General features: G+C 48.2%; 56 protein-coding genes (2 of these 56 running past the window's edge). 12 read left to right on the top strand and 44 right to left on the bottom strand.

The annotated features are described in order from the left end of the window. The 4 genes from essC to OVA33_RS09120 form a co-directional block, all read right to left on the bottom strand. Positions 1-2,743 carry the 5' portion of a type VII secretion protein EssC gene (gene essC, locus OVA33_RS09135; RefSeq protein ID WP_025650214.1) on the bottom strand. 1,733 nt of this gene lie to the left of the window's left edge, so 2,743 of the gene's 4,476 nt are visible here — the first part of the coding sequence; it begins with the start codon at positions 2,741-2,743; its stop codon lies beyond the left edge, outside the window. Between the two features lie 54 nt (positions 2,744-2,797). Further along, positions 2,798-4,084, bottom strand: coding sequence for a type VII secretion protein EssB (gene essB, locus OVA33_RS09130; RefSeq protein ID WP_025650213.1), 1,287 nt, complete (start codon positions 4,082-4,084; stop codon positions 2,798-2,800). 14 nt (positions 4,085-4,098) lie between these two features. Next, complete coding sequence (locus tag OVA33_RS09125) at positions 4,099-4,338, bottom strand: ESX secretion system protein YukD (protein WP_003152015.1); 240 nt, start codon at positions 4,336-4,338, stop codon at positions 4,099-4,101. A gap of 75 nt (positions 4,339-4,413) precedes the next feature. Continuing rightward, a complete protein-coding gene (locus OVA33_RS09120; protein ID WP_003152013.1) occupies positions 4,414-4,707 on the bottom strand; it encodes a WXG100 family type VII secretion target in 294 nt (97 codons plus the stop codon). Positions 4,708-5,022: 315 nt separating this feature from the next. On the opposite strand from OVA33_RS09120, the gene OVA33_RS09115 reads away from it, so the two are divergent. From OVA33_RS09115 to OVA33_RS09105, 3 genes are all read left to right on the top strand, one after another. Continuing rightward, positions 5,023-6,252 carry a sporulation transcriptional activator AdeR gene (locus tag OVA33_RS09115; protein ID WP_014418775.1) on the top strand — a complete coding sequence of 410 codons (1,230 nt, stop codon included), beginning with the start codon at positions 5,023-5,025 and terminating at the stop codon, positions 6,250-6,252. Between the two features lie 103 nt (positions 6,253-6,355). Continuing rightward, positions 6,356-7,486, top strand: a complete 1,131-nt coding sequence (ald, locus tag OVA33_RS09110) for an alanine dehydrogenase (protein WP_003152011.1) — start codon at positions 6,356-6,358, stop codon at positions 7,484-7,486. Between the two features lie 117 nt (positions 7,487-7,603). Beyond that, a complete protein-coding gene (locus OVA33_RS09105) occupies positions 7,604-8,281 on the top strand; it encodes a YukJ family protein (RefSeq protein WP_007613467.1) in 678 nt (225 codons plus the stop codon). 44 nt (positions 8,282-8,325) lie between these two features. On the opposite strand, the gene OVA33_RS09100 is transcribed toward OVA33_RS09105, so the two are convergent. The 8 genes from OVA33_RS09100 to OVA33_RS09065 form a co-directional block, all read right to left on the bottom strand. Further along, complete coding sequence (locus tag OVA33_RS09100; protein WP_017419431.1) at positions 8,326-8,541, bottom strand: MbtH family protein; 216 nt, start codon at positions 8,539-8,541, stop codon at positions 8,326-8,328. Positions 8,542-8,559: 18 nt separating this feature from the next. Further along, the gene (locus OVA33_RS09095) at positions 8,560-15,687 is read right to left on the bottom strand and encodes an amino acid adenylation domain-containing protein (protein WP_128974218.1); all 7,128 of its coding nucleotides are present in this window, start codon (positions 15,685-15,687) and stop codon (positions 8,560-8,562) included. 14 nt (positions 15,688-15,701) lie between these two features. Then, positions 15,702-16,628 carry an isochorismatase gene (locus tag OVA33_RS09090; RefSeq protein WP_017419433.1) on the bottom strand — a complete coding sequence of 309 codons (927 nt, stop codon included), beginning with the start codon at positions 16,626-16,628 and terminating at the stop codon, positions 15,702-15,704. 18 nt (positions 16,629-16,646) lie between these two features. Next, positions 16,647-18,272: a (2,3-dihydroxybenzoyl)adenylate synthase gene (locus tag OVA33_RS09085; protein ID WP_022553718.1), complete on the bottom strand. Its 1,626-nt coding sequence runs from the start codon at positions 18,270-18,272 to the stop codon at positions 16,647-16,649. Positions 18,273-18,290: 18 nt separating this feature from the next. Further along, on the bottom strand, positions 18,291-19,487 hold the full coding sequence (dhbC, locus tag OVA33_RS09080) for an isochorismate synthase DhbC (RefSeq protein ID WP_025650210.1): 1,197 nt from the start codon (positions 19,485-19,487) through the stop codon (positions 18,291-18,293). A gap of 23 nt (positions 19,488-19,510) precedes the next feature. Beyond that, positions 19,511-20,296, bottom strand: coding sequence for a 2,3-dihydro-2,3-dihydroxybenzoate dehydrogenase (locus OVA33_RS09075; protein WP_025650209.1), 786 nt, complete (start codon positions 20,294-20,296; stop codon positions 19,511-19,513). 135 nt (positions 20,297-20,431) lie between these two features. Then, positions 20,432-21,301 (bottom strand): alpha/beta hydrolase, encoded by an 870-nt coding sequence (locus OVA33_RS09070; RefSeq protein WP_063637047.1) that lies wholly within the window; start codon positions 21,299-21,301, stop codon positions 20,432-20,434. Between the two features lie 175 nt (positions 21,302-21,476). Continuing rightward, a complete protein-coding gene (locus OVA33_RS09065) occupies positions 21,477-22,073 on the bottom strand; it encodes a sulfite oxidase-like oxidoreductase (RefSeq protein ID WP_012118333.1) in 597 nt (198 codons plus the stop codon). 99 nt (positions 22,074-22,172) lie between these two features. On the opposite strand from OVA33_RS09065, the gene OVA33_RS09060 reads away from it, so the two are divergent. Next, a complete protein-coding gene (locus tag OVA33_RS09060; RefSeq protein ID WP_017419438.1) occupies positions 22,173-22,766 on the top strand; it encodes a biotin transporter BioY in 594 nt (197 codons plus the stop codon). Between the two features lie 45 nt (positions 22,767-22,811). Here the strand turns inward: OVA33_RS09060 and OVA33_RS09055 are convergent, their stop codons facing one another. Further along, positions 22,812-24,140 carry a Na+/H+ antiporter NhaC family protein gene (locus OVA33_RS09055; RefSeq protein WP_025650207.1) on the bottom strand — a complete coding sequence of 443 codons (1,329 nt, stop codon included), beginning with the start codon at positions 24,138-24,140 and terminating at the stop codon, positions 22,812-22,814. A gap of 132 nt (positions 24,141-24,272) precedes the next feature. Next, positions 24,273-25,763: a leucyl aminopeptidase gene (locus OVA33_RS09050; protein WP_003151992.1), complete on the bottom strand. Its 1,491-nt coding sequence runs from the start codon at positions 25,761-25,763 to the stop codon at positions 24,273-24,275. 147 nt (positions 25,764-25,910) lie between these two features. Between OVA33_RS09050 and OVA33_RS09045 the strand changes: the two genes are divergently transcribed. Then, positions 25,911-26,387 (top strand): divergent PAP2 family protein, encoded by a 477-nt coding sequence (locus tag OVA33_RS09045; RefSeq protein ID WP_003151991.1) that lies wholly within the window; start codon positions 25,911-25,913, stop codon positions 26,385-26,387. A 29-nt stretch (positions 26,388-26,416) separates the two neighbouring features. On the opposite strand, the gene OVA33_RS09040 is transcribed toward OVA33_RS09045, so the two are convergent. The 4 genes from OVA33_RS09040 to OVA33_RS09025 all read right to left on the bottom strand — a co-directional run bounded on the left by OVA33_RS09040 (position 26,417) and on the right by OVA33_RS09025 (position 29,067). After that, positions 26,417-27,058 (bottom strand): 3D domain-containing protein, encoded by a 642-nt coding sequence (locus OVA33_RS09040; RefSeq protein ID WP_017419440.1) that lies wholly within the window; start codon positions 27,056-27,058, stop codon positions 26,417-26,419. A gap of 100 nt (positions 27,059-27,158) precedes the next feature. Next, entirely contained in the window at positions 27,159-27,479 is a 321-nt protein-coding gene (locus OVA33_RS09035) for a YuiB family protein (RefSeq protein WP_025650206.1), read from the bottom strand. Positions 27,480-27,547: 68 nt separating this feature from the next. After that, a complete protein-coding gene (locus OVA33_RS09030) occupies positions 27,548-27,673 on the bottom strand; it encodes a YuiA family protein (RefSeq protein ID WP_007408708.1) in 126 nt (41 codons plus the stop codon). Between the two features lie 173 nt (positions 27,674-27,846). Beyond that, positions 27,847-29,067: an NAD(P)/FAD-dependent oxidoreductase gene (locus OVA33_RS09025; protein ID WP_012118337.1), complete on the bottom strand. Its 1,221-nt coding sequence runs from the start codon at positions 29,065-29,067 to the stop codon at positions 27,847-27,849. Positions 29,068-29,378: 311 nt separating this feature from the next. On the opposite strand from OVA33_RS09025, the gene yumC reads away from it, so the two are divergent. After that, positions 29,379-30,374, top strand: coding sequence for a ferredoxin--NADP reductase 2 (gene yumC, locus OVA33_RS09020; protein WP_007613496.1), 996 nt, complete (start codon positions 29,379-29,381; stop codon positions 30,372-30,374). A gap of 38 nt (positions 30,375-30,412) precedes the next feature. On the opposite strand, the gene OVA33_RS09015 is transcribed toward yumC, so the two are convergent. Then, on the bottom strand, positions 30,413-30,556 hold the full coding sequence (locus OVA33_RS09015; protein WP_003151982.1) for a hypothetical protein: 144 nt from the start codon (positions 30,554-30,556) through the stop codon (positions 30,413-30,415). Between the two features lie 217 nt (positions 30,557-30,773). Here OVA33_RS09015 and guaC point away from each other — a divergent pair, with 217 nt between their 5' ends. Beyond that, positions 30,774-31,754, top strand: a complete 981-nt coding sequence (guaC, locus tag OVA33_RS09010; protein ID WP_017419444.1) for a GMP reductase — start codon at positions 30,774-30,776, stop codon at positions 31,752-31,754. A 62-nt stretch (positions 31,755-31,816) separates the two neighbouring features. Here the strand turns inward: guaC and OVA33_RS09005 are convergent, their stop codons facing one another. From OVA33_RS09005 to OVA33_RS08975, 7 genes are all read right to left on the bottom strand, one after another. After that, on the bottom strand, positions 31,817-32,038 hold the full coding sequence (locus tag OVA33_RS09005; RefSeq protein ID WP_003151978.1) for a DUF5970 family protein: 222 nt from the start codon (positions 32,036-32,038) through the stop codon (positions 31,817-31,819). Between the two features lie 16 nt (positions 32,039-32,054). Then, entirely contained in the window at positions 32,055-32,582 is a 528-nt protein-coding gene (locus OVA33_RS09000; protein WP_017419445.1) for a stage II sporulation protein M, read from the bottom strand. After that, the gene (locus OVA33_RS08995) at positions 32,579-33,283 is read right to left on the bottom strand and encodes an ABC transporter ATP-binding protein (RefSeq protein ID WP_007613514.1); all 705 of its coding nucleotides are present in this window, start codon (positions 33,281-33,283) and stop codon (positions 32,579-32,581) included. Before OVA33_RS08995 ends, OVA33_RS09000 begins: the two co-directional genes overlap by 4 nt. Then, positions 33,276-34,931: a hypothetical protein gene (locus OVA33_RS08990; RefSeq protein WP_014418787.1), complete on the bottom strand. Its 1,656-nt coding sequence runs from the start codon at positions 34,929-34,931 to the stop codon at positions 33,276-33,278. The genes OVA33_RS08995 and OVA33_RS08990 overlap by 8 nt, the downstream gene beginning before the upstream one ends. A gap of 82 nt (positions 34,932-35,013) precedes the next feature. Next, complete coding sequence (locus tag OVA33_RS08985) at positions 35,014-35,349, bottom strand: uberolysin/carnocyclin family circular bacteriocin (protein WP_003151973.1); 336 nt, start codon at positions 35,347-35,349, stop codon at positions 35,014-35,016. Positions 35,350-35,416: 67 nt separating this feature from the next. After that, on the bottom strand, positions 35,417-35,989 hold the full coding sequence (locus OVA33_RS08980) for a hypothetical protein (protein WP_007613520.1): 573 nt from the start codon (positions 35,987-35,989) through the stop codon (positions 35,417-35,419). Between the two features lie 260 nt (positions 35,990-36,249). Then, entirely contained in the window at positions 36,250-36,789 is a 540-nt protein-coding gene (locus tag OVA33_RS08975) for a GNAT family N-acetyltransferase (protein WP_063637056.1), read from the bottom strand. 342 nt (positions 36,790-37,131) lie between these two features. On the opposite strand from OVA33_RS08975, the gene OVA33_RS08970 reads away from it, so the two are divergent. Further along, positions 37,132-37,893: an SDR family oxidoreductase gene (locus OVA33_RS08970; RefSeq protein ID WP_017419451.1), complete on the top strand. Its 762-nt coding sequence runs from the start codon at positions 37,132-37,134 to the stop codon at positions 37,891-37,893. Between the two features lie 142 nt (positions 37,894-38,035). Here the strand turns inward: OVA33_RS08970 and OVA33_RS08965 are convergent, their stop codons facing one another. From OVA33_RS08965 to OVA33_RS08950, 4 genes are all read right to left on the bottom strand, one after another. After that, positions 38,036-38,398, bottom strand: coding sequence for a HesB/IscA family protein (locus OVA33_RS08965; protein WP_003151967.1), 363 nt, complete (start codon positions 38,396-38,398; stop codon positions 38,036-38,038). A gap of 76 nt (positions 38,399-38,474) precedes the next feature. Further along, on the bottom strand, positions 38,475-39,329 hold the full coding sequence (dapF, locus tag OVA33_RS08960) for a diaminopimelate epimerase (RefSeq protein ID WP_128974219.1): 855 nt from the start codon (positions 39,327-39,329) through the stop codon (positions 38,475-38,477). A gap of 123 nt (positions 39,330-39,452) precedes the next feature. Further along, positions 39,453-40,670, bottom strand: coding sequence for a NupC/NupG family nucleoside CNT transporter (locus OVA33_RS08955; RefSeq protein ID WP_012118346.1), 1,218 nt, complete (start codon positions 40,668-40,670; stop codon positions 39,453-39,455). 134 nt (positions 40,671-40,804) lie between these two features. Continuing rightward, positions 40,805-41,041, bottom strand: coding sequence for a YuzB family protein (locus OVA33_RS08950; RefSeq protein ID WP_063637048.1), 237 nt, complete (start codon positions 41,039-41,041; stop codon positions 40,805-40,807). Between the two features lie 266 nt (positions 41,042-41,307). Here OVA33_RS08950 and OVA33_RS08945 point away from each other — a divergent pair, with 266 nt between their 5' ends. Then, positions 41,308-42,375: an NAD(P)/FAD-dependent oxidoreductase gene (locus tag OVA33_RS08945; RefSeq protein ID WP_025650199.1), complete on the top strand. Its 1,068-nt coding sequence runs from the start codon at positions 41,308-41,310 to the stop codon at positions 42,373-42,375. A gap of 37 nt (positions 42,376-42,412) precedes the next feature. On the opposite strand, the gene OVA33_RS08940 is transcribed toward OVA33_RS08945, so the two are convergent. Next, positions 42,413-42,739, bottom strand: coding sequence for a YuzD family protein (locus tag OVA33_RS08940; protein ID WP_063637049.1), 327 nt, complete (start codon positions 42,737-42,739; stop codon positions 42,413-42,415). Positions 42,740-42,818: 79 nt separating this feature from the next. On the opposite strand from OVA33_RS08940, the gene OVA33_RS08935 reads away from it, so the two are divergent. Continuing rightward, a complete protein-coding gene (locus tag OVA33_RS08935; protein ID WP_169510385.1) occupies positions 42,819-43,154 on the top strand; it encodes a NifU family protein in 336 nt (111 codons plus the stop codon). Positions 43,155-43,194: 40 nt separating this feature from the next. On the opposite strand, the gene OVA33_RS08930 is transcribed toward OVA33_RS08935, so the two are convergent. The 5 genes from OVA33_RS08930 to yutH form a co-directional block, all read right to left on the bottom strand. Further along, entirely contained in the window at positions 43,195-45,171 is a 1,977-nt protein-coding gene (locus tag OVA33_RS08930; RefSeq protein ID WP_063637050.1) for a S9 family peptidase, read from the bottom strand. Between the two features lie 103 nt (positions 45,172-45,274). Then, the gene (gene thrB / locus OVA33_RS08925) at positions 45,275-46,204 is read right to left on the bottom strand and encodes a homoserine kinase (RefSeq protein WP_017419454.1); all 930 of its coding nucleotides are present in this window, start codon (positions 46,202-46,204) and stop codon (positions 45,275-45,277) included. Then, positions 46,201-47,259, bottom strand: a complete 1,059-nt coding sequence (thrC, locus tag OVA33_RS08920) for a threonine synthase (protein WP_014721762.1) — start codon at positions 47,257-47,259, stop codon at positions 46,201-46,203. The genes thrB and thrC overlap by 4 nt, the downstream gene beginning before the upstream one ends. After that, on the bottom strand, positions 47,259-48,560 hold the full coding sequence (locus tag OVA33_RS08915; protein ID WP_007613551.1) for a homoserine dehydrogenase: 1,302 nt from the start codon (positions 48,558-48,560) through the stop codon (positions 47,259-47,261). The genes thrC and OVA33_RS08915 overlap by 1 nt, the downstream gene beginning before the upstream one ends. Positions 48,561-48,761: 201 nt before the next feature. Continuing rightward, the gene (gene yutH / locus OVA33_RS08910) at positions 48,762-49,778 is read right to left on the bottom strand and encodes a spore coat-associated protein CotNH (protein ID WP_087634931.1); all 1,017 of its coding nucleotides are present in this window, start codon (positions 49,776-49,778) and stop codon (positions 48,762-48,764) included. Between the two features lie 154 nt (positions 49,779-49,932). On the opposite strand from yutH, the gene OVA33_RS08905 reads away from it, so the two are divergent. Continuing rightward, the gene (locus OVA33_RS08905; RefSeq protein WP_003151934.1) at positions 49,933-50,433 is read left to right on the top strand and encodes a phosphatidylglycerophosphatase A family protein; all 501 of its coding nucleotides are present in this window, start codon (positions 49,933-49,935) and stop codon (positions 50,431-50,433) included. Positions 50,434-50,459: 26 nt separating this feature from the next. Here the strand turns inward: OVA33_RS08905 and OVA33_RS08900 are convergent, their stop codons facing one another. From OVA33_RS08900 to lipA, 4 genes are all read right to left on the bottom strand, one after another. Next, positions 50,460-51,230, bottom strand: a complete 771-nt coding sequence (locus OVA33_RS08900; RefSeq protein ID WP_022553728.1) for a TIGR01457 family HAD-type hydrolase — start codon at positions 51,228-51,230, stop codon at positions 50,460-50,462. 33 nt (positions 51,231-51,263) lie between these two features. After that, entirely contained in the window at positions 51,264-51,698 is a 435-nt protein-coding gene (locus OVA33_RS08895) for a DUF86 domain-containing protein (protein ID WP_063637051.1), read from the bottom strand. Positions 51,699-51,723: 25 nt separating this feature from the next. Continuing rightward, entirely contained in the window at positions 51,724-51,999 is a 276-nt protein-coding gene (locus tag OVA33_RS08890) for a YutD family protein (RefSeq protein ID WP_003151928.1), read from the bottom strand. 217 nt (positions 52,000-52,216) lie between these two features. Further along, a complete protein-coding gene (gene lipA / locus OVA33_RS08885) occupies positions 52,217-53,113 on the bottom strand; it encodes a lipoyl synthase (protein WP_003151923.1) in 897 nt (298 codons plus the stop codon). A gap of 201 nt (positions 53,114-53,314) precedes the next feature. Here lipA and lytH point away from each other — a divergent pair, with 201 nt between their 5' ends. Beyond that, entirely contained in the window at positions 53,315-54,292 is a 978-nt protein-coding gene (gene lytH / locus OVA33_RS08880; protein ID WP_003151918.1) for an L-Ala--D-Glu endopeptidase, read from the top strand. A 37-nt stretch (positions 54,293-54,329) separates the two neighbouring features. Here the strand turns inward: lytH and yunB are convergent, their stop codons facing one another. The 4 genes from yunB to OVA33_RS08860 all read right to left on the bottom strand — a co-directional run. After that, positions 54,330-55,088: a sporulation protein YunB gene (gene yunB / locus OVA33_RS08875; RefSeq protein ID WP_039253993.1), complete on the bottom strand. Its 759-nt coding sequence runs from the start codon at positions 55,086-55,088 to the stop codon at positions 54,330-54,332. Between the two features lie 126 nt (positions 55,089-55,214). After that, on the bottom strand, positions 55,215-56,609 hold the full coding sequence (locus OVA33_RS08870; RefSeq protein ID WP_063637052.1) for a bifunctional metallophosphatase/5'-nucleotidase: 1,395 nt from the start codon (positions 56,607-56,609) through the stop codon (positions 55,215-55,217). A 17-nt stretch (positions 56,610-56,626) separates the two neighbouring features. After that, positions 56,627-57,448, bottom strand: coding sequence for a sulfite exporter TauE/SafE family protein (locus OVA33_RS08865; RefSeq protein ID WP_007613562.1), 822 nt, complete (start codon positions 57,446-57,448; stop codon positions 56,627-56,629). Between the two features lie 19 nt (positions 57,449-57,467). Beyond that, on the bottom strand, positions 57,468-57,671 hold the final stretch of the coding sequence (locus OVA33_RS08860; RefSeq protein WP_014418802.1) for a DUF72 domain-containing protein. It continues 648 nt past the right edge of the window; the window shows 204 of its 852 coding nt (coding positions 649-852); the start codon falls outside the window, past its right edge; the stop codon is at positions 57,468-57,470.

Below are 57,671 nucleotides of genomic sequence, written 5' to 3'. Positions count from 1 at the left end.
GCGGAATTAAGCCGGTATCGGTAACGATGGCAATGTCATCCTCGGTGCCGTATACATCTTCCATGTAAGGGGCGCCGCTCCAGGCAGACTGGAACTGCTCATACACTTCGTTATTTCCGACTTGCAAGTAGCCGCGTCCGGTGACCGTAATATTCGCCGCATCACTGTTTTTCAGGATTTCTTTACTGTCACTTGCATCCTGCACTTTCAGCGCGACCTTAAAGCGTGAGTTGCTCCATATTTGGTCGTCAATGATGCCGCCCGGCTTTTGCGTGGCGAGAATTAAATGCACACCAAGGCTCCGTCCGATGCGGGCCGCGCTGACAAGCTCCCTGATAAAGTCAGGCTCTTCGCTTTTCAGCTCGGCAAATTCATCTGAAATCAAAAACAGGTGCGGCATCGGAATATCCGTTTCTCCCTGTTTATACAGCTTTGTATAATCATTGATGTGATTGACGCGATATTGATCAAACAGCCGCTGCCGTTTTTTCAGCTCGCTCTTAATGGATGCAAGCGCCCTGATACTGAAGTTTCTGCTTCCTTCAATATTCGTGATCGTCCCGAGAAGGTGCGGCATTTTGCGGAACGGCTGCGCCATTCCTCCGCCCTTATAGTCAATCAGCAAAAACGCCGCTTCATGCGGGTGAAAGTGAACGGCCAATGACAGGATATACGTTTGCAGAAATTCACTTTTCCCGGAGCCGGTCGTTCCCGCCAGCAATCCGTGCGGCCCGTGCGCTTTTTCATGCAGGTTTAAATAAACGATGTCGTCTTTTCCTTTATAGCCGATCGGAACAGCCAGCGATTTTGCAGACTCACTTGTCTCCCACTTCTGCCTGATGCCGATTTCTTTTACTTCCTTCGCATGAAACAGCTCGAGAAATGAGACCGTTTCAGGAATGGAATTCGTCATTCCGACCTGATGGTGCAATGTCCGAAGCGTCCGGGAAAACCGCTCGTTGTTTGTCCGTTCATGCCTGTCCAGCTTAAACGGGATCTGCACCGCTTTTTTCTGCTGAATGAGAATGTCTCCCTCATCTTCATTAATGTAGCGGACGAGGGTGTGAATGTTTTCTGCCAGGCTTTCCTTTGTTTCCGCGGCGATGATGGCCGAGATGCCGAGATGCTCATGCCGGCCTTCGATGTATTCTAAAATGACGTGCTCTGCGATCAGCTGCTGATTTGTGATGACAAAGACAAAATGCGGCTGAAAGATCTTTTTTTCTTTATCCTCTTCCAAATCCCGCTCCCGCAGCAGCTCGTAAATGGACGATAACAATTGATCACGGGTCTGTTCATTGTAAATAAATCCTTTCGCATACATATGAGGCAGCTGAAATTGCGGCAGCCACTTCATCCATTCCCATTCCTTATATTCGTCCTCATGAAAGATAAAGACAAATCGCAGGTCATGGTAGCTGTTGAAGAACGCGAGCTGGCCGATCAGCTGGTGAATTTCATTTTTGACGATCTGAGGTTTCCCGACAAGCCCCATCGGCCCTTCTTGTAAATCAACGGTCACGGGCGCATGGCGGATATCTTTATACACACGCTGCATGTGCTGCGACTGCTCCATCAAGTCATCCACATCACGGTTCGCCAAGTCTCCGCCGCTCATTGAAATCTCGTAGCTTGACGGGACCGTGCCCGTTCCGAGCCGAAGCATCAGAAAATCCCTGCTTTCCAGCGATTTCTCCCAAATGCGGCCGCTGATTTCAGAAGTTAAATATTTCATTTTTTCAAACGGGGGAAAATGATGCGTCAGCACGTGCAGCTGTTTTTCCGACAGCGTCTGAAGCTCTTTCCGTTTGCTTTCTAAATACTGCTTGTACACACGCTCCCGTTTTTCCTCCCGTTTTTTCCGCTGGTTTTTTTCACGGAAATACTGCACGGTGGACGTAATGAGAGTCATCATAAACATCGCCAAAGAGACAAGGATGAATATGCCCCTCGGCTGTATAATGGCGACAACCCCCATTACAATCAGCATGACCACAGGAGGCAGAATGACGAGCCACAGCCCCCGGTTATTCTGTTCGCTTTCCTGCGAGGGAAAGCTGAATGAAACGCGGTCTTCGGGAAGATCGTAGACCATGCGCGGCGTTCTACGATATTGCGGGTATTTCTTTTTCATTTCGGTGCTTGGTTTTACCGTTTTGGTTAAACCGGCTTGAAGCTTTTCGTGATGAATGATTTCTAAAAGGTCGTCCTCCGTCAGCCTCACACGCAGAAAATTCCACAGCAGCTCATCTCCCGTCCGGAGCCTTTCGGGAGCTTCTGCAAGCTTTCCGTTCACATAAACTTCCTGGCCATCAGGAACGACAGACCAGCATCCTCCCGACTTTCGCAGATAAAAAGCCCCTGTTTGAGCGGAGGACGGCTCTTTGTATATATCCGCTTCCTCTGTTTCTGATGAGAAAACGATCTCATCCTTCCCGCCGATAAAATACACGGAGGATTCTTCCTGGTCAGGGGTGAGCAGAAGCCGCATCGTCTCTTCTTCAATCCGGCAGGGCATTTCATTTCCTATTGTCAATTCGCCGGCACAGTTATTTCCCAGGAAAACATCATAACGATCTGTTTCTTTCCGATAAAGGGTTGCGGCGTTTTGCCGTAACGGAAGTGTGCCGACCGTGATTGTATCTTTCATATCCGGACCGATCGTAATCGGCTGAGAGGGCGGGAGTTCAGACAGCTGAACCTTTTGTACGTGCTCTCGGTAAAAGACCCATAACAGACTCATATGGCGAACCTCCTGACAGCCTGATCGTTACATGCGGCCATTTGATGTGTGCTGTTATTTTTTTTCATCTTTTTTCTCATCTTTCTTGTCGTTCTCTTTGTTATCTTTCGCTTTGTCTTGTTTGCTTTCATCCTGTCCGGCGGAAGCTTCGGCGGTGTCACTGTTTTCCTCCGCTTCTTTATGCTGTTCCTCCGCCTCTTTTTTCGCCTTCGCAAGCTCGCTTTCCACGGCGTCCAGTTCTTTCTGCTTTTCGTCGTCTTTCATACTGTCATCCGCTAATAATTGCTGTTTATATTTTGTAAGTCCGAGCCAGATGTACGGGTTGTACTCAAGATTGCGGCCGATTTTGATGGCTTCTTCATTTTCCCCTCTGCCGATATCAATCCAATAAAGGAAGTGCTTCGGGTCTGATTGCAGCGTGACCAGATTCCCGATGTATTTCCGCTGTTCTTCCCTCAGATTTTCAACTGCCACATAAGAGGAAGCAAGCTCGTACTGCACAGATTCCGGGAGGCTTTCCGCATCGTATTTAGCGAGTGTGTCAATGACTTTGCTGTACTGCTGATTTAAAAAATAGCGGTTGCTTTCCGTAATTGCCTCTTGCTTCGGCTGGACGAAAAACAGAACGTATAAGGAGTAAAGAAGTGCCGGCACAAGGAGGACGGCAAGCGCCAGACCGGCGTATCTTTGGATTTTCCATTTCTTTTTCGGCAGTTTTATGTATGTCTTGTCCCTTTCTTCGAGGGAATCAATTGCGGTTTGAATGGCTTCTTCCAGTTCTTCAATCGTCTCCGCCTCTAACACGCTCTTCACCTCAGGAGAGAAATGAAGCGTCTCCTTGTACTTCAAATATTCATCGAAGGTGTACGCCCCGTCAGCTGCAAGCGCCGCACAGGCTTTGAGCTCTTTTAACACCCTCTCTCTATCTTCCTCATAAGGCGGAAGGCTCTCCTTTACGCCGTAATGAAGAAAGTAAGGCGTCAGCGCTTTATCAAACACGATATTTTCAGGGGCGGCAATCAGATTGAGACGTTTCAGCTTATGCTGTTTCACGGCTTGGACGAGACGGTAGGCAAATTGCCACCTGCTTTTTTTATCTTTTCCTTTTATATAGCGGAAAGCCTGATAAGAAGAAGGAGGTTTGATTGTGATGGTTACTTCGTCTTCTGAAACTGAGACCTCTTTTTGAAAAAAAGGATCAGCATCTTTAATCACATTCGCTTCCAGCCCGTCAAGAAGCTTGATTTTTTCCCGCTGGAAGGTGAACGTGAAGCCTGATTCGGTTTCTTCCCGGACGGCGTCTAATTCTGTTTCTAAATAAGATCTGTTATGACCTGTCATTCCACCATGTCCTTTCATAAAATTTCAAGGCGGTCTCCGTTCGTAATGCCGCAGTCAGATAGCTTTTGTTCTCCGGAAAAAACCGTTTCTTTATTGACCACTCTGATCCAATAGCCTTCACGCGGCGGAACGGATACATGCTGAGCCTGCCGGGCAATATCAATGACTTTTTTCACAGAATGGTAATCTGACAATCTGAGATCGAAGACGCTGCCGTTATAATGTGTTAAATCTATTGTAATATCGATATACATATTCATATCACCCTTACATAGAAAGAGCGCCGTCTTCTTGATTGAATCAGGCGCTCCGTTTCTTCATTCATCTTATTATCCGCGAATTTGGTTAGCGATATCTTGGTCGGTAGACTCAAGCGTATTTGCCGTTTGATCGAGCTGATGATTCACATCTTGAAGCAATTCAGACATTTTAATAAATGAAGGTTTCAGCTGCTCATATTGATCCGCAAATGCTTCACTTGAAGCACCTTCCCACATACCTTTCAAATCAGAAATCATGCGGTTCAGGCGGTCAACCTGATTCATGACTTCCTGACTTTCAACGCCATATTGCTTAGCCATCGCTCTTAGCTCTTCGGGTGTGACACGAATTAATCCAGACATATTCCTTATACCCTCCTGTGTCATCAGCCTAAATATGGGCTAATTCACTTATTTTTTGAACGTCATTATTATAAAAACAACCAATCGGCACAGTCAAACAAATCTGTTTTAATTTTACAAAATGAGTCTTATGATATATTGGATTTTTCGGCATATTTACACATTTTGTAAATATAGTAGTATGATTTTCTTATTATTTTCGTTTTCGTCGAATGATCTCATTGTCCTAGTCCATTTCCCTGCAAAGATGCCTTTCAGTCTGAAAAGCAAGATGGTAAGATCAAGATATGAAGCTATGAAAAAGTAGGGATACAGATGACCAATCCAAAGGATCCATTTAAGTACAGTTTCGACAGGCTTGAAGATGTTGCCGACCATATCAGTGAAGTTCTTCAATGCCCCATTACAATAGAAGACGTTAATCATAAACTGCTTGCATACAGCACGCACAGCGATTGTACAGATCCGGCCCGGACGTCGACGATTATCGGGCGGAGGGTGCCGGAAAAAGTCATCAACAAACTGTGGAAAGACGGTACCATTCCGGCCCTTTTAAAAACGGACCAGCCGATCAAAGTGAAAGAAATTGACGAGGTGGGCCTGAGCAACCGCGTGGCGATTTCCATCTGGAAAAACAGTCAGGTTCTCGGATTTATTTGGGCGCTTGAGATCAAAAAAAAGCTCAATGACGAGGATCTGAAGACACTTCAGCTGGCAGCCAAAGCGGTGCGGAACAAACTTTTGCACCTGCAGATCCGCAAAACGAAAATCGAAGAGCGGGGCCAGGAGTTTTTTTGGAAAATGCTGACCGGCCATATTTATCAGGAAGCCGAAATGGCCGAAGGGTTTCATAAGCTCGGGATGGCGCTGCCGTCCGTGTTCAGCGTCATGATCATCCGTTTACATGATGAGCTGACTGAAAAGACGGAACAGCAGCTGCAATATTTGCAGGAAACGACACAGCAGATTCATGTCATGCTGGCGACTGTTGATTCAAATGAATTAATCTTATTAGCCGCGCCGAAAACCGATCAGCCTTTTAAAGATTTAAAGCACTTCGCCCTTCATATTCAAAAACAGCTGAAGGAACGATATAAAATTGAGGATGCGTCGATTGCGGTCGGCGGTATTTACGAATCGATTTCTTATGTTTACCGCTCCTATCAGGAAGCGCTTTCCGTATTAAAAGCGAAAGAGCGGTTTGTGAGAGAAACCAAACACCTTTTCAGCTTTTCTGAACTCGGCATTTATCAGTACCTTGATGTGTTGGATGAAAAACGCAAGCACAGCGGCTATATGAACTATTCCCTCTCAAAGCTTGAGCAGTATGACAGGGAGCACCAAGCCGATATGGTAAAAACGCTCGAACATTTTATTGATGCCGACAGCAACGTCAACACCGCCGCTAAAGCGCTTAACATCCATGTCAATACATTGAATTACAGGCTGAAAAGAATCAGCCAGATCGCAGAAATCGACTTAAAAAATGTGAATGAAAAGTTTACGATTTACCTTGATATCAAACTTCGCAGCATGGGTTCGTGAAATTTCACAAATCCGTGTTTTTTTATTTTCTGTTTCAAACAAAGAATTTTCGCAAAAATCGCGCTACACTTGAAGCATCACACAAACATTGGGGGAAACAGACATGATTATCGGGGTTCCAAAGGAAATCAAAAACAATGAAAATCGAGTGGCATTAACACCTGGAGGCGTTTCACAGCTTATCGGAAACGGCCATCGGGTTCTTGTGGAATCCGGAGCGGGACTCGGAAGCGGCTTTACAAATGAAGATTATGTATCAGCAGGGGCGGAAATTCTGGAGGACAGAAAGCAAGTATGGGATGCGGAAATGGTCATGAAGGTAAAAGAACCGCTGGCTGAAGAGTATGCGTATTTCCGTCAAGGTCTGGTCTTATTCACTTACCTTCATTTAGCTGCAGAGCCGGAATTAGCTAAAGCGCTTACAGAAAAAGGCGTGACAGCTATCGCGTACGAAACGGTAACGGACGGACGTTCCCTTCCGCTGCTTACGCCGATGTCCGAAGTGGCCGGCAGAATGGCCGCGCAAATCGGGGCTCAGTTTCTTGAAAAACCAAAGGGCGGAAAAGGAATTTTATTAGCCGGCGTACCGGGTGTATCCCGCGGAAAAGTCACGATCATCGGAGGGGGCGGCGTCGGAACAAATGCCGCGAAAATGGCTGTCGGACTCGGTGCCGATGTGACAATGATCGATTTGAACGCAGACCGCCTGCGTCAGCTTGATGATATTTTCGGGCATCAGATTAAAACATTGATGTCAAACCCTGTAAATATTGCAGATTCCGTCGCGGAAGCGGATCTTCTGATCTGCGCCGTGCTCATCCCGGGAGCCAAAGCGCCGACTCTCGTTACGGAAGAAATGGTTAAACAAATGAAACCGGGTTCCGTCATTGTTGATGTTGCCATCGATCAGGGCGGCATTGTGGAAACCGTTGATCATATTACAACCCACGATAATCCGACTTACGAAAAACACGGCGTCGTTCACTACGCTGTCGCCAATATGCCGGGCGCCGTACCGCGTACGTCTACGCTCGCATTAACGAATGTAACCGTTCCTTACGCGCTTCAAATCGCCAATAAAGGCGCGGCACAAGCCATTGCAGACAGCCCTGCGCTTAAAGCGGGCTTAAATACGGCTAACGGACATGTCACGTATGAAGCCGTAGCCAAAGACTTAGGCTATGACTACGTGCCTGCTGAAAAAGCAATGCAAGGTTCGGCTGCAAAAGCTTAATAGATATGAAGAGGACAGCCTGATCAGCAGGCTGTCCTTTTTTCTTTCTCATAAAAGGAAAAACGGCCCCCTGTCTCGAATATCAATTCATATCCCGGAAGAAAAAGGAGGATTCATATGGCTGTTCAGCACTATGGTGTATTAAAAGGCACTGTGTCAGATATGAAAAGGGAAACAGATGATGATTCTCCGCATTTTCAAGTCGAGGTGCTAGGCGAGCCTGATACGCGCTATCGCTGTGCGATCAATGTCATGTCAAGTTCAAAAGAATCAGAGGTTCTGTATGCGGCACGCGATCATTTTGACGCAAGCGCGATCACCCTGCTGCCCAACATTCCGTATGGATATACCCCAATTGATGAAACCAGCCGTGAGCTGGCGCTGGATTATGTCCGCGGCGGATTGTTTGATCCCCGGAACATGGTGCCCCTCCCGCATGAAGTCACCGGTCCGGATAATGACTTAAATGACTTTATTGAGACGTACATGCAAAAAGCCAAATCAGAAAAAGCCACCGTCTATATTTACGGCTCTAAATTCGGGCCGGAGCCGGGCGCTGATAAGATTTTCGGGTTCAAGCCGACAAACGGCATGCATAATATTCATATGAATCAGGGAAACCCAATTGATACACGCTGGAAGAAGGATAACGGAACATGGCACGACGGCGGTATTTTAATCCAGTTTGCAGACCAGTGGGCCGCGGTCTTTTTGGCTTTTCTGTCTCAGTCATGGTGCACGAATGAAGAAGGCCACCCTTATACATTTTGTGATCATACACAGCTTAACGGCTGATGTCCGCATAAAAAGCCTGCCGAAATAACGGCAGGCTTTTCTTATTACATTTTAGCGGCTTCGGCCTGTTTCAGGCTTTCCGGCCTCATATCACGCCAGTTTGTTTCAATATATTCGAGACAAACGGGGCGGTTTTCATTCGTCAGGCGGGTTTCCCAGCCGTCCGGCACATCCAGATAGGCCGGCCACAGTGAGTACTGGCCTTCAGCATTGACGAGCACATGGTATGAGCCGTCTTCCCGTTCAAATGGATTTGTCATATCATCTCTTTCCTTTCTTTACCGGACTGTACGCCGTCCGTTTAATTTCTCTGCCAGAATCGCGCCGATGTCGGCAAGCGGGCCCGGCTGGCACATATCTTTATGGCGGCAGTCTAAGTCATACCGCTCGATTTTCCCTGTAATATACGGTTTCCAAGTATCCGGCTCAATCGGGTCAAACCACTCCGGAATAATCGTGGATCTGAAGAACAGCACATTTCCGTGGAACGGCTTCGGCTTGTATGTTCCTAACAGCCCGACAGAATTAACGTACGTGTCTTTCAGATTCATCATCACTGACTCGTCCAGACTGGCTAATGCGCTTCCCTCACGGCGGAGAATGGTCAGCGCGGTGTCAAAATCAAGCGGCTGATCCCCGAGGCTGTCCGGGTCGTACCCTCCCAGGGCAAGCAGCGCAATGACGGCTTCCTCGTCATCAGGCGCATTTTTTATCGGCAGAAAATGATTCGGATACGCGTCAAGCATCACCAAAAGCGAAACCTCTTCGCCCCGGCTCTGTAATTGTGTCGCCATGGCCTGAATGACATTCCCTCCGAGAGACCAGCCGAGCAGACGGTACGGCCCTTTCGGCTGCACGGTGCGGATTTTTTCAATATAATCCGCCGCCATGTCATCTAAGCTTTGCGGAAGCGGTTCTTTTTTTCCGATGCCTCTCGCCTGTAAGCCGTATATCGGATAATCAGCCTCTAAAGAAGACATCAGCCCGGCATAACACCAGCTGAGACCGCCGGCCGGATGGACACAGAACAACGGTGTTTCTTCTCCTGCCGTTCTGAGCGGAAGAAGAACATCAAGCGCGCTTGTGCCCGTTCCTGACTCAAGTCTTTCAGCAAGGCTTGCCACCGTAGGAGCTTCAAATAATGTTCCGATACTGAGCTCGGCTCCCATCGCTTCCCGAATACGGCTCATTAAATGAACCGCAAGCAAAGAATGGCCGCCTAAATCAAAAAATCTGTCATCAATACCGACACGCGGCAGATGAAGCACCTCTGCGAACAGCTCACACAGCATTTCTTCCTGCGGCGTTCTCGGTCCCCGGCCGGTGACCTCCGTTTGGAAGTCAGGCGCAGGGAGCGCTTTTCGGTCAAGCTTTCCATTCGGTGTCAGCGGCAGTTCATTCATTTGGACAAAAGCTGACGGAATCATGTAATCCGGCAGGCTTTCTTCGGCAAACCGGCGCATGTCCCCAGTGTCCAAGGTGCTGCCGGCAGATCGGACAAGGTAGGCGGCCAGCCGTTTATCTCCCGGCCGGTCTTCACGGACGACTGCGGCGGCATCCTCGACATCCGGATGTTTGACGAGAACCGCTTCGATTTCTCCCAATTCAATCCGGAAGCCGCGGATTTTAATCTGATGGTCCGCCCTGCCCATATAATCAAGAGAACCGTCCGTCCGCAGACGGGCTAAATCCCCCGTCCGGTACATTCTCGTTCCCGGCGGGCCGTACGGATCAGCCACAAAGCGTTCGGCGGTCAGACTTTGCCGCCCTAAGTAGCCTCGCGCCACGCCCCCTCCGGCAACATACATTTCACCCGTTATGCCCGGAGGCACGGGCTCCAGCCGGCCATCAAGCACATATACGTTCAGATCAGGAATGCCGCAGCCGATGAGGCTGTTTGCTCTCAGTTCGGCAATGTTTTTGTCTAATTCAAGGTAACTGACGTGCACCGTCGTTTCCGTAATGCCGTACATATTCACGAGCACCGGCTGATTGTCCGCGTGGCGGCTGTACCAATCCTCAAGCCGGCTCAGCTCAAGCGCCTCGCCGCCGAAGATGATATATCTGAGTGCGAGCTGACGCCCCAGCTCTTTGTGTTCTTTTTCCGCATGCATCAGCTGGTAAAACGCTGATGGCGTTTGGTTAAGTACGGTCACTCGCTCTTTCACGAGGAGATGTAGAAACGCTTCCGGCGATCTGCTGATGTCATGCGGCACGACGACGAGACGTCCGCCGTGAAGCAGCGGCCCCCATATTTCCCAGACAGAGAAATCGAAAGCGTAGGAGTGAAACATCGTCCACACATCATCAGAATGAAAGTGATACCAATGCCGCGTCGACTCAAACAGCCGGATAACATTGCTGTGCGGAATGATGACACCTTTCGGCACACCTGTTGATCCCGACGTGTAAATGACATAGGCCGGGTGAAGCGGCGACAGCGGACGAATCCGGTCAGCGTCCGCAGGGTTCGTGACGGCATATCGCTCAAGTGTTTCTTTATTCTGCGGGTCATCCAGGATGAAGGCCGGCATGCCGCTTTCGATAGAGAGCTTACTTGCGCCTTCACGGTTGGTGAGCATAAATACAGGCTTGGCATCATGTAACATAAAAGCAATGCGGTCCGCGGGATAATCAGGATCAAGCGGCAAATACGCTGCCCCCGTCTTCAGGACGGCTAACAGCCCGACAATCATATCTAAAGAACGCGGCAGCGCCAGTGCGACAAACTGCTCCGGGCCGACGCCGCGGGCAATCATCATGTGGGCGAGCTGATTGGCTCTTTCATTCAGCTCTTGATAAGTGAGCCCGCTCTCTTCAAATACTGCCGCCGTTTCATCCGCTTTTGCGGCGGCCTGTATTTCAAACAATTCAGGCAGTGTCTGCCGAGGCTGAATATGCTGTTTTGCCCGTTTAACCGGCAAAAGCTTCCGGCGCTCTTCATCAGAAAGAATGGTTAAGCTTCCGATCGGTTTATCCGGATGTGATGCGGCATCTTCGAGCAGAAGAAGCAGGCGTCCGGCAAGTGCTTCAGCCGTTTCTTTTCTGAATAAGTCCGTACTGAATTCCAGCAGACCTTCAATACCGGCAGGCGTACCGTCGTCATGGCGCTGTTCAGCCAATTCCAGCGTCAAATCAAATTTGGACGATCCGACACTGCTGATTTGCAGGCTTGTTTCCATATCAGGAAGACTGAGTACAGGATCAGGCGTATTTTGGAATGCGAGCATCACTTGGAACAGCGGATGTCTTGATCGGGAACGAACCGGATTCAATTCTTCCACGAGACGTTCAAACGGCACGTCCTGATGTTCATATGCTGCGAGATTCATTCCCCTGACCCTTTCAAGGAGCTCACAAAAGCTCGGATCGCCAGAGGTATCGGTTCTCAGTACGAGTGTATTAATGAACATACCCACAAGGTCTCCCAATGCGTCATCACTGCGGCCGGCTATCGGACTGCCGATCGGAATATCGGTCCCTGCACCGAGCCGGGTCAGTAACGCGGAAAGCCCTGATTGAAGCACCATAAACAGGCTTACGCGCTGATTTCTGGCAAGTGAGAGAAGACGGGCATGAAGCTCTTGGCCGATGTTGACCGGAATGACGCCGCCCCTGTAGCTTGATTCAGCGGGACGCGGAAAATCAGACGGCAGCTCCAGCTGATCCGGTACATTTTCAAGCGTTTTCTTCCAGAAATCCAGCTGGCGCGCAATTAAGCTCTCAGAATCAGACGCGCTGCCTAAAAGCTGCTGCTGCCAAAGCGCATAATCCGCATATTGAACCGCCAGCGGCGCCCATTCTGCTTTTTCACCTGTTTGCCGGGCGATATAGGCTATGGATAAGTCACGCATGAGCGGATTCAAGGACCAGCCGTCGCCTGCGATGTGATGCAGGAGAACCATCAGCGTATATTCGCCGTCACCAAGATCAAACAGCTCAGCCCGGACGGCCGGCTCTTTAGCGAGATCAAACCGATATCTTGCCGCAGCGGCAAGCATGTCTTGGAGCTCGTTTTTGTCCGCACGTGTCACGGTAAACACAGGGCGGGCTTCTTCAGCAGATAAAATGAGCTGATGAGATGATCCCTTATTTTCCGGAAAAACGGTGCGCAGGCTTTCATGACGGCTGACAACATCGTAAAAGGCGTGTTTCAGCGCTGATTGGTCAAGCTTGCCTGACATGCGGACAATCACCGGAATGTTGTAAGTCGGGCTCGGCCCTTCAAGACAGTAGAGAAACCAAAGACGCAGCTGCGCAAATGACAGCGGGATGTGCTCCGGCCGGTCAAACGGCTTGAGCTTAGGGCGCGCACTCTTTGCGGTGTCAAGCTGTGCGGCGAGCCCGGCAACGGTCGGCGTATCAAACAGACGGCCGATGCCAAGCTCTGCGCCCATCGTCTCCCGGACCCGGCTCATCAGGCGTCCGGCTAAGAGCGAATGTCCGCCCAATTCAAAGAACCCGTCATCAATTCCGACCCGCGCGAGACCGAGAACTTCGGCAAACAGATCGCATAATATTTCTTCCTGCGGCGTCCGCGGCCCTCTGTCAGACAGGACAGCGGAAAAATCAGGTGCAGGCAGAGCGCTGCGATCGAGCTTCTTATTCGGCGTCAGCGGCAATTCTTTCAGCTGTACAAACGCGCCCGGCACCATATAATCCGGCAGGCTTTCGCCTATATATTCACGAAGTCCACCGATATCAAGGGGCTGATCCGCGACAGCATAAGCCGCCAGCCGCTTATCTCCCGGCTGGTCTTCACGGACAATGACGGCGGCCTGCGAAATACCCGGGTATTTCGACAGCACTGACTCAATTTCTCCTAATTCTATCCGGAACCCGCGGATTTTAATTTGGTGATCGGCTCTGCTGATATAATCAAGCGAGCCGTCCTCACGCCAGCGCACGAAATCTCCCGTCCGGTACATCCTCGCGCCCTCGGGGCCGTACGGATCGGCAATGAATCTTTCAGCTGTTAAATCAGGACGGTTATAATAACCTCTGGCAAGCCCCTCGCCCGCGATATAAAGCTCGCCCGCGATTCCCGGCGGGACGGGCTGCAATGCGGCGTCCAGCACATATACCCGCGTGTTCCAAATCGGCGTTCCGATCGGAGGCGCCCCCGTATGGTCTTTTGCAAGCGGCTGTGCGGCCGACCAGATTGTTGTTTCAGTCGGCCCGTACAGATTCGTCACCGTACAGCCTGATTCAAGCAAAGCATGCATAAGCGCGTTCGGAAGCGCCTCACCTCCGACAAGCACCCGCAGCGCCCGGAGAGAATCCGGTTCATTGGTGACTAATGAATGCCACAATGTCGGCGTTGCCTGCATGATTGAAATACCGTATGAGTGAATCATGTGCGCAAGCGCCCGCGGTTCCTGAATCGTCTCTTTACGTGCGATGACGCACCCCGCCCCGCTGATGAGCGGAAGGAAGAGCTCAAGTCCGGAAATATCAAACGCCGCAGTCGTAACGGCAAGCAGGCGGTCTTGTTCGCCGAGCGGGAACATTTCCCGCATGGATAAGAGGAAATTGCTTACGCTTTTTAATGTGACGACTACGCCTTTCGGTTTGCCCGTTGAGCCCGATGTATAAATGATATAAGCGGGGTGCAAAGGCGAACATTCCGCCTGAGCGGGACAGTCAGCATTTTGAGCGGCAACGGTTTTTACCGTATCCGGGTCATCGAGAATGATCCTTTTTGCATCACTGTCTTCCGGCATGCGGCCGGATAATTCCATCGTTGTAATCAGGCATGCAGGCTGTGCATCTTTGAGCATGTATGCGATCCGCTCAGAAGGAAAATCAGGATCAAGCGGCAGGTATGCGGCTCCCGTTTTCAAAACGGCCAGCATACTCACGGCCAACTCCTGTGACCGCGGAAGCTGCAAAGCGGCAAATTGTTCCGGTCCGAGCCCCTTTTCCTTTAGCATGCCGGCAAGCTGGTTCGCGCGCTTGTTCAATTCGGCATAGCTGAGCTCTTCGTTTTCGGTGATGATTGCCGGCCGGTCCGGTGTTTTTACGGCCTGTTCGTAAAACAGCTCCGGCAGACTTTTCTGCTTCTCGGCCTTGCGCGTGTCATTCCAGCTTTCCAGTACGCGGAGACGTTCACTTTCAAGCAGAAGGTTGAGTGTGCCGATTTTTTGTGTCTGGTCTTTCACAGCGGATTCCAACAGAAGCAGGAATCGTTTTTGATGGTTTTCAATATCTTCGGCGCTGTACACTTCCGGATTCGCATCAAAGTCCACACGCATTCCGCTTCCGTCCGCTCTGTCGTAAACGTTAATTGACAAATCATCAACGGGCCCGGCTGATAAATTATGAACGGTGCCCGGCGCTCCGGCGAAATCAAGCGCGTAATCAAACGGCATCACATTGACTTGCGGGCCGAACAGCCTGCGATTTTCTCCGAGCAATTTAAGGTCGCGGCGCATATCTTCATGGCGGTATTTCTGATGGCGCCGAATGTTTCGGATTTCTTTTGCCACTTGGCTGACGGCCTCATGAAAATTCATATCCGGGCGAAGAGAAAGCCGTAAAGGCAGAAGATTCATGACCATACTCGGAATATTCAGTGAAATCGAGCCGATCCGCCCCATCATCGGTAAGCCGATCACGATATCCCCTGCGTTTGTCATCCGATGGACATATACCGCCGCTGCGGCCGTGACGGCTTCATGCCAGTTCGGAATCGCTTTTACATGCTGTAAAGCCGTTTCAGAAAGATAAGCCGTGCTTCTCCGAAAACGTGTTGACGTTCTCGGCGCTCTTTCCGCCAAACTGACGACATCAGGTTCATCCGCAAATTTCTCCATCCAAAATTCCCGATCTTTCAGGAATTGATCAGACGCGCGGTACTCTTGATCTTCTTTTACCAGCTCCTCCAAAGAACCGAAGGAGCGCCCATTATCCGGACGTCCCTCCCGTATTGCGGTGTACACTTGCGCCGTACGCCGTGCCAGCAGTGAAAAACCGTAGCCGTCTATCGCAATGTGGTGAATGCGCTGATACCAGAAAAAGCGTTCCGGTCCCGCCTGAAATAAAATGTCGCGGAACAAAGGCCCGGCCGCCATATCGACGGGCTCAGCCAAATCTGTCTGCATGAGTCTGAGTGCGGCCTGCTTCGGATCAGCTTCTGAACTCACATCTATGACATCGATCGCAGCCTCAAATGGAGGATTGATGATCTGCTTCGGCCCGTCTGCTCCCTCTTCGAAGCGGGCGTGTAATGACGCGGCTTCCGTCAGCACGCGTTCGAGAGCGGTTTTAAATATGTTCACATCGATCGCGCCGTTTATCTCAACGTACTCGCCTGTATTGTAAATCGGATTATCAGGATCAAGCTGCTGCGCAAACCAGATACCGGCCTGTGCGCCTGTCAGAGGCAGCTGTTGTGTATCATGCATTCTATTCTCTCCCTTTATAAATAATCTGCGTTCGGCAAGACTTTTTGAGATCGGGAAGAAAGAAGTCTCCACCACTCTTCCAGCGTCGGGTTCTCCGCCAGTTCCACAAACGTCACTTCAGCTCCGTCACGGCGCCATTGTTCGACAAGGCTCATGATTCTGACGGAGTCAAGACCTCTGTCCAGCAGGTCTTCATGATCCGGAATATCAGACGGTGATTCTTGAAGAATCGCCGCAATTTGTTCCCGCACCCGGTCTTTTGTCAATACGGCGGAAGTCTTCTCTGCTCCTTCAGAAACCGGCGCGCCGCCCAGCAGCTCCAGTACTTCGTTTGTCAAAGCCGTGTAAGCGCAGCGCTGAGACGCATATTCGATGGCCATCTTATGTTTTTCTGAAGAAAAATCAGCAACGGCGTCTCCGATAAAGAAGCTTTGGATATCATCCATAAATGCTTCACAGGCTGTGACGAGACAGCCGATGTGTGCATAAATTCCCGTAATCATGAGCTGGTCTCTGCCGCTTTCACGCATGATGTCAAGGAGATTCGTCCGTTTAAACGCGCTGTATCTCCACTTTGTGAGGACAATGTCCTGATCATCCGGGGCAAGCTCCGGAATGACCTTTTCTTCATAAGGCCCGCTTTTTAGCCCCGGCCCCCAAAAATCCGTCAGCAGCGCGCGGTCCGCCGGGTCTTGGCTGCCCGGCTGCGCGGTATACACCACCGGAATGCCGAGTGCTTTGCATTGCTCTTTTATTTTTTTGATATTCTGAGCCGCCTCCGTGATCGGAGCCTCACCTTTCGCAAAAGCATCGACGAAATAATTCTGCATGTCATGGATCAGAAGCACCGCGCGTTTCGGATTCAGCGTCCACGATACTTTATTTTCAGGCATATCTGACGCTGTCGGCAGCGCATATGCGGGAATAGACGGTATAGCCAATGTAAACACTTCCTTTTTTTAAGATTGTTTGATTTCAGCCGGCTTTACTTTTTGGGCGATCGTTTCGCGAAGATCCTTTTTACTGACCTTGCCGACGCCGGTTTTCGGGAAAGAAGCGATAAATTCAATCCGGTCGGGGATTTTATATGCCGCCAATCCGCGCTCACGTAAAAATGCTTTCAGCTCTCCCGGTTTCGGCGCTTCTCCTTTCGGGATGACGAACACACAGGATCGCTCCCCGAGAAAATCATCCGGCATTGAAACCATGGCCGCATCATGAACGGCAGGATGCGCAAGAAGGTGATTTTCCACCTCCTCAGCGGCTATTTTTTCACCGCCCCGATTGATTTGATCTTTCGCACGTCCTTCGACGATGATATAGCCGTCCGCCGTCAGTTTGACGATATCGCCGGTCTGATAAAATCCGTCGGCTGTGAATGATCTTTCATTATGTTCAGGCGCTTTATAATATCCGCGAATCGTGTAAGGGCCGCGTGTAAACAAATGTCCCGCTTCACCGGGGGCGACATCCCGCCCGTCATCGTCTAAAACCCTGACCTCATCAAAAGGTGACATCGGTCTGCCTTGCGTATTGACAATGATCTCTTCAGGATCATCCAGTCTCGTATAATTCACCAATCCTTCCGCCATTCCGAAAACCTGCTGAAGGGTGCATCCGAAAGCGCTCTTCACGCGGCGGGCCGCCTCAGCGCTGAATTTGGCGCCTCCCACCTGCAGCACTTGAAGGCTTGATAAATCATCACTTCGCGAACCGGATGCGTCCATCCACACCATCGCAAGCGGCGGGACGAGCGCTGTAATTGTGACACGTTCTTTTTCAATTAACGGGAAGCAGTCATCCGGACTCGGCGTCGGTGACAGAACAACCCGGCCCCCGGCATATAAAGTTCCCAGCACACCCGGCGAGCTGAGCGGATAATTATGCGCTGTCGGCAGAGCGGCCAAATAAACGCTGTGATGATCCAAGCCGCATATTTCCGCGCTGATGCGCAAACTGTATATGTAATCGTCGTGTGTTCGCGGAATCAGCTTGGACAGCCCCGTACTGCCTCCTGAAAGCTGTAAAAAGGCGACTTCCGCCGGGCTTATATCTTCCAGCTGAACCGGCTCTCTATGCAGGCTGCTCAGTTCTTGAAACTCTTCAGCTTCGCCGGCCACAATGACATGCGCCAAATCCGGAAGTTTGTCTTTCACCTGTCTGGCAAGCGCTCTGTAATCAAAACCTGAATGCATATCAGGAATGATGTATGCTTTCGCCTCTGCAAACTCGCAGAAATACGTAATCTCACTGCTTCTATGGGAAGGCAGTGCGAAAACGGGCAGTGCTCCGAGCCGGAACAGCGCGAAAATCACTTCAAAAAACTCAGCGATATTCGGCAGCTGAACGACAACGCGGTCTTCCTTTTGAATTCCGAGCTTATGCAGTCCCGCCGCTAAACGATCGGCCCTTTCATCTAATTCTTTGTAGCTCCAATGTACATCTTTACACGTCACGGCAGTTTGATTTCCGTATAAAGCCGCGCGCTCTTTCAGCATTCCTCCGAACGTCTCACCCTTCCAGCAGCCGTCTTTTCGGTATTTGTCAGCCCATTCTTCCGGCCATGGCGTAAATCCAGTCAGCACGATCCGTTCCCTCCTTTTTTACAACTCATCTTGGTAAAGCCCCATCGCCCGGAGCATGGTGCGGAATTTCGCCGATGTTTCGTCCAGTTCATCCTGCGGCTTTGATCCGGCGACAATCCCGGCACCCGCAAAGAGCCGAAGAGACCTTGTTTCCGCTTCGGCGCAGCGGAGTGCGATAATCCATTCTCCGTCACCTTCAGCATCACACCAGCCCGCCATTCCCGTGTAGAAATTGCGGTCAAACGGCTCAATATCCTGAATCGCTTCTCTCGCCGCATCCGTCGGCGTTCCGCATACCGCGGGTGTCGGATGCAGGGCGATGGCCAGCTCAAGTGATGTCGTTGACGGATCACGCAGCTCTCCCTTTACCTCGGTGGACAGGTGCCACATCGCCTCAGTTTTAATGAGTGACGGTTTTTCCGGCACATCAAGCACACGGCAGAACGGTTTAAGGGCGGCGGCCACGGCGGCCACGACTACGGCATGTTCATGCAGATCTTTTGCTGATTGCAGCAGTTCTTCCGCTCTTCTTTGATCCTCGGCGGGATCTGTGCTGCGAGGTCTGGAACCTGCCAGCGGATTGGACAGAATCGATGTTCCGTTTTTGGACAGCAGCAGTTCAGGACTTGCGCCGAAAAGCGTTTTTCTTGTTTCTGACGTTCCCGTCACATCCGCAGCGAATGTATAGCCGCGCGGGTTGTGCTGCGCCAAATGCTTGACGGCCTGAGGAATGTCGATATCCTTTTCAGCGGTCAGATGAAGCGTCCTTGACAGCACGATTTTGCTGAGCGGACCGTCCGTAATGTTGAATACGCCTTGTTCCACACCGCTCATAAAGCCCTCAGGCTCCGGAACGGGACGGATGTCATATGTATTGGATTGCGGCTTTTCTGCGGAAGATTCCGCAAACGAAAGCGGGCCTGCCGTATGGACATTCTTCGGTACAAAAAGCCGGGAAGCTTTTCTGCCGTCAAAAGGAATGGCGCCGGCCGCAATCGGATGTTTGATGCCGGCTTGCTTTGCCTCAAGAAGCGTCTGTCTCACGCGTTCAGGCAGTGAATCCAGCTGATTTTCCGCGTCTGTATCAGGCACTTCCGCAAACATTCCTTCCGCAAGCATCGTACTTTTCGGGGAAGCTAAAAAGAACGCCCCGGGCTTGTAAGCGTCCAGCACCTCTTTTGCTGACACTTCCGCCAATAAATGTTGATTTGTCATGTTTGTCCCTCCTTCTCGTTAAATCAAACGCCTAAAGTAGCGCCGCCATCAACGCATAAATCATGCATCGTAATATGGTTTGCCTGTTCAGAAGCCAGAAACAAAACGGCATTTGCAATATCAGAAGGCTTCGCCAGCTTTTGAAGCGGAATTCCCGTTTTATATGTATCAAGCGAACCTCTGATGACGTCCCGGGCTCCGTTCTCGTCCTGCCACAGCGCCCGCTGCATGTCGGTTTCCGTTGAACCCGGAGATACGATGTTGCAGCGGATATGATGGGCCGCAAGCTCCAGTCCGAGGCATTTCGTAAACATGACGGCAGCCGCTTTTGACGCCGCATAAGCCGCCATGGAAGCACGCGGAACGCCGGCTGCATTCGAACCGACCGTAACGATGGCGCCTTTTTGACGCTCAATCATGTACCGGCTTACAGCCCGCGATACATGAAAAACGCCGGTCGTATTAACAGAAAATGTTTGATCCCAATCTTCATCACTGAGGGATTGCACCGGACCCGGCCGCAGCACGCCCGCAACGTTCGCCAATATTTCAATAGGCCCCATGTCGCGTTCAACGGCGGCGATGATATCATTGACAGCCGCACTGTCAGATACATCTGCGGCAAACCCCTGCGCCTGCACTTCTTTTTTCCGAAGTCTGTCAGTAAGCCCGAGAAGCAGGTCTTCATTTGTATCTATAGCTGCCACATTTACGCCTTGTTCAGCAAGGGCAAGCGCTGTTGCTTCTCCGATGCCTTGAGCGGCGCCGGTGACAACGGCCGTTTTCCCTTTCATTCCCAATGCGTCCATATTATCATTCCCTTTCTATATTGATAATGATTATCATTATCAATTATGATTCAAGACAATCATATCCAAATCAAAACACGCAGTCAATTAGAAAATTAGAATCAGCTGCATTTAGTTCGAAGGGCCTGTTTTTTCTCATGCGGGAGAATACGGGGTATGCGGCCCTCCCGGATTCAGGCAGAAACGCAGGGCTCTGCTGATTAAAACGGGCAGGACAGAAATATGGCCTTCTCCTTCAAACTCGCTGTATTCAGCACGGACTCCTTCATCTTCAAACCCGGATAATAAAGAGTACAGCGCCTCTGCGTGCTGCGGGATTCTGCTTTTATGTGTTTTTTCAATTTCTCCCGCAGCCAGCAATACGCTGACTTGAAGATTTTCCGCAGAGAGCCGGTCTGACAAACGTTCCGCGTTTTCCTGAATAAAACGCTTGTTCCAATGAATTGACGGACTTCCCGCAACATAGGTCTGGAACATGTCCGGCCTCGTCAAAAGCACTTGCAGCACAAAAAGACCGCCCAGCGAATGGCCGAAAATCGTCTGCCTGTCTCTGTCGATCGGATAATCCCGCTCCATCGCGGGCTTTACTTCTTCTTCTATAAACTCCAGAAACGCTTCCGCCCCTCCCTGTTCGGGCCATGCCGCGCCGCGCGGATGCACCGGCAATTCTGATTCAGAAAGCGGCATCGTAAAATCACTGTGCCGTTCGGCGGAAAACGGCTGATCTGTCGGGTAGCCGATTCCGACAATCACCGCCGGAACAACGCCTGTTTTTTCAGGCCGCCGGCTTTGCACCCGCAAAGCTTCGGCCATTGTGCCGAACACGGAATTCGCATCGAGCAGGTATATGACGGGGAAGCCGGATGCAGGCGGTTCTTCCTGAGGTAAAGAGACAAAGATACGATACGTACGGCCTCCTTTTGAGCGCATTTCTCTTACTTCTGTGCCCGGAACCGCGTATCGGCCGGCCGGCGCGAAACCCCGCTTTATTTGTTTTCCGTCCATTATGTGTTCATCCCCTTTGTGGCAATTGCTTTATCTATGCTTATTGATAATGATTTTCAATATCAAAAGACACCTCAAATAATAGGTTTTTTGCCAAACAAAGTCAATGGATTTTTGATATAAAAAAAGCACCTTATTTCAATAAGGTACCTAAGAACTATATAGGGATAGGGGCTTAATCCCATGTAAAGCGCTCATTCTTCCATGGATCTCCCCTCATATGGTAGCCGTTTTTCTCCCAAAAGCCGGGGTGGTTTTCCTTTGTGAACTGAATGCCGCGCAGCCATTTTGCGCTTTTCCAAAAATAAAGATGGGGGAAAACGCCTCTGAGCGGATAGCCGTGCTCTGGCGTTAACGGCTCGCCGTTATGCGCATATGCCAGCAGGGATGTTTCCCGCGTAAAATCAGAAAGCGGCAGGTTGGCCGTCCAGCCCTCTTCAGCGTGCAGAATGACGAATCCTGCTTCTTTGTGCACACCCGCTTTCTCAGCGATGTCTTTTGCGCGTATTCCCTGCCAGATATTATCAAGACGGGACCAGCCCGTGACGCAATGAATATCATTTTTCACTTCGGCTTCCGGAAAGGCTTTGATATCTTCAAAGCTTAACAGCATAGGACGGTCGACAAGCCCGTACACTTGCAGATTCCATTTTGACATATCTTCATAATAAGGAACATTTCCGGCGTGAAGCACGGGAAACTTCGTTGTGACATTTTGATTTGGCGGAATCCGTTCCGACTGTTTTGTTTGTTTCGTTTTCCCGAAAAACATATGGCTCCCTCCATTTAGTAAACCTGTATTAAATCTTTGTTGACAATCAATCACCCTTCGATTACGCTAATCTGGTACAAGTGTAAGGGGGAAAAACAAATGAAACAACGCAACCTTCGCGCGGGCGATATGGCGCTTATCGGCATGTTTGCCGCCCTGATGGCCGTCGGCGCCAACATTACATCAATGGCTCCTTTTTTGCAAGTTGCGGGAATTCCGTTATCGCTGCAGCCTTTCTTTTGTCTGTTAGCCGCGATGCTTCTCGGCGCCAGACGGGCAGCCATTGCAATGACGGTATACGCATTGGCCGGACTCGCGGGGGCGCCTGTTTTCGCTCAATTCTCAGCAGGCTTTGCGCCGTTTATCGGAAAGAGCGGCGGATTTATTCTCGCTTACATTCCGGCGGCATTTGCAGCCGGATGGCTGCTGGAAAAAACAAAAAAACCCGGCCGCCTGCATTATGCATGGGCCTCTTTGATCGGTACCGCCGTCATTTATATCATTGGCACGTCCTATACGTATATTGCGCTGAAATTATGGCTTCATGCTCCGATCAGCTACGGAATGGCCTGGTTTTACATGATATGGTTTTTCATAAAAGATATCATTTTAGCACTGTTATTGGCATCTATCGCGCCCGCCGTATACAGGTCTATTCATAAAGCGACGGGGTTCAGCAGAAATCCGGCGTAAGATGTTCTCAGCATACAAAAAGGCTCCCCTTTCCGGGAGCCTTTTTTACAGAACAAGCGCGGCAATCCACCCGAATATCACAAGCGGAATGTTATAGAAAATAAATGTCGGTACGCACGTATCCCAAATGTGGTGGTGCTGTCCGTCAGCGCTGAGGCCTGACGTCGGCCCGAGCGTACTGTCACTTGCAGGAGAACCCGCATCACCGACCGCGGCGGCCGCTCCGATTACGGCGATCGTCGCCATCGGGCTGAATCCGAGCTGAGCGCACAGCGGGACAAATATGGTCGTAATGACGGGTACGGTTGCAAATGATGATCCGATTCCCATCGTGATTAATAAACCGACCACCAGCATCAGGAGCGCGCCTAATGATTGACTGTGACCGATAAAGCCTGTTGATGCTTTGACCAAGGAAGCCACATCGCCCGTTTTGTTCAATACATTTGAAAAACCGGCCGCAACAAGCATGACAAACCCGATAAAAGCCATCAGAATCATGCCGTCCGTGATCAGCTTATCCGCTTCATTGCGCTTCATGACTCCGCTGATAAACAGCGTAAACAAACCGGCAAGCGCGCCCATGATCATACCTTCCACTCCGAGCACTTGTGACAGATAGAGCTGAACGGCAAGCGACACGGCAATGGAGATCAGGGCGATGGCAATGCTTTTTTTCGTATAAGGAGAAGACGACAGTCCGGCAATCTCCTTCGTCTCATATTTCTTCGGTTTCCGGAAGACGATGACGGATAAAATTAATCCGACTACCATCCCGGCCGTCGGGATGATTAAAGCATACGGAATATCACTGAGCGGGACCTTTAAACCGGCTGACGCCATATTATCTCTCAGCATCCCTTGGAAAATCTGTCCGAATCCGACAGGCAGAACGATATACGGCGCAGTCAGTCCGAATGTCATCACACACGCGATCAGTCTGCGGTCTATTTCAAGTTCGTTAAATATTTTTAAAAGCGGCGGAATCAATACAGGAATAAACGCAATGTGAACGGGCACCACGTTTTGCGAGAAACAGGATATGATTAAAATAATCAGTACGATTAACACTTTTGACAGTGCTTTTTTCCGCGAATCTTCCTTTTTTCCGATTAGTTTGACAGACGCTTCCACCATTGCATCGGGAAGCCCCGTCTTTGTCAGTGCCGCGGCAAATGCTCCGAGCAGCGCGTAGCTGACCGCGACGGTGGCATTTCCGCCGAGACCGTCCGTAAAAGCCTTCACCGTCTCTCCGAGGCCTAAGCCGCCGGTCAGCCCGCCGGCAAGCGCGCCGATCATTAAAGCTATAATAATATTGACACGCAGCAGGCTTAAGACGAGCATAAGCAATACTGCGACAACAACAGCATTCATTGATGAGTCCCTCCAAAAATCCTTTAGTTTGCTAATGTAGTAGATAATTAAAGTTAACATACATTCTGCGCTTTAGTCAACTAAAGATTTTGGAAATCAAAAAACCCGCTGCATCAAGGCAGCGGGATGCTGTTATCTTTCGGGCGTAAACCGCTCAGTCAAAACAGCCAACGTCCTTGCCATGACGCCTGTTGCGCCGGCAGGGCCGAAGCATGTCGCTTTATTCGCCGTCGCGGTTCCCGCAATATCGAGATGAACCCACGGCGTGTTTTCCGCGAATTCACCAAGGAATGCCCCCGCCATAATCGCGTGGCCTTCTCTTCCCGGAGAATTGTTCAAATCAGCCATCTGACTGTTTCTCACCCGTTTTTTATCCTTTTCTGTAATCGGAAGCTGCCAGATCGGCTCGCCGGATTCTTTCGCCGATTCCGCCACTTGTTCATAAAACGCGGCGTGATTGGTCATGGCGCCCGTCATTTCGTTCCCTAAGGCGACAATGACACCGCCCGTTAACGTTGCGACGTCTACAAGGACAGAGGCTCCGTGCTGCTTGGCGTATGTGATGCCGTCAGCAAGCACGAGACGCCCTTCCGCATCGGTGTTCAGGATCTCAATGGTTTTTCCGCTGAGCGAGACGATGACGTCATCAGGCTTCATAGCATCGGACGAAATCATGTTGTCCGTAGACGGTATGACGGCGAGCACGTTTTGTTCAGGCCGGAGTTCGCCGATAATTTCCATTGCGCCCAATACCGAGGCGGCCCCTCCCATATCGCTTTTCATGCCGACGATGCCGGTTTTCGGCTTTATTGAATATCCGCCCGTATCAAAGGTAATTCCTTTACCGACCAGGCCGATGACGTCTTCCCACTGATCTTTGCCCTGATACTTCAGAACGATCATTTTCGGCGGTTCGGATGAGCCTTTGTTAACGGCAAGCAGCCCGCCCATGCCGAGCTCTTCCATTTCATCTTTTTCTAAAATTTCACACTCGAAATCGTATTTTGCCGCAAGCTCAGCGGCATATGACGCCAAATCAGTGGCCGTCAGCATATTACCCGGCATATTCACAAGCGTGCGGGCTGAATTCGTCCCTTGGCCGTATGCCGCGCCGACGTTCAGGCCGGCCTGCACTTCCCTCAGGTCTTCTTCGGTCACGGCGCAGACTGATTTCAGTTCCTGATCCGGCTCATTCGATTTATGTTTATAATCCTGCACTTCGTAAACCGCAAGCAGACAGCTTTCTGAAAGCGCATGAGCGGCATCGGCGGCAGGCACTTCCCCGGAGACGAATGTATCGAGCAACACGGATACTTCCTGTTTTTTATCTTGATGAATCTGCTGAAATACTCGTGCAAAGCATTCTTTCGTATCTTCAAACGAATAATCCGCTTCTCTTCCCAGGCCGATAAAATAAATACGTTTCATACCGGTCGCAGCCGGAGGGTATACTTTTGATACACGATTGCGTTTGGCGGACACATCACCATCCTTTAACAGCTGGGTCAGATGACCGTCCAATTTATCATCCAATTCCTTCGTAAATCCGTTCAGCGTGCTTTTTTGAAAAAGACCGATGACCAGTGTTTCGGGATGCCGCAGTTGATCAGATGCATAAAACATGAGTAAACACTCCTTATGTGGGTATTTGTTATGTAAAGTGGTATAATGAAAAAACATTTTTCATTGATTTTATTTTACCAAACTAAGGGCGTTTTCTGCAGTTTTTCGATACGATCGGAATCAGCAGATACAGAAAGGATGTCGCATATGGATGTACTTATGAATTTTCCTTTACTGGCGAGTTTTGCCGCCATTATTTTTGCCCAAGTTGTAAAAGTGCCTATTCAATTTATCGTATCCAAAAAACTTGACTGGTCTCTTGTGACGAGCACCGGCGGCATGCCGAGCTCCCATTCCGCCGCCGTCACCGCGCTGTCAACCGGAATCGCTTTGGAACAGGGACTGGACTCGCCCCTGTTTGCAGTCGCCGCGATTTTCGCCGTCATTACGATGTTCGATGCTACAGGTGTCAGGCGGCATGCGGGTGAACAGGCGACGGTCATTAATAAACTGGTCATCGACTTTAATCGGTTTGTCAGCGAAGCGAAGGACTTTCAGAAAGCGGAAGAGAAGGAAAAACAGAAGAAACTGAAAGAACTGCTCGGCCATCAGCCGATTGAAGTATTCTTCGGCGGCGTCACCGGTATTGTGCTGACATTGATTTTAGATTATTTCTTTATGTAAAAAACGCTTCAGCGGACGCTGAAGCGTTTTTATTCTTTTACCGTTTTGTATTGATTTCTGAACACTTGCAGCGACTTGGTTTCGTTCAGCTTTACAAGTTCGTCCTCGGTCACTGTGCCGTTCCCTTTTTTAATCATGTAGACCTCAAGTGTTTTTTTGCCCCAATTGTTATAGACGTCCTTGACGGTGTCAAAGTAGAGGTCAAGGCGGCTGCCTTTAATTTTTGAGCCGGTATCGGCGACAACCCCGTAACCGTAATTCGGTATAAACAGAATCGTCCCGATCGGGAAAACAGACGGATCGGCCGCAACAGTTGAATATAAATCTCGTTTGACCTTCACGCCTGAATATGTAATTCCGTACTGCGGATGCCCGGGAGATTTTCCGGTAGATTCCGCTCCGGCGGTATAACCGGTGGCCGTCACCTTTTGTGACGGATAGCGTTCCCAGTCAAAAGCTTCTTCCAGCGGCTTTACCCTGCCTGATGCCTTCTTTTCCGGCTGATTCTGTAAGGATTGAAACGGAGTGCCGATGTTTTTCAAAACGGCGCCGCGATGTTCCGTCATCCAATTTGTCAGATCCTTTGCTTCAACACCGGTTATGGAAAAGTATGTCGCATGGCATGCGCCCAAAAAGAGCACGATCATGAATACACGTCTGATTATCGTCAATCTGAAATCACTCTCCTCCGAGTCATTGTTCCCAACTCGGTGAGGTGCTATACAAAAAGCGCCGCGACACAAAAAAAGCTTTCTTGAATAAGAAAGCGGCTTAAAACATTTGATATCCTCTTTTTCTGAGCGCCTTTATGGAAATGCCTGACATGATGGCTCCCGCCAGTCCGCCCGCCAAAATCACGACATCCGCAACCGCTAATGACATGATGCGCTGAAACAGGCTTTGAAAGGATTCCCCCGGCGCCTGCACGTAACTGATCATCTTTTTATTGCTGATAATGAAAAGGCATACAATCGGATAGACAACAGCCATAATCCACGACATTCTAAGCAGCATGTTCAACAGAAAGCCTATGCCGAAAAACAGTACAAAAAATAGTACGATTGAGATCAGGACAACCGGCAAACTAATCACAAACATCCACCCCCTACAGCACTTTCAGTGTACCTCGGGGGCGGTAAAAAAGTCAACGTCTGGAAAAATCAGCGTCTCTCTTTGCCGCTTCCCTGGCAGGAGGGACATGTTTCGGAGCCGCCAAGAAGCAATTGAAAATACCCTTTACCTGAGCAGAACGGACACGCCGCCGTGCTTTTTGCTGTCGTTTTCATGCGGATCACCCTTTTTCTTAATTTTCTGATAATATACCATATTTACTTGTCAAGCACCAAGTCAGAATATGTGACAAATCAACTCATGTAAGCGGAAACATTCATTTTTTTCTTTTACATGCTTTTTATAGCGCTCTTTTTTAAAAGAAGAGAAAACCCGCGGCTGCGGGTTTTCAGAAGAATTTAAACTTCCCTTTTTTCAGCGTCAGGCCCAGCCCGCCGATCATAAAGAGCGAGCGGTTATCAATGACCTTTTTCATAAAGGACGCCGGCGTGCCTTTAAGCTTCCTGCCGTATACGACTCCGACAGCGTTATGCTCACCGAGGGAGGCGACCGTTCCTTTAATGTCAGGCTTGAACTCTTCAAGCTGGCCTCCTTTTATCAAACCGCCCAGATTTTTGGCGACCGTTTCTCCTTGCTGCATCGCGATCTGAGCAGTCGGCGGGTACGGCCGTTCCGTCTCTTCATTGATAAAGAGCGAGCTGTCGCCGAGAATAAAAACGTCATCATGTCCCGGCGCCCGAAGATCAGGGTTGACCTTGACACGGCCGCGCATATTTTCAAAACCCGCTTCCTCCACGATCGGATGTCCGCGCACACCCGCGGCCCAGACAACGGTCTGCGATTTGATTTCTTCCGGCTCTTCATCTTTCTTGCCGACTGTGACACCGTCTGCGCGGCATTCTTGAACCGCGGTGCCGATTTTAAATTCAACGCCTTTGCTCTCAAGGTATTGAACGGCGTAATCGACAAGCTCCGGATCAAATCCCGGCAAAACCGTCGGGGCGGCCTCGACACAGACGATCCGGACGAGACTTTCATCTATATCATAATATCTGCATAACTCCGGCTTGCGGTTCGCAAGTTCACCGAGAAATTCAATTCCCGTAAAGCCCGCTCCGCCGACAACGATGGTTAAGCGGTCAGGGCGTTTTTCAGCCTCCGTATTGTATGTCGCAAATTGGAGCTCAATATGGTCTTTCAGCTGGCGCGACGTATTAATATTCGCGATCGGAAAAGCGAATTCTTTTAAGCCTTTAATCCCGAATGTTTCAGGGACGGCGCCAAGCCCGATGACAAGATAATCATAAGGGATGTCCCCTTGTGAAAGCGTCACCTTTTTATTTTGCACATCTATCGCTTTTACGGTATCCTGCACAAATTTGACCCGTGATTCATTGATTACATCTTTTATTTGATATCTGCAGCGGTCATGATGCAGCGTTCCTGCGCTCGCTTCATGCATCCATGTCGTTTCATAATGATAATTGTGTTTATTGACCAAAGTAATGTCAGCGTCATTTGCCCCGATATGCTTCGGAAGCCTTGTTACTGTCATTAATCCACCATAACCTGCACCTAAAACCACGATTTTGGGTTTATTCAATGCCATCACATCCACCTTCTTTTTTTTGCTGTTAGACGCATAATCAAATCAACATTTGTATTAGCTTCAGCTTATTGGCGGGATTTTATGAAATGAAATATAAAATTTTTTAGAAAACCGCACATGTCTGCATATCACCATACTATCCGGAAGAATCAGAAAACATTCAGGAAAAAACAGATTGGAATTTGTCCCCATCTTAGCGGCGGCCGCAATTTTTTTCAAGAATGAAGCGGCCGGGCGGTTTTCGGCACTCGTCATCCTTTTAAATTGTATGTTATAATTAATAACAATTTTCAATTAGGAGGCAATTTGGTATGCAAGAGGATTCAAAGGTTTATGATATTACGGTCATCGGCGGCGGCCCGGTCGGCCTGTTTACCGCTTTTTACGGGGGAATGAGACAGGCGAGCGTCAAAATCATCGAGAGCCTGCCTCAGCTTGGCGGCCAGCTCAGCGCGCTGTACCCTGAAAAATATATTTATGATGTAGCCGGATTCCCGAAAATCCGCGCCCAAGAACTTGTGAACAACTTAAAAGAGCAAATGGCAAAGTTCGATCAGACTATCTGCTTAGAGCAGGCCGTTGAATCTGTTGAAAAACAGGCGGACGGTGTGTTTAAGCTTGTCACGAATTCAGAAACGCATTATTCAAAAACGGTTATTATTACAGCGGGAAACGGCGCATTTAAGCCGAGAAAGCTTGAGCTGGAATCAGCGGAACAATATGAGGGCAAAAACCTGCACTACTTCATTGACGACCTCAATCAATTCGCAGGCAGACGCGTTGCCGTTCTGGGCGGCGGCGATTCCGCGGTGGACTGGGCGCTCATGCTTGAGCCGATCGCGAAAGAAGTCAGCATCATCCACCGCCGTGATAAATTCCGCGCGCATGAGCACAGTGTCGAAAACCTGCATAATTCTAAAGTCAACGTGCTGACACCGTTTGTTCCCGCTGAACTTGTCGGTGAAGACCGGATCGAACAGCTCGTTCTCGAAGAAGTGAAAGGCGACCGTAAAGAAATCATTGAAATTGATGACTTGATCGTAAACTACGGCTTTGTTTCTTCTCTCGGCCCGATTAAAAACTGGGGCCTTGAAATCGAGAAAAATTCCATCGTCGTCAAAAGCACAATGGAAACGAATATCGAAGGCTTCTTTGCCGCCGGAGATATCTGCACATATGAAGGCAAGGTCAAGCTGATCGCCAGCGGTTTCGGCGAAGCTCCGACAGCCGTGAACAACGCGAAGGCTTACATGGACCCGAAAGCGCGCGTCCAGCCTCTGCATTCTACAAGCATGTTTGAAAAATAATAAAAAAGAGTCTGTGTCATACCGGCACAGACTCTTTTTTATTTAAACATCCAAATATAATTCATGACGGTTCCGACAACAAGCGCAATGACAAGCGCCGACACGACCCAAATCGTGCCTAAAATAATCCGGTCCTGAATTTTCTGGGCTTTCGGGCTGTGCCCGGGCTGTTTTTGTTCCACACCGGCCCCTCCCTTCTTCTGCAAATCTATCTATCGTAACAAATGTCTTACAACACCCAATACTACTATGATAACCAAACTGCAAATGGATGACAAGCTGACCGCATATGAGGCGGCATGAAATCATTTGACATTCCTGACAAAACAAAGTACATTATAAAAAGACGAACATTTTAATTTTATTTAATTCTATCATTCGCTTTTAGGGGTGTTATATATGGAAAATGTATTTGATTATGAAGATATTCAGCTGATTCCTGCAAAATGCATTGTTGAAAGCCGATCTGAATGTGATACATCAGTTACGTTGGGCGGACACACGTTTAAACTTCCGGTCGTACCGGCCAACATGCAGACGATTATAGATGAAAACATCGCGGCCTGGCTCGCGGAAAACGGGTATTTTTATATCATGCACCGCTTCGAGCCGGAAAAACGCCTGGCTTTTGTCCGGGATATGAAAGCGCGCGGACTGATTTCTTCCATCAGTGTCGGCGTGAAGGAAAATGATTATGAATTCATCCGGGAGCTGAAAGCACAGGAGCTGGTGCCGGATTATATTACCATTGATATCGCGCACGGCCATTCCAATGCCGTGATCAGCATGATTCAATTTATTAAAGAACATGTCCCGGAAAGCTTTGTCATCGCAGGGAATGTCGGGACGCCTGAAGCTGTAAGGGAGCTGGAACGCGCGGGCGCTGACGCGACAAAAGTGGGAATCGGCCCCGGGAAAGTCTGCATCACCAAAATTAAAACCGGCTTCGGAACCGGCGGGTGGCAATTAGCCGCGCTTCGCTGGTGCGCAAAAGCGGCGAGCAAACCGATCATTGCTGACGGCGGCATCCGCACGCACGGCGATATCGCGAAATCCATCCGATTCGGCGCATCCATGGTCATGATCGGATCATTATTCGCCGGCCACGAAGAATCACCGGGACAAACGATCGAAATCGATGGAAAGCTGTACAAAGAATATTTCGGCTCCGCTTCCGAATTTCAAAAAGGCGAAAAGAAAAACGTCGAAGGCAAAAAAATGCATGTCGAACATAAAGGGTCTTTACAGGACACGCTGATTGAAATGGAGCAGGATCTGCAATCTTCCATCTCTTACGCCGGCGGCAATACACTCGAAGCCATCCGCAATGTCGACTACGTGATCGTAAAAAACTCTATTTTCAACGGCGACAGATTTTAACACGCAGCAGAGCCGCTCGAAGATAAAAAAAAATGACATTCAATATGAATGTCATTTTTTTATTAAATACCGAAATAAAGAGCCGCACTGGCTAACAGATTAATCACAAAAATAAACAAAAAGATGTAACGAATGAATTTATTTTGCACCGGAGCAAATATAAAGAGATATAGTCCTGCCACCCCAAAAGTAAGAACAGGAAACAGCCACTCAAAGGATAAAGAAATGATATAACCGATAATCATAACAATCGGCACACCGATTAATGATAATTTACTTCTCATATGATTTCTGCCCCTTTTACTTAAAAATTGGTGTGATGTAAGCTTCAATAATGGCAGCGGCGATCAGCAGACAAATAATAAGCAGCACCAATATTCCAATATGCCTGAACATTGAAGCGATTATCTTTTTTTCCTTAGAAAAACTCAGCCTGATGACCAATTCAACGCCCTTAAAACCAATGGCGCCACTTAATAATAACGCAGGAACTTCAAATATACCATGAGGAATTAGCAGTAAAAAAATCTGATAAAAAGGAACCCCGCTATGTAGATTTTCTATAATAGAGCCGCTTAAAATAAACCCGTTGGTGAATAAATAAAAGATTGAGGTCAACCCAAAGGTAAAAAAACCCGCGGCTAAAAACAGACAAGCTATTGCATTATTTTTCAGCAGTTCAACCGCGCCTGACGAGCCGTTGTAAGACGCTGATGAAACAAAGTGATCGGAAAAAAACGCAGCGATCACACCCCCTGAAAAAAACAGCAATGACGCGGTTAACGGAATGGCGGACGTCCTGATTGCCGGCAACAGGCGGTTCATCATGTATAGATACTCTCAGCCAATTCTTCAATCTCTTCTAATGAATGCTCGGATGACTGATACTCCGCCGCAAAAACGCCCTCATGTATAATACCGATCGTATCGCACAGCGAATGCGCCAGCTCCAGCAGGTGAGTCGATAACAGGACCGTATTTCCCTGCTTGACGTACTCCTTTAATAACGTTCGTATCGTTTTACCGCTGATTAAATCAATGCCCGTCAGCGGCTCGTCAAGAATTAATATCTTTGGCTGATGAATGAGCGCGGCCGCAATTGATAATTTTTGTTTCATTCCGTGTGAATATGTTTTAATCAGCTGATTTCCGTCTTGAGCAAGCTTCAGCGTCTCTAACATATTCTTTATATAATCATTTGTCCGCTGAGACGGCACTTGAAACATCTCCGCTGTAAAACGCAAGTATTCGACTCCCGTTAAATAATCATATAAAAAAGCATGGTCGGGCACAAAACCGATATCAGCCGATATTTGCCCCCCCTCTTCTGAATCCAGTTCCTTGCCGTCAATCATGACGCGGCCTGAAGTCGGTTTAAGCAGGCCCGAAATGATTTTCAAAGTCGTTGTTTTCCCGACTCCATTAGTCCCCAGCAAAGCATAGATTGAGCCTTTTTTCACCTCAAACGAAATATCTTTCAACACCTGTTTTTCACTATAGTTTTTTTGTATATTCACTAATTTAATCATTGTTCGCAAACCTTTCCGCCATATTGATTCTGCGAAGAAACAGAAACATGACTCCATAGTTTAATAGTGTGAACAGGACAAAAATACCTGATGCAGAATGAATAAGCATCGTTTCAAGTTCCGGCTTTTTATAGATAAAATACGATGTGATCGCAGCGATTTGAAGCGACACAATGAAAATGAAAGAACTGTATAAGTTGTTATACGTCTTTGCTTTCCCCGCTTCTCCAATTTCGTACAGATGCTCCCAGTTTTTCTTAGGATACAGGGCGGTGCTTGAAATCTGGACAAGACTGTATAAAAAACCCGAACATAAAAACACAATAAACAAGTAAATCGTCAGCGCCGCAGAAGACGGAAAAAACACCGTAATCAAAATGGTGATGATGAACGAATAGATAAGAGCGGCGAGATTATAAATACATACTTTCGGAAACACCAGCTGCCACGCATGTTTGATATTCCGGTGAAACAAATGCTGATTTTTTATTTCCCCGTCTACTGATAATACTGTTTTGAGCGCATCTCCGACGAGCTGATACGAAAAGTTCGCAATGATAACCGCCGCAGACACGATGGCGGCTGCCGAATACCCGATAAAGTGATGCGATAAAAGCGGAATACAAAAACCTAAAAACAGCATGAACAAATACAGCATACTGCCGAAATTCCTGATAAAAAACCCGTCAATTCTCGATAAGAACAGGAGGTCCTTTTGAAAAACGGCATGAAATATTTTGTTATTTCTATATAATTTCAGCTTTGGCGCAAAATCTGCGTTTGTCAAAAACATATAAGGAATAAGGTCCATTTTCTTCAGGGTGGCCGACCACAGTTTAAACATTCCCGCCGTTAAAAGGACGCCGGCCGCAAACACCGCAGCGAAAACGAGCACGGAATGTGAGCGGAATGCTAACCATACATACGGCGTATTCATGAGGATGTTCCGGAAAGCCGGTGACTCCGTAAAGCTAGAAATATCCTTTGCGGTATACTCCCCAAACACGAGAAGATAAACGGCATACCCGACTGCAAGCGGAACCAGCAGGCTGACGCTGAATAAAATGCCTTTCATGATTTTCAAGTAAAACAATTTGCTCCACATATTTGTAAGAAGATAAACAACATAAGAAAACAGCATAGATAAAAATAAATTGAGAAGAAAATAAACGAAGCCCAAGAAAAATACGATGATCGCCGCAGACCCGGTCATGCCTGCGCTTGATAAAAACAAAAAGACCGGAAAAACAAAAAGATACCATACGAAAATGGTTTTTTTGATCGCCTGGCCGGCAAAAACAGAAAACAGCTGTAAAAAACGAACCTTTTTTAATTGATGAATAACCTTGCGCGTATCCAGCAGAAAGGCATTGTGATGTTCTTTAAAGAAGCCGGCAGCCCAAAAAAGCTGCTCAAGTGAAACGGCGATTAAAACAAATTGCCCCCATGCGCTGAGGGGCAGCTGAATCAGTTTTGTCCCGAATACAACACCGCATCCCAGGAAAACGAGATATAAACATAACAGAGAAATAATAATGGCAGACAGCAGTTTGCTGTTGAGTTGAGGAATGCCCCAATCTTCCTTTCTTTTTCGAAACGATGACAGGGTATTATATTTGATAAGAGCCGCAATTTGTTTGACTATCATACTTTCAATCCTTACATATGTATTTGGGAGAGAGGCTCTTTTTGCAGCTTGTACAAAAAGAGCAATTATTTATTGATCGATTTTACCAAGCAGCTGCGTATTTTTTGCCGTATTTCTTAATCATTGTTTTTGCTGTTGCAACGATTGCATAAGAAATCGCGCCTGCGCCTGTAACGATACCGATAAGAGAAATGATAGAAGCAATTGTTGATGCCGCATCAATAATATCAATTGCTTTTTTAGCTGCTGCTGTAGAGATGCCGAGAGTAGAAGCTAATTCAGCATTGGCTGAGAATGCATGAGCCGCCGCCACGTTTAATTCAGTTCCCGTTAATAATAGTGCATAAACCAATGTTGCTGCAGCAAGAGCCGCGCCAAACAAAATGAAAGACTTTTTATTAGATTTTACTAAGTTCATCATAACATCTCCCTACTCTGTTTTTTTAATTTATAATAAAATTCAGCTTAATTGACTCTCTCCCGAGCTAAATTTTATCCGCCATAAAATAGTTTAAGAAAATAGTAAAGAGTTTTAGTAAAACAAAACATCCAGTCAAAATGATTCTCTTGCCTTTACTGAGATCGGTCAGTTTTCCTGCGGCAGCATAAAGAGCCGCGATTGATATGAGTAGAAATGGGTCCAGCAGCTGCAGACTCAAGCTGGTGCCGCCGGCAGAATATATAAGCGAGGAATCAGCCGTTAAGTAGTTAACAACTGAAAGAATCAACATTTTAAATGCCGAGATTAAAGAAGTCAGTGTATATAGAAGCAAATATATTTTTTTCGGTTTTTTTGTACCGAGAATAAAAGCGGCAACGAATAACAGAAATCCGCCTATCAGAATTTCCACAAAAGTTGTGAAGATCATAAACCCTTGCAGAAACATGACAATCGTACGAACACTTTTCTCCCCGATATCGTAGGTACTTTCTCCGACGGAAGAATAATACGACTGCAGAACTTTATCTGAAATACTGAATTGGAAGAGTAATGAACAGATCAAAATGATGAAAAAAGAACTTAAAAATATTTTTTTATTACTCAATTGACCTATCATATTATCATCCTTTTCTTACAAAATAAATTAACTATTCTATACTTTTACAATTTAGTTTAATCCTATCAAAAAATCAATATCCTTTCGAAAAATATGACTTTAGGACGTGTTGACAATGAGCACATCTTTCAGAGTTTTCAGTTCTATATACCCTTTATTTTTTTTTTTGAATTTGCAAATAGTATGATTTAGACAATTGATTTGAAGTTTTAGAAAGAACCTGTCGAAAGAGACGAAGGATATAAAAAAGGAGGATATCGTCATGTATCCTCCGGATGTATGATCGCCAGCACCTGATGATCTTCCCATTTTCCATTTATTTTTACATTTTTTCTCGCAATGCCTTCTTTATGAAAGCCAGCTTTTTCGAGCACCCGGATTGACGCCTTATTGTGCGGCATGACTCCGGCTTCTATCCGATGCAGTTTCAGCTCATTGAATGCATAATCGACTGCCAGCTTAACAGCCATCGTCGCATAGCCTTTCCCGTTATGTTTGCCATCTAAAAAATAACCGATAAAAGCGCTTTGGAGGGAACCCCGAACCACCTGAAAAAGGCTGATCGTGCCAATCAGGGTCTGATCTTGAAGAAAAATGCCGAAGCTGTATTCAGTATCATTTTCCGCATTCTTCAGTGATTGTTCAATTCGTTTTTTCCGGCCTTCCAGCGTATAAAAATCCTCTTGTCTCGACATGGCAAACCGTTCAAAGAACATGCGGTTTTCCGTCTGCAAAACCAGTTCCTGCTCTGCATCATTCAGGCTGAGCGGCCTGATATCAACGCTGTTTCCTTCCTGCATATGCATCGCCGTCCTTTTGTTTTGATCAGAAACGTTTTTTAATTGCCTCTCACCCATGTGATACGGTACGCTTTATCGCATCAAGAAAATTCCAAGACTTCACATTCGGCTTTCCTTTCGTGACCTATGTCTGATGTGAGTAACCGAAACGGAATCACAAGGTTCTTTTGTTGACTTAAACCGTGCTTTAAGCCGTATCATCATATTGTGACAAGGAAAGAATAACTTTGGCGGTTTCCCGATCATCCAAAAAATATATTGATTGGATTGCAGCTGCAGGATAGAAGCGGGAGCTGAAATGTTATCTAAGAAGTATGAAACAATCGGAAAAGAGGAGTTAATATGAAACTGACGGGAAATACAATACTGATTACAGGCGGAAATGCCGGAATAGGATTGGCTTTCGCAGAACGGTTTTTAAAAGCGGGAAATAAAGTCATTGTGACCGGACGGCGTGAGCACGCTCTTCAAAAAGCAAAGGAAACATTCCCGGATCTTATTACATATGTCAGTGATTTGAGCATTCCATCTGAACGTATATCACTGTTTGATTGGGTGAAAGAAAATTATCCGGAAGTGAATGTGTTAGTAAACAACGCGGGGATTCAACAACGTTTTCATGTGCTGAAAGCGGATGCGAAGGACAATTGGGACTATTTCAATAAAGAAATCACTACGAACATTGAAGCTCCCTTCCACCTGTCTATGCTGTTCGCTCCGTTTTTTGCCGAAAAAAAAGATGCGGCTGTCATTAACGTCTCTTCGGGATTGGCTTTTACACCGCTTGCTATTGCACCGATCTATTCAGCAACGAAAGCAGCGCTTCATTCATTTACAATGAGTCTGAGACATCAGCTTTCTGATTCATCTGTAGAAGTGATTGAAGTTGCGCCTCCGGCGGTGAATACAGATTTAGGCGGAGCAGGGCTGCATACTCAAGGAGAACCGCTGGATGAATTCGCTGATGGGATTTTTAAAGGACTGAAAGAGGGCAAACTAGAAATCGGATATGGTTCTTCAGCGGAACGGCTGCGCATGTCACGGGATAAAGCCGATGAACATACGGCAAATATGTACAATGCAATGAAACATACAATTGAATAACATCTTTAAAAAAGCAAAACCCGCTTCTGTTGAGCGGGTTTTATTTTTATTAAACAGATAAACGCCTTTCTTAACAATGGTGCAAGCGCCATCGAAAAGAAAGACGTCATATTTTTTCATCCTAAGAATGGCGGGTTGACCCTTAGCACTCTTCCGGCGTACCGGCGTTTTTGGCCGTGCGGAAAGATGAACCGCAGCCGCAGGAAGCGATGGCGTTCGGGTTGTCAATGGTGAAACCGCCGCCCATCATGGACTGTTTGAAGTCAATGATCGTGCCGGTCATGATATCGAGGCTTTCGCTGTCGACCAAGACGGTGATTCCGTGCTGTTCAAACATGCTGTCTTTTTCGCCTTTTTCATGCTCAAATCCCATCCCGTAAGACAGGCCGCTGCAGCCGCCGCCTTTTACGCCCACACGAAGGAACGCGTTTTCTTCTTCATGCTCTTTCATCATATCTTTTATATGCAAAGCCGCTGCTTCAGTGATGGTTACTGGAACACTCATAGGTAGACCTCCTTTTTTAAAAACAATGCTGATATCTATTATAAACCTTGAGGAGAGTATTTCTCAAACGAGCTGTTTACAAATAAAAGACGCCGCTGCATACGGTTTCGGCGGGTCCCGTCATCAGCACGTGCCCGTTGTCCTGCCAATTAATCACAAGGTCGCCTCCCGCTAAATGAACGGTGATATCCCGGTTTCGTTCGGAAACACCGTTCAATACGGATGCGACAGCCGCCGCACAGGCGCCTGTTCCGCAAGCCTGCGTAATTCCGGAGCCGCGTTCCCATACGCGGAAATGAAGTTCATCGGCGCTGACGGTTTCCACAAATTCGACATTGACGCCTTCCGGAAATCTCGGGTCTTTTTCAATGACGGGGCCGAGCGTTGTAAGAGGCGCTTGATTGATATCCGCAACCGGAAAAACAATATGGGGGTTTCCCATTGATACGGCTGTTCCGGAAAGCTCCGTTTCTCCAAAAACAAAGGTTTCATCGATCGTCCGCTCATCTTCATTGCCGAGCATCGGCAGCTCTTTTTTGGCGAGGCGCGGTTCGCCCATATCGACGGCGACTTCACGCACAATCCCGTTGTCTTCCGTAATGTCTGCTTTCACAAGGCCTGAAAGCGTCTCAATGAAAAAGGACATTTCTTCTGTCAGCTTATGTTCGTATGCGTACTTTGCCACACAGCGAAGGCCGTTGCCGCAATTTTTCCCTTCTGAGCCGTCATTATTAAAAATCCGCATTTTGACGGGCGCTTTTTTTGACGGACAGATGAGGATCATTCCGTCAGAGCCGATGCCCGTGTGAATGCTGGACACTTTAACGGCAATCTCAGCCAGCCGTTCTTCCGGCAGCTGTTCTTCAAATTGATTTACATATATATAACTGTTTCCAAGACCGTGCATCTTGGTAAAACGGAATGAATTCATATCGGCCTCCAACTTTTTTTCTTTTACTTAGTATAAAAGCTCTTCTGCTCGGACACAATACAAATATCCCCCGTTTTTCATACATAAAAGCTCCCTGCATATGCAGGGAGCTTTTATCGTTTACTAAATAAACATGCCGGCAATCGCCGCGCTGAGAAGGTTTGCGAGTGTTCCCGCAATAACCGCTCTTAATCCGAGGCGCGCAATGTCCGAACGGCGGCTTGGGGCCAATCCGCCCAGTGTGCCGAGCATAATCGCAATCGAAGAGAAATTGGCAAATCCGCACAGCGCAAAGCTGATAATCGTAGACGTTTTTTTAGAAAAGTCCGCAATATGCGGACCGAAGTTTGAATAAGCGACAAACTCATTCAGCACAAGTTTCTGTCCGATATAGCTTCCCGCTCCGAGCGCTTCATGCCAAGGAACGCCGATTACAAATGCGATCGGTGAAAACACGTAACCGAGAATGGATTCTAATGTAATATGTTTGAAACCGAACCAGCCGCCGATTCCGCCGAGAATTCCGTTCACTACGGCGATGAGCGCGACAAACGCAAGCAGCATGGCGCCGACATTTAGAGCAATCTGAAGGCCCGTGGACGCGCCTTTTGCCGCTGCATCAATCACATTAGCGGCGCCTTCGCCTTCTTCGTCCATATTAAAATCGCCTTTTATCGTCTGCGTTTTTTCCGTTTCAGGTATTAAAATTTTTCCGAACACGAGACCGGCGGGAGCCGCCATAAAGCTGGCCGCCAGCAGGTATTCGATCGGAATGCCTAACAGGGCGTAACCGAAAAGCGTCGAACCCGCTACAGCCGAAAGGCCGCTCGTCATAATCGTAAACAGCTCGGAACGGGTCAATCCCGCAATCAGCGGTTTAATGGCAAGCGGTGATTCAGACTGTCCGACAAAAATATTCGCAGCCGCCGCAAGCGATTCCGTTCTGCTTGTCCCAAGAAGTTTTGACAGTCCGCCTCCGATGACGCGAAAGATGAGCTGCATGATTTTCAAGTGATACAAAACGGCAATCAGCGCTGAGAAAAAGATAATGACCGGCAGAACGCTCAGCGCAAAAGCCGGGCTGCTGCCCACTTTTAACAGCGGGCCAAAAATAAAGCTGATGCCTTCGTTCGCATAATCAATGAGAAGCTGCACACGGCTTGAGAACCATAAAAATACAGCCCGGCCGGCGTCCCACTTTAATACGATGAATCCGAAGGCCATTTGTAAACACAAACCGACAATGACGGTTCGCAGGTTAATTTTGCTTTTCTTCTCTGATAACAAAAAAGCAATGGCTAATATAGCAACTGCCCCGAGCAGCCCCCAAACGATATTCAATGAATCCACCTCTAAAATTTTATTTAAAAAAAGTCTTTATTAAGATAACAATATTTATTTTTGCTGTCTACAAATTTTTTATTTTGCTAAAACCCGGGGCGCAATAAAAAAGAGACCCCGTTCGGAGCCTCTGATTAAAACATCGGATTTTCTTCTATGAATTTATATATGTTGTCAACCAGTTCAGCAGGCGTGCCTCCCGTGACCACTTCGCCGTTAACCAGGGCGAACAGGGACTCCATGCATTTCCCGCAATAGCTTAAACAGCCGTATTCAAGCACGTCCAAGTTCGGATCCTTCTCTAAGATCTCAAGTGCTTCCTGGGAACCGCGCGCTAAATTGCTGACACAGAATTCAATCATCGGATTCATGCGGTTTCACCTCACATATGTACCTTATCCTAACGGAATTTCCTCTATTCGTCAAAGATCCGGTTTCACGCTCAATGTTATCGTAACATATTAATTCAGGTTAAAGGTTTTACTATTACGTGTTTTCTGGTCAATTTGTAGGTTATTTTAAAACTATTATTGTGGTTTTAGATCAAATTCGATATAATTCTAGATGTTATTTTACATAGTTCGTTATTTTGTAACAACATTGACTACCATATTTTTCGGGCAAAAGGGGAATCATTATGAAAAAATTGGTCTTGATCGGCGGGGGTTACGGAAACATGAGGGTGCTGCACCGCTTACTGCCGAACCAGCTTCCGTCAGATATATCCATCACGCTGATTGACAGAAACCCGTATCACTGCTTAAAAACAGAATATTATGCGCTCGCAGCCGGCACGATTTCTGATCATCATATCAGGGTGTCTTTTCCTGAGCATCCGAATCTGGATGTTCAATACGGTGAGGTGGCTTCCGTCGACACGAAAAACAAACAGGTTCTGTTTCATGACCGCGAACCGATTTCTTACGATGACGCGGTGATCGGACTGGGCTGCGAGGATAAGTATCATAACGTGCCCGGCGCGCCGGAACATACTTACAGCATTCAGACCATTGATCAGTCACGCGAAGCCTATCAAAAGCTGAACAACCTCGGCGCCAATGCATCTGTCGCTATCGTCGGAGCGGGATTAAGCGGCGTGGAGCTTGCCAGTGAATTAAGAGAGAGCCGTGACGACCTGAAGATTATGTTATTTGACCGGGGCGACCTGATTTTATCAAGCTTTCCGAAAAGACTCAGCAAGTACGTTCAGAAATGGTTTGAAGAACACGGCGTCACCATTATCAATAATGCGAATATTACAAAAGTGGAAGACGGCATCGTTTATAATCATGATGAAGGAATACCGGCCGATGCCATCGTGTGGACGGCGGGAATTCAGCCGAATAAAGCCGTCAGAGAACTGGATGCTGAAAAAGACCCGCAAGGCCGCATCGTTTTAACACCGCATCACAACCTTCCGGGCGATGAGCATGTTTACGTCGTCGGTGATTGCGCGAGCCTGCCGCATGCGCCGAGCGCCCAGCTGGCTGAGGCACAGGCGGAACAAATTGTGCAGATCCTCCTGAAACGCTGGAACAATGAAGACCTGCCGGAAACAATGCCTCAATTTAAGCTGAAAGGCGTCCTCGGTTCACTCGGAAAAAAAGCGGGCTTCGGTCTTGTCAACGACCGTCCGCTCATCGGGCGTGTGCCCCGTTTATTAAAATCAGGCCTTTTATGGATGTACAAGCATCATAACGGCTGATAAGAAAAAAGCCGCTGATTGCGATCAGCGGCCATTTTTAAGAGCCTCCCACATAGCCGCGCTTTTCCATTTCTTCATATATATCTTTTAAATGCGGATTCCCTTCCCCCACAATGACATCCTCCACCAACACGAGCGGATAGAAAAATTCATCGTTCTTGATGCGCTCCGCAAGCTCTTCTGTCTCCTTTTGCTGAGGCGGTGCGTCAATATCAATATACCGCATGTTAAAAGGCTGCTCCGGGTATTTCCGTTTCAGCGCCGCCTCCAGCCATTCAAACGTATCTTTGGCGCTCGGCATATTCACGCAGCTTGCGCAAAGCGTTTCAGCGCCGTAAACACTGAGCGTAACCGGCTTTGTCATGTATATCATCCCCTTTACACCAGTATACAAAGGACGGGGCAGCTTTTGTATAAAAAACGGTTTTTATGTTCAAGTTTAAATATGCTATAATGGAGAAAGCAGCTTTGCAAACCAAACATTAGATTTTTACCGTTACTGTGAATATAATGGTTTTATGTATATGAAAGGAGCGAATCTCATGACTGAGGTTGAAATGAAAGAGCAAGTACAGGAAGTATTGGATAAATTACGTCCGTTTCTGCTTCGTGACGGCGGTGACTGTGAGCTTGTTGATGTAGACGAAGGCATTGTAAAGCTTCGCCTCCTTGGCGCATGCGGCAGCTGCCCAAGTTCAACGATTACGCTGAAAGCCGGAATTGAACGCGCCCTTCTTGAAGAAGTACCGGGTGTCGTTGAAGTAGAACAAGTATTTTAATCATAAAACCAGGCTGCATGACAGCCTGGTTTTTTTATTTTTACAAATAGTCATCAAACCATGAACAAATATAACGGATGCGTTTCATTCGCTGTTCGGGATGGCCGCTTCTCGACAGCTCATGCGTGGCTTTCGGAAATCGGATGAACGACGTCGTTTTGTTCAGTTTCTTCAACGCGGTAAAGAGCTGCTCGGCCTGCTCTATCGGACAGCGGTCATCTCGCTCACCGTGCAGAATCAAAAGCGGCGACGAAACGCGGGACGCATATTTTACAGGAGAACGATCCCAAAGCTTATCCGCTTCCTCAAACAAATCATGTCCGAGCTGCCAGTCGGTAAAAAAGAAACCGATATCGCTGACACCGTGGAAGCTGAACCAATTTGAAATGGAGCGCTGCGTGACGGCTGCTTTAAAACGGTCTGTCTGCCCGACAATCCAATTCGTCATAAACCCTCCGTAGCTTCCGCCCGTCACACCGAGACGGCCGCTGTCAATAAACGGATACGCCTGAACGGCTTCATCCACCGCCTGCATGACATCACGGTAATCTCCGCCTCCGTAATCACCCCTGACACGATTGACAAAATCCTGCCCGTAGCCGTGGCTTCCTCTCGGGTTGACATACACGACAGCATATCCTTGTGCGGCCAGCACTTGGAATTCGTGAAAATACGTATGGCCGTACATCATGTGAGGCCCGCCGTGTATGTATAGAATGAGCGGATAAGTTTGATCCTCTTCAAAAACGGCGGGCTTTAAAAACCAGCCGTTTACCGTCAGCCCGTCCTTTGTTTCATATTGCAGCTTTTCCGGCACGGATATGATGCGCTCCTCAATAAACCGATCATTGTTGAATGTCAATTGCTTCTCTTCCCCATCTTCGAGCGAAATGCTGTAAAGCTCGGAAGGCTGTGCGGGTTTGGCAATGACAGCGATACAGCTTTTCTGATCAGGATGAAAAGCAAAACCGTTCACATACTCTTCTTCTAATCGGATCGGATATACGAGGCCGTCAATCGAGATATAATAAATACCGGTGCTTCCCTGCTCGCTCCCGAGAACGTAAAATCCCTGCCCGTCGTTTGTCCATACCGGCCGGGGCGTCACTCCTCCTATGATTGAATCCGCAATCAGCGCATCGCTCAAATGAACATCCAGCATGTCGGTCAGGCAGGTGAGCCGCTCAGTTTTCACGTCGTACAGCCACGCTTTTTCTAAAGTCGCATTGCGAAATTCATTTTCATGGCCCAGCATCGCGATATAAGAACCGTCCGGTGAAAACACGCAGGAACCGAAAGAACCGCGGTGCGGCGTAATCTGCTTCAGGCTTCCATCCGCCAGATTCATCAGATAGACATCGCTCGGCTTTCCGGCGTCACCCGGCTCGCATAAATTGGCGGTAAACGCAAGCTGCCTGCCATCCGGTGAAAAGGCCGCGTCATAATGATCCGCTTCATGATCCGTCAGCTGCTGAATCTCCCCCGTTTCAAGATGAATCAGCACAAGCTGGGCCCAGCTTCCGTTCAGCAGGCCTTTCCCGTCACGTTTATATGTTAATGACTGAATGTCAACCGGATCATACTCGTCATGCTTCTTTTTTTCTTTCTCATCGGCGCGCTCCGCTGATGTCAGACTGACGGACACAAGCACGGATCTGCCGTCGGGCGCCCATATTGGATCTGATACGCCCCAAGGAATATCGGCCGCCTGTTCCGCCTCTCCGCCGGCAGCGTCGATGATGTACAGCTGAGGGACGCCGTTCTCCCTGTCAGAAACAAAGGCGAGGCGCCGTCCGTCAGGCGACCACCGCGGACTTGTATTTCTATTGTCCCCGAAAGTCCACGGGTTTGAGATGCCTGATTCTGTGTCATATACCATAATGGCTGAGGAATAGGAATCACGCTTATGATTGACTGTTGTCCGGACGTAAGCGGCTCTTCTGCCGTCAGGGGCATATTGCGGGTCTGTCACGGATACGAGTGACGCAATGTCCTCCTCGGTTATGAGTTTTTTCAAATCGTTTCTCCTCCTTTTCTTTTTTATTTCGCTTCCCTAAATAAAAATCCTTCTCCAGAAAAAGAAAGCGTCCTTCTCTGATGGGAAGAACGCTTTTTTATCATTATACACTTTTCACCTGCTCTAAAGGATTCCGTTCAATTACGCTTCCTTCTGACGGGACGGTAAGCGCCGCAATCTCACAGTGCGGGAAATGCTCAGAAAGCTGTTTTCTCAGCTCTTCTCCCTTTCCTTTTTCAATCAGAACAAGAATCGTCGGTCCCGCTCCGCTCAGCGCCGTTCCGTAAGCGCCTTTCATTTCGGCCGCATGTTCCACCTTTGAAAGCTCAGGAACAAGCATGGCGCGGTACGGCTGATGGAGCATGTCTTTTCTCATCATTTTCCCGGCGAGCGCCCAGTCATTTGACATGATCGCAGCAACGAGAAGGTTGCTGACGGCGCTTGCTTTAACGGCGTGCCGGTACGGCAGCTCTTTCGGGAGCACGTCTCTTGCGTCCCTGGTCAGAACTTCGTAAAACGGAATCACTGCCACAACGTCGATATCCGCTTCGGCAACACGCACGATATGTGTTTCATCTTCTTCGTGAAGGCCGATCACAAGCCCTCCTGCAAGGGAAGCAGCGGCATTATCAGGGTGTCCCTCTTCAAGACTGGCTAAGTGCAGCTTGTCGCTTTCCGAAAGCTGCAGGCCGCATAACTCATCCGCAAGCTCAATGGCAGCGACGATAGCGGCCGCGCTGCTTCCGAGACCCCGCGCAAGGGGGATGTCACTCCATACTTTGACATGGGCGGGCGGCAGCTCTTTCTGATAGCGGTCAGCCGTCCGTTTGGCGACTTGGTAGATGAGGTTGTCCGTTCCTTGAGGGATGCCCGCGACAGTTTCGGTTTCCGCCGAGAACTGCCATTCATCGTTTCGGAAAACCGAAAGCTTCAAATATCTGCTGAGCGCCATCCCGATGGAATCAAACCCAGGCCCTAAGTTGGCGGTGCTTCCCGGAACCGTAATGGAAAACAGCATCTCCGCCTCATTCATACACGCGCCGCTCCATTTAAGTATTCCAGAATACTGTCCTCATCTGTCGGCAGCGTGATCGGTTTTATGTCAGATACGTCCACAGCCGTGTTCGGATCTTTCAGGCCGTTTCCGGTCAAGACTGCGACAACCTTGCTGCCTTTTGGAATTTCACCGGATTTCACCTGTTTCAAAACGCCGGCGATGGATGCACAGGAGCCCGGTTCGGCAAACACGCCTTCTTCACGGGCAATCAGCTGATAAGCGTGAAGAATTTCTTCATCTGTGACTTCATCAATTTTTCCGGCTGATTCTTCCGCAGCGAGCACGGCTTTGTCCCAGCTGGCAGGGTTCCCGATCCGGATTGCCGTCGCAACGGTTTCGGGATTTTTAATGACTTCGCCGCGGACGATAGCCGCAGAACCTTCCGCCTCAAAACCGCGCATCTTCGGAAGTCCGGTGCCGTTTTTCTCATGATATTCTTTGAACCCTTTCCAGTAGGCCGTGATATTCCCGGCGTTTCCTACCGGGATCGCCAGAATGTCCGGCGCTCCGCCGAGCTGTTCACATACTTCAAAGGCCGCTGTTTTTTGCCCTTCAATCCGGTAAGGGTTTACTGAATTCACTAATGCAATCGGTGATTTTTCACAAATCGACCGGACGATGGCCAGCGCGTCGTCAAAGTTTCCGTCAATCGCGATGATTTCCGCACCGTACATGACGGCTTGCGCAAGCTTTCCGAAGGCGATTTTCCCGTCCGGGATGATGACGATGCATTTCATGCCGGCTCTCGCCGCGTATGCCGCAGCCGCCGCGGATGTGTTGCCTGTTGAGGCGCACATGATGGTATCATTGCCTTCTTCTTTCGCTTTGGCGACCGCCATGACCATGCCGCGGTCTTTAAAGGATCCCGTCGGATTAACGCCCTCTGTTTTTACATGCAGTTCAATTCCGAGCTTTTCAGAAAGCTTCGGGAGGTGAATCAGCGGCGTGTTGCCTTCATGCAATGTCAGGGCCGGCGTCCGATCCGTCACCGGCAGAAATTCTTTATATTGATGGATGAGTCCTTTCCACATTAGCTCCAACCGTTCCCTTCTACACGATATGTGCTTTTTACTTCTTGTACAACTTCGAGGTCATTTAAGTTTTGCAGAATGTCACTGAAATCTTCTTCCGATGTATGATGCGTGACGATCACGATTTCCGCGAGATCGTCATGGCCTTTGATCGGCAGCTGCAGAATTTTTTCAAAGCTGACGCCGCGCTCTGAGAAGGCTGATGTGATTTTTGAAAAAGAGCCGACCTGGTCTTTGACATGAATTCTTAAAAACTGCTGGGCGTAGATATCAGACGGCTGCTTCAGATTTCTTTCAAACTGCGGGGCGACAAAGCTGTTTCCGTTTACGCCGAGACGCATGTTTTTCATGACCGCGACCAGATCGGAAACGACTGATGTCGCAGTCGGCATGCTTCCGGCTCCGGGGCCGTAAAACATCGTTTCGCCTACGGCTTCTCCGTACACGTAAACGGCATTAAACTCGTTATGCACCGCAGAGAGCGGATGATGATCCGGCAGCAGTGTCGGCTGAACGCTGACTTCGATTTTATTGTCATCACGCTGGGCGATGCCGATCAGCTTCATCGTATAGCCGAGCCGTTTGCTGAAGCTGATGTCTTCATCCGTGATCCGGGAAATTCCTTTTACTTTGACATCGTCCAGATCAACGTCCATAGAGAAGCCGAGACGGGCTAAAATCGCCATCTTGCGCGCGGCATCGAGCCCTTCTACATCGGCGGTCGGGTCCGCTTCCGCGAATCCGAGATCCTGCGCTTCTTTCAGCACTTCCTCATACGGGCTTTTTTCTTTAATCATTTTCGTTAAGATGAAGTTCGTCGTTCCGTTGACGATTCCCATCATTTTTGTGATCCGGTCAGAGGAAAGGCCTTCTTCGAGCGTGCGTAAAATCGGGATTCCGCCGGCGACACTCGCTTCATAATACAAGTCACAGCCATTTTCCTTTGCGGCGGCTAAAAGCTCTGAGCCATATACGGCGATCAGATCTTTATTTGCGGTCACAACATGTTTTTTCGCTTTCAAGGCATCAAGAAGATATTGCTTCGTCTGTTCGACACCGCCGATGACTTCAATAATCACGTCGACCTCAGGGTCATCGATTACATCATAGACTTCTGTCGTCAGCACTTCTTTCGGCAGGTCTGCGTCTCGTTTTTTATCAATATCTTTAACTAGCACTTTTTTGATCGTCACCGGACAGCCGACCTGGTGCATAAGCTTATCCTGATGATCTTGTATAATTTTGACGACACCGCTTCCCACGGTTCCCAGTCCTAACAGTCCAATACGAATCGCTTCCAAAGAGAAACTCCACCTTTCTTCCTTTTGTCCACTAGAAAAGGACAATTGTTAACCCTTCACAGACATTTAAGTTACAAATATTATATAAGCCCGCATTTGTTTTGACAAGCGGCTGAATATTGTTTCTGCGGCTATGAAAACGCTTAACACGCTGATATGACAAGATTCCCTATTTTCTAAATATTTTTACGTCATATTTTCTTACGAACTGATTCCTTTTCCGAGCCACGCCACAGGCGGGACAAAAACCTGCGCCGACCTGACATTCATCATGTCGTGACATGTCTGTAAAAACTGTTCATAGCGGGTGCAGTCGGCAAGAATGTAGTCAAGCTGCTCTTCGTAAAACTGTTTTTCAGAATCATGAGAAATGTAATAGCTCTCCACCGTCTCGAAGAAATGGAGCGGAAACAGCAGGCGGCTGTAAAACAGGCGCTTGGAAAAGGAGGATAACGGCGTAACTTGCTCATATTCCTGCAGAAACAAAAACCCATTTTTGAGCAGGTCGTCACGATGATACAAATATGTGCTGCGCATATATTCCGCAATATCACGGGCGGCATGGTCGAATACCCAATCGCCCGGAATGCGGATCAATGATTCCTCCGACCAGGTATCCCGTTCCATCCGCTGATGGCAGATTGTCCCCGAGTCCTCTGCGCCGGGATTGTCATCCAGCTCCGTATCCACTAAATATTGAATGGCGTTTTCCGCTAAGCCTGAATAATAAGGAAATGCTTCGATCATTTTCTTTTCGAACGGTTCAAGCGGAGACATATGAATTTTCTGCATCCAGAATGATTCCAGCTGATCCACCCGTTTTCCCCATAAGTCCTTCCATTGGCCGATCCTGCCCGCTTCTTTCACTTCGTACGGAAAACCCCGCCCTTTTCTGTGAAATTCGGCAAGCTCCCCTCCGACAGAAAACGACCGGTTTGAGACGGGAATCGGCGCTTTTAAGAGCGCATACGTTTTGCCTTCGTCCTCAAAGGTCAGTTCTCCTTCCTTCGTAAAGATAAACACTGAAACGTATGGGTCACTTTGTTCTTGTAAATACTGACTCATGTAGTAAAGCTCCGTCAGCTCTGATTGCGAAAATCCGGAGACGGGAATAATAAGAAAGAAGGAATTTGGCGTCTGGAAGCATTGGTATTTCTGATAAACGGAGAGCTGTCTGACGTGGATGCCGTATTTTTCTTTAATGATGCTTTTCATCATAATCACCTGCCTGAAAAATTAGAGCTATTCACATCGTAGTCATACGCCGGCGGAATTATGAATACATATTGTAATCCTTTGAATCAAGTGGAGAAACATCGTACACATCGGAAGGATGTTGTATAAACTAGTAAAAAAAGATTGGGTGAAGCAAATGTCAGAAAAGGAACAACTGAATCAGGTGGAAGCTGTCGCCAGGGCGCGTTTAAAAGAACGGGGGGTTGAGACGGACGATATTGCCGAGCTGGTGTATTTCCTTCAAAAAAAATATCATCCTGATTTGACGATGGAGGTATGCAGGCTCAATGTGGACCGTGTCATCGCAAAACGCGAGGTGCAAAACGCCATTTTAACGGGAATAGAATTAGATGTGCTCGCCGAACAAAAAAAGCTGTCTGAACCGCTTCAGACTATTCTGGCGATTGATGAAAGCCTGTATGGGGTTGACGAGGTGCTCGCCTTCTCTATCGTGAATATATACGGCTCAATCGGCTTTACGAATTACGGCTACATTGACAAAGAAAAACCCGGTATTCTCGGGCGGTTAAATGATAAATCTACGGGCGAATGCCATACGTTTCTTGATGATATCGTCGGCGCAATCGCAGCAGCGGCTTCAAGCCGGCTTGCCCACAGCGCCAGAAATACAGAATAAGGACGGCCGTCATGGCCGTCCCTTTTTTATAGATGTTCAATCCATTCGGTTAAAGAGTCAATCGCATATGTCGGCTTCTGGTCGTAATCTGCCATATGCTCACGCTTTGTCACTCCGGTATGAACCAGCAGCGTATCCATGCCCGCATTGATGCCGGCTATAATATCCGTGGCATAGTTATCGCCGACCATGAGTGTTTCGGAAATATCCGTTCCGAGCACACGCATCGCCTGTTCCATAATAATGGATTCAGGCTTGCCGATAAAGACAGGCTCAACGCCCGTTGACACCGTCAAAACGGATGTGAGCGAACCGTTCCCTGGTAAAAGCCCTCTTTCAGTCGGAATGGCGACGTCGCCGTTTGTTGAAATGAACCGGGCGCCGTTTCTGATCGCAAGGCATCCCGTTGCCAACTTTTCATATGTAATGCCGCGGTCGATTCCCACAACGACAAAGTCCGCGTTTTCTTCTCCGAAGCTCAGCCCGTTTTCTTCAATGGCCTGACGGATGCCTTCTTCGCCGATCACATACACCGACGCGTCTTTTTTCTGCTGGGCGATATGCTGCGCAGTCGCCATGCTCGTCGTGAAGACCTGCTCTTCAGATGCCGGAATGTCAAAGCTCATCAGCTTGTCCGCCACCTGCTTCGGCGTCCGGGAAGAATTGTTCGTCACGAATAAATACGGAATGCCGCGCGCTTTAAGCGTTCTCACGAATTCACACGCTTCTTCGATTTTTTCCGTCCCGTTGTACATTGTGCCGTCCAAATCTATCAAATACCCTTTATAATCCTTCATACTCAACACTCCTGTGGATTTTCTCACTCGTTGTTATTTAAATGCGGAAACAGGCCCTAATTCTGTTTCCAGGTAGGTTCTTACACGGGCCGGAAAGGCTTTCAGCACATCTCTGTTTGACGTGATCAGCGTTAACAGCTCCTGATGGTCGGCGTGCTGATATTCCTGTACAAGCCGCTTTCTGGAAGAGATCAGTTGCTTCAGCTTATTTCCTTCATCCTCAGCTACCACCTTTTCATCCGTCAGAATATCCATGATGTCGTCATAACTCCCCGGATCGCGCATGATAAAGCCGTCAATCATATCATTTCCGACATCGAGAATGCATTCGATCATAAGATGGCTGATCCGCTCAAGCGCCCTTTTTTCGATTTCGCTCTGCCATGCAGGCGTGCTGTCAAACAGCGCCAGCTGGGTCTCAAAAAAACGGAGTGTTTGTTCGATATTATTTCTGTCAACAAAATACACGTGACAGCATCCCCTTCTGCATCAATTATTTTCTGATTCGTTTTAAAACAAAATACGCGCAGCCGAAATTGCAGTATTCGTAAATGTATTCGTCCAATGTGCTGATTTTCGTTTCAAAGGTTGCTTTTTGATTCTGGTCATCAAAGAAGCCTTTGAGCCGCAGCTGACTGTATCCCCAGTCTCCCACAATGTAATCATATTTATTTAATATGTCCGAATAGCGGGCTTTGAACGCTTCTTCATTAAAGCCGTTTTTAAAATCGTGTACGAGTTCAAACTCGGCATTTTGAATAAGAATCATGTCTTCACCTCTTTTATCACTCTTTACTATCATAATTCATTGACTTCTGTCCATCAATTGCAAAATGAGACGGTTCGGACGGACGGAGAATTTTTCCTCTTTATATCCAGTGTAGCGGTTCAGACGATCCTTATTCAAGAATGACTTTTTCCCTGCAAAAACGGCTCCATCACAAAAAACCCAAAACCTGCGGCGTTTTGGGTTTTTTCGGCTTATCTTATGCTTGGGCCTGGCGTTTTTTAGACGCTTCGTTCACTTGTTCATCCGCATGGTAGGAAGAACGGACAAGCGGGCCTGCTTCACAGTGGCTGAAGCCTTTTTGCATCGCGATTTCTTTCAGTTCGGCAAATTCGTCGGGATGATAATATTTTTGGACTTTTAAATGTTTTTTCGACGGCTGCAGGTATTGGCCGATCGCCATGATGTCGACATTGTTCGCAAGCAGGTCGTCCATCACTTCAATAATTTCTTCCTTCGTTTCGCCGAGACCGATCATAATGCTTGATTTCGTCGGGATGTCAGGCTGCATTTCTTTCGCACGGCGCAAGAATTCCAAAGAACGGTCATATGTTGCGCGGGCCCGGACTCTCGGTGTCAGGCGGCGGACGGTTTCAATGTTGTGGTTCAGAATATCAGGACGGGTATCCATTAATGTTTTCAGGTTGTCGTAATTTCCGCCCATATCGGATGGCAGCACTTCAATTGTCGTGAACGGGCTTTTTCTGCGGATCGCCCGGACCGTTTCCGCAAAGACGCCTGCTCCGCCGTCTTTCTGATCATCACGCGCCACGGCCGTGATGACGGCGTGTTTTAAGTTCATCAGCGCGACGGAATCAGCTACGCGTTCCGGTTCCTGCAGATCCAGCTCAGTCGGCAGACCCGTTTTGACAGCGCAGAAGCGGCATGCTCTCGTACAGACGGAACCGAGAATCATGAACGTCGCCGTACGTCTGACAGCCCAGCATTCATGGATGTTCGGGCATTTTGCTTCTTCACATACGGTATGCAGATTATTTTCACGCATTAATTTTTTCAGACCCGTATAGTTTTCATTCGTGTTCAGCTTTATTTTGAGCCATTCCGGCTTTCTCAGATGCTCGTCTTTCTTTGCCATTTCCCCATCATCTCCATTATCCCTTTATTCATGTTCGTGTGCGAAAAATTTCTATTTCACGATGGATATAAAACTTGCGGATTTCTATTCAATAGTCACTTTAACATAGGAAAAATTTCTCGACAAGGGAAGAGAATTACTTACATTTTCTCGGATTGTTGCCGCAAACTATTTGTATTAATCCTGAAAGGAGATCATGTTGTGAAAGTTCTGTTATCTGCTCTTCTCCTTTTATCATTTTTCTGTCCGGCTGCAAGCGGGAAAGAACAATCGGCTCCTGTTTACGGCGAACGGATGCAGTTGTACCGCAAAGCCGAAGCAGTCACGCAGATTCCTTGGTATGTACTTGCGGCGGTTGATCAATATGAAGAAAATGTCCGCTCGAACCGAAAGGATCTGCCGGAAAAAGCGGGAATCATCAGCATTTATATTCCGGATCATTTGTGGAGCGGGCCTGAAAATCCAAATCCTAAGGACGAGGCGCCCCTCAGCATTAAAGTATTTGACGGGATCGGCCTGGACGGCGACGGCGACGGAAAAGCCGAGGTCAGCAATGATGAGGATATTCTTTATACATTTGCTCAGTATTTAGCGGGATTCGGAACGGATCTTGACCATATCCGCATCGGCCTCTGGAATTATTACCGCCGCGATCAGACGGTCGGCATTATCACCGAATTCATGACACTGTTTAAAACGTTCGGCCGCCTTGATCTCGGAGAGCACGCTTTTCCGCTTCCCGTGAAGACGGATTACAGCTACCGCAGCACATGGGGCGCCGCGCGGGGTTTCGGCGGTCGCCGGATTCACGAAGGAACGGATCTGTTCGCCCATTACGGGCTCCCCGTCAGATCGACCTGCTACGGTATTGTTGAAATGAAGGGCTGGAACCGTTTCGGCGGCTGGAGAATCGGCATCAGGGATATCAATAACACGTATCACTACTTCGCTCACCTGAACGGCTTTGCAAAAGGTGTGCATAAAGGCCAGATCGTCAAACCCGGAGAGGTGATCGGCTCTGTCGGCAGTTCCGGATACGGACCGCCGGGCACCGCGGGAAAATTTCCGCCGCATCTTCACTACGGGATGTATAAAGATAACGGCAGATCGGAATGGTCTTTTGACCCGTATCCTCATCTAAGGGCATGGGAGCGAAAAGAAATCCGCAGGAAAAAGTAAACACACAGCCGCCAGGAAAGATTGCGGCTGTGTGTTTTTATTTATCTTTCTTCTGTTTTTCATTCGGCAGCTGGATGGAAGGCGTCACACCTGATCCGCCGCTTCCGTTATAAAACTGCGGCACCTCTCCTTGAATCGCTTTAATGGAGACCGGAATATTATTTGTCACGACTGATGTTTTACTGGCAAACGGAATAATGACCTTCACTTTAATTTCCACAAAAATACTGATATCGATCAGGGCATTGTTAATGCCGTACGGCTTTATTTTTGTTTTCACATCAGTTAACGCATCACCGATCAGGTTAAAGCGCACGGGGATTTTCGGCCCCAGATTTCCGAGAATGCTGTTTCCCGTGACCTGCCCTAAAGGGATGTTAATCATAATTTCATCGGCCGTTTTCGCGCCTTTTTCCGTTTCATGCTGCTTATTGTTCGACTCCGCTTCCTTCAAATGAGCCTGAAGCTGCTTTGTCACTTTCGCCTTCATGCTGTTGACCATTTGTGTATTAAAATCCATCGTTGTGACTTTTCCGTTTTCATCCGTTTTCATATCGACCATATCTTTCACATTGTCGCTGTGAGACATGTATTCTTCAATGGATTCCGTAATGACCTCTGTCGCCACCCGTTTGGTTTCCATTTCTCCTATGTTCATCAGCACCGGTTTGATTGAGGAGTTGATCATCCAGAGGCTGATGACCGTCGATATGATAAAAAAAGCAAACGACAGAAGCAACACATACCGAAAAGGCAAAGGCCCTCTCTTGCGAAGAGCGCTCCGGTATCTAGGCAAGAAAAATCCCCCCTTACATATCACAATGTATGCTTGTAAGGGGGGACATAGTATTTTATTTTTACTCTTAAAAAGTCAAGCTTACCTTCACTCAAATGAGATGGAACGGCCGGCGGATATCTGACATTACGCTTGCCGCGCGAGCTCCCAGGCGAGCAGATCTCTTAAAAACTCCGGCATAAAGTATTGTTTTTCTTTTGAATCGCGGATGTAAGGGAACAGCTTTCCGAGTGTAAACATGTCGAGAACGGCAACCGAGTATATCCGCTCCGGATCCACCTCTTCTCCGTTCACTTTCACATTGAGGAGATGCGTCACACCGTCTTCAAGAATGCCGGCCTCTGCCTCCGCTCCGGCATATACCATCCTGCCCATCACTTCCCCGCGGAAGCCGAGGCCTTTAATCCGCAGCTGCTCCATTTGTTCCGAGGCGGCCTGGCTGATTGTTTCCTGGAGTTCCCTGCCTGAAAGACGAACGGCGACCGGATTGATCGGATGAGGGCAGATGCGGTGCAAGTCAAGCTTTGTGACAGGCCCCTTCTGTAAAGGCCCCAAAATGACGCCTGAATTCACCATGCTGACTTCACAGCCGCACCAGCTTTTCAGCGCTTCGGCTAATAGAAGCGGAAGCGGCGATTCCTCAAACCACTTCACGCCGGCTTCTTCATTCAGATTAGCGACTTGTTCGGAGAGCAGGATTTCCGCTTCCCGTTCTTTCTCTTTCAGAAAAGCCGCCGTATCTTCAGATTCCCCGTGCCAATCAGCCATTTTCTGTACAGATGCCTGTTTGCTGACAATGGTTCGTGATTCACTTTCTATCGTCAGCTCGACACAGCCGACATAGTTCCCGTATTTCTCCGCACATGCAAGCAATACGCCGTTTATGTCCTGTCCGTCCTCAAGAAGGTGGTGCGTATGTGATTCAAGAATGACATCGATGTCGGGAAATTTTTCCGCTGCGGCCCGGTCATCGACCAGGCCTAAATGAGAAAGCAGAATGATGATATCCGCTTTGCCCTTGATATCGTCAAGTGATTCTTGAATGCTTTTTTCCGCATCCGTCACCGTCCAGCCGAGTTTTTGATAGACGGGATAATACGGCACCGTGACGCCGAGTATGCCGGCGGTCATCCCGTTTTTCAGCGTTTTAATCACGTAGGGCTCGGCCCATTCCGGCCGCTGTCCGTCCGCGTCAAACAGGTTGGACACAATGACGGGAAACGCGGCATGGGTATATAAATCCGCCAGCTCATCGTGAGGCAGCGTAATTCCTTCATTATTCCCGACGGCAGCCGCATCGATCTCAAGCCGATTTAACAAGTCGACATTCGCTTTGCCGAAGGTCGCTTCCGTTATCATTTGGAATCGGTCCATATGATCGCCGATGTCGAATACGAGTGTTTCCTCCCCGTCTTTTTCATGCTCACTTCTCTTCTGCTCAATATAATGTACGATTTTCGGCCAATTTTCGAAATGGCTGTGCAAATCATTCGTATGATATAAACGGAGCTTCTCTAACATACCATCTCTCCTACCTTTTAGCTGAATATCCCTTGATAAATCAATTCACAGCCGATCAAAATCAAGACGACCCGCATGAAAAGCACGATCGTTTTCGTCTGCACCCGCTTATTGACCCACGCGCCCATTTTGCCGCCGAACCACGCGCCCGGAACGAGGCACAGCGCATACAGCCAATTGACATGGCCCTCTGCGATATGTGACACGGAACCCGTCACGGAGGATAAGAAAATAATGAGCATTGACGTCGCCACAGCCACTTTCGGCGGGAACAAAAATAACAGCATCATGGCCGGAACCATAAGAGAGCCGCCGCCAATGCCGAAAAGACCGCCCAATAAACCGACGAAAAAGGCAATCACGATACCGGTGAAAATACGGTACGAATATGTATAAAGCTCACCCGATTCATCCTCATATGTCCGGATCATGCCTTTATGCGCTTTATTGACCGGTTTTGCTTTCGCCTTCAGCATTAATGTAATGGAAATCAAAATCATAAAAAGTCCGAACCAGACGGAAAACGTATGCGCATTAAAAAGTTTAGACAAATACGCGCCGATGATGCTTCCCGGGCCGGAGCCGATAAAAAAGATCAGTCCGCTTTTGTAGTCAACGGTTTTATATTTCATATAGGCCAGAGTTGATGACAGGCCCGTAAAAATAATCACCAAAAGGGACGTGCCGATGGCAGTCTGCGGTGTTACGTCATGGAAAAACGGAGTCATCGTGCTTAAATAGAGCATTGCCGGCACGATGATAATTCCTCCCCCAAGCCCGATCAGGCTGCCGACCGTTCCCGCGATAAATCCTAATATGATCAATATAAGATAAGACATGTGTCTTGAAACCTCTTTTCTAGCTGAATAGGTCGAGCTGCTTCGGAGCAAGCCCGGTATATGAGATATCTAACATTTCAAGCATCTCAAGCCCGTTATCGGCGGCGTCTCCGCCTGAGTTATTGTTGAATAGCACATACAGATTGCGCGACTGCTTTTTCAGCTCCTGAAGATTGTTTTTCCAATCTTTGAGCTCCTGTTTGTTATAGCGGTATAAATATCT

The organism is Bacillus sp. KICET-1, assembly GCF_027721405.1.
Classification (GTDB): Bacteria; Bacillota; Bacilli; order Bacillales; family Bacillaceae; genus Bacillus; species Bacillus velezensis.
Note: the sequence above shows the minus strand (reverse complement) of the source record. Positions and strands in the feature narration are given on the sequence as shown.

Coding starts and splice junctions, on each gene's coding strand:
- essB (WP_025650213.1), bottom strand. CDS start 4,084: ATGACAGGTCATAACAGATCTTATTTAGAAACAGAATTAGACGCCGTC.
- OVA33_RS09125 (WP_003152015.1), bottom strand. CDS start 4,338: ATGTATATCGATATTACAATAGATTTAACACATTATAACGGCAGCGTC.
- OVA33_RS09120 (WP_003152013.1), bottom strand. CDS start 4,707: ATGTCTGGATTAATTCGTGTCACACCCGAAGAGCTAAGAGCGATGGCT.
- OVA33_RS09115 (WP_014418775.1), top strand. CDS start 5,023: ATGACCAATCCAAAGGATCCATTTAAGTACAGTTTCGACAGGCTTGAA.
- ald (WP_003152011.1), top strand. CDS start 6,356: ATGATTATCGGGGTTCCAAAGGAAATCAAAAACAATGAAAATCGAGTG.
- OVA33_RS09105 (WP_007613467.1), top strand. CDS start 7,604: ATGGCTGTTCAGCACTATGGTGTATTAAAAGGCACTGTGTCAGATATG.
- OVA33_RS09100 (WP_017419431.1), bottom strand. CDS start 8,541: ATGACAAATCCATTTGAACGGGAAGACGGCTCATACCATGTGCTCGTC.
- OVA33_RS09095 (WP_128974218.1), bottom strand. CDS start 15,687: ATGCATGATACACAACAGCTGCCTCTGACAGGCGCACAGGCCGGTATC.
- dhbC (WP_025650210.1), bottom strand. CDS start 19,487: ATGACAAATCAACATTTATTGGCGGAAGTGTCAGCAAAAGAGGTGCTG.
- OVA33_RS09075 (WP_025650209.1), bottom strand. CDS start 20,296: ATGGACGCATTGGGAATGAAAGGGAAAACGGCCGTTGTCACCGGCGCC.
- OVA33_RS09070 (WP_063637047.1), bottom strand. CDS start 21,301: ATGGACGGAAAACAAATAAAGCGGGGTTTCGCGCCGGCCGGCCGATAC.
- OVA33_RS09065 (WP_012118333.1), bottom strand. CDS start 22,073: ATGTTTTTCGGGAAAACGAAACAAACAAAACAGTCGGAACGGATTCCG.
- OVA33_RS09060 (WP_017419438.1), top strand. CDS start 22,173: ATGAAACAACGCAACCTTCGCGCGGGCGATATGGCGCTTATCGGCATG.
- OVA33_RS09055 (WP_025650207.1), bottom strand. CDS start 24,140: ATGAATGCTGTTGTTGTCGCAGTATTGCTTATGCTCGTCTTAAGCCTG.
- OVA33_RS09050 (WP_003151992.1), bottom strand. CDS start 25,763: ATGTTTTATGCATCTGATCAACTGCGGCATCCCGAAACACTGGTCATC.
- OVA33_RS09045 (WP_003151991.1), top strand. CDS start 25,911: ATGGATGTACTTATGAATTTTCCTTTACTGGCGAGTTTTGCCGCCATT.
- OVA33_RS09030 (WP_007408708.1), bottom strand. CDS start 27,673: ATGAAAACGACAGCAAAAAGCACGGCGGCGTGTCCGTTCTGCTCAGGT.
- OVA33_RS09025 (WP_012118337.1), bottom strand. CDS start 29,067: ATGGCATTGAATAAACCCAAAATCGTGGTTTTAGGTGCAGGTTATGGT.
- yumC (WP_007613496.1), top strand. CDS start 29,379: ATGCAAGAGGATTCAAAGGTTTATGATATTACGGTCATCGGCGGCGGC.
- guaC (WP_017419444.1), top strand. CDS start 30,774: ATGGAAAATGTATTTGATTATGAAGATATTCAGCTGATTCCTGCAAAA.
- OVA33_RS09005 (WP_003151978.1), bottom strand. CDS start 32,038: ATGAGAAGTAAATTATCATTAATCGGTGTGCCGATTGTTATGATTATC.
- OVA33_RS09000 (WP_017419445.1), bottom strand. CDS start 32,582: ATGATGAACCGCCTGTTGCCGGCAATCAGGACGTCCGCCATTCCGTTA.
- OVA33_RS08995 (WP_007613514.1), bottom strand. CDS start 33,283: ATGATTAAATTAGTGAATATACAAAAAAACTATAGTGAAAAACAGGTG.
- OVA33_RS08990 (WP_014418787.1), bottom strand. CDS start 34,931: ATGATAGTCAAACAAATTGCGGCTCTTATCAAATATAATACCCTGTCA.
- OVA33_RS08985 (WP_003151973.1), bottom strand. CDS start 35,349: ATGAACTTAGTAAAATCTAATAAAAAGTCTTTCATTTTGTTTGGCGCG.
- OVA33_RS08980 (WP_007613520.1), bottom strand. CDS start 35,989: ATGATAGGTCAATTGAGTAATAAAAAAATATTTTTAAGTTCTTTTTTC.
- OVA33_RS08975 (WP_063637056.1), bottom strand. CDS start 36,789: ATGCAGGAAGGAAACAGCGTTGATATCAGGCCGCTCAGCCTGAATGAT.
- OVA33_RS08970 (WP_017419451.1), top strand. CDS start 37,132: ATGAAACTGACGGGAAATACAATACTGATTACAGGCGGAAATGCCGGA.
- OVA33_RS08965 (WP_003151967.1), bottom strand. CDS start 38,398: ATGAGTGTTCCAGTAACCATCACTGAAGCAGCGGCTTTGCATATAAAA.
- dapF (WP_128974219.1), bottom strand. CDS start 39,329: ATGAATTCATTCCGTTTTACCAAGATGCACGGTCTTGGAAACAGTTAT.
- OVA33_RS08950 (WP_063637048.1), bottom strand. CDS start 41,041: ATGAATCCGATGATTGAATTCTGTGTCAGCAATTTAGCGCGCGGTTCC.
- OVA33_RS08945 (WP_025650199.1), top strand. CDS start 41,308: ATGAAAAAATTGGTCTTGATCGGCGGGGGTTACGGAAACATGAGGGTG.
- OVA33_RS08940 (WP_063637049.1), bottom strand. CDS start 42,739: ATGACAAAGCCGGTTACGCTCAGTGTTTACGGCGCTGAAACGCTTTGC.
- thrB (WP_017419454.1), bottom strand. CDS start 46,204: ATGAATGAGGCGGAGATGCTGTTTTCCATTACGGTTCCGGGAAGCACC.
- thrC (WP_014721762.1), bottom strand. CDS start 47,259: ATGTGGAAAGGACTCATCCATCAATATAAAGAATTTCTGCCGGTGACG.
- yutH (WP_087634931.1), bottom strand. CDS start 49,778: ATGATGAAAAGCATCATTAAAGAAAAATACGGCATCCACGTCAGACAG.
- OVA33_RS08905 (WP_003151934.1), top strand. CDS start 49,933: ATGTCAGAAAAGGAACAACTGAATCAGGTGGAAGCTGTCGCCAGGGCG.
- OVA33_RS08900 (WP_022553728.1), bottom strand. CDS start 51,230: ATGAAGGATTATAAAGGGTATTTGATAGATTTGGACGGCACAATGTAC.
- OVA33_RS08890 (WP_003151928.1), bottom strand. CDS start 51,999: ATGATTCTTATTCAAAATGCCGAGTTTGAACTCGTACACGATTTTAAA.
- lipA (WP_003151923.1), bottom strand. CDS start 53,113: ATGGCAAAGAAAGACGAGCATCTGAGAAAGCCGGAATGGCTCAAAATA.
- OVA33_RS08870 (WP_063637052.1), bottom strand. CDS start 56,609: ATGTTAGAGAAGCTCCGTTTATATCATACGAATGATTTGCACAGCCAT.
- OVA33_RS08865 (WP_007613562.1), bottom strand. CDS start 57,448: ATGTCTTATCTTATATTGATCATATTAGGATTTATCGCGGGAACGGTC.